The 56,841-nt window shown below is 53.5% G+C and carries 56 protein-coding genes and 1 tRNA gene (2 of these 57 cut by a window edge); 24 read left to right on the top strand and 33 right to left on the bottom strand.

Translation table 11 applies throughout. The features are described from left to right. The 12 genes from PXG97_RS07255 to PXG97_RS07200 all read right to left on the bottom strand — a co-directional run. Window positions 1-696, bottom strand: the 5' portion of a protein-coding gene (locus PXG97_RS07255) for a nucleoside recognition domain-containing protein (RefSeq protein ID WP_276497083.1). The gene continues 537 nt to the left of window position 1, outside the view; only the first 696 of its 1,233 coding nucleotides appear in the window; its start codon is at window positions 694-696; the stop codon falls past the left edge of the window. A gap of 129 nt (window positions 697-825) precedes the next feature. Then, window positions 826-2,274 carry a M14 family metallopeptidase gene (locus tag PXG97_RS07250; protein WP_276497082.1) on the bottom strand — a complete coding sequence of 483 codons (1,449 nt, stop codon included), beginning with the start codon at window positions 2,272-2,274 and terminating at the stop codon, window positions 826-828. A gap of 237 nt (window positions 2,275-2,511) precedes the next feature. Continuing rightward, window positions 2,512-3,306 carry a DUF4249 domain-containing protein gene (locus tag PXG97_RS07245; protein ID WP_276497081.1) on the bottom strand — a complete coding sequence of 265 codons (795 nt, stop codon included), beginning with the start codon at window positions 3,304-3,306 and terminating at the stop codon, window positions 2,512-2,514. Window positions 3,307-3,324: 18 nt separating this feature from the next. Beyond that, a complete protein-coding gene (locus PXG97_RS07240) occupies window positions 3,325-5,661 on the bottom strand; it encodes a TonB-dependent receptor (RefSeq protein ID WP_276497080.1) in 2,337 nt (778 codons plus the stop codon). A gap of 713 nt (window positions 5,662-6,374) precedes the next feature. Next, the gene (locus PXG97_RS07235) at window positions 6,375-7,268 is read right to left on the bottom strand and encodes a DUF5777 family beta-barrel protein (protein ID WP_276497079.1); all 894 of its coding nucleotides are present in this window, start codon (window positions 7,266-7,268) and stop codon (window positions 6,375-6,377) included. A gap of 2 nt (window positions 7,269-7,270) precedes the next feature. After that, a complete protein-coding gene (locus tag PXG97_RS07230) occupies window positions 7,271-7,840 on the bottom strand; it encodes a YceI family protein (protein WP_276497078.1) in 570 nt (189 codons plus the stop codon). A gap of 9 nt (window positions 7,841-7,849) precedes the next feature. Beyond that, window positions 7,850-8,233 carry a hypothetical protein gene (locus tag PXG97_RS07225; RefSeq protein WP_276497077.1) on the bottom strand — a complete coding sequence of 128 codons (384 nt, stop codon included), beginning with the start codon at window positions 8,231-8,233 and terminating at the stop codon, window positions 7,850-7,852. Between the two features lie 91 nt (window positions 8,234-8,324). Beyond that, window positions 8,325-8,819 carry a CHRD domain-containing protein gene (locus PXG97_RS07220; protein WP_276497076.1) on the bottom strand — a complete coding sequence of 165 codons (495 nt, stop codon included), beginning with the start codon at window positions 8,817-8,819 and terminating at the stop codon, window positions 8,325-8,327. 110 nt (window positions 8,820-8,929) lie between these two features. Further along, window positions 8,930-10,147, bottom strand: coding sequence for a porin family protein (locus PXG97_RS07215; RefSeq protein ID WP_276497075.1), 1,218 nt, complete (start codon window positions 10,145-10,147; stop codon window positions 8,930-8,932). Next, window positions 10,140-10,706: an RNA polymerase sigma factor gene (locus PXG97_RS07210; RefSeq protein WP_276497074.1), complete on the bottom strand. Its 567-nt coding sequence runs from the start codon at window positions 10,704-10,706 to the stop codon at window positions 10,140-10,142. The genes PXG97_RS07215 and PXG97_RS07210 overlap by 8 nt, the downstream gene beginning before the upstream one ends. Window positions 10,707-10,912: 206 nt before the next feature. Beyond that, on the bottom strand, window positions 10,913-11,770 hold the full coding sequence (locus PXG97_RS07205) for a cyanophycinase (protein ID WP_276497073.1): 858 nt from the start codon (window positions 11,768-11,770) through the stop codon (window positions 10,913-10,915). Between the two features lie 101 nt (window positions 11,771-11,871). After that, window positions 11,872-12,555, bottom strand: a complete 684-nt coding sequence (locus PXG97_RS07200; protein WP_276497072.1) for an RNA polymerase sigma factor — start codon at window positions 12,553-12,555, stop codon at window positions 11,872-11,874. A gap of 158 nt (window positions 12,556-12,713) precedes the next feature. Here PXG97_RS07200 and PXG97_RS07195 point away from each other — a divergent pair, with 158 nt between their 5' ends. From PXG97_RS07195 to PXG97_RS07185, 3 genes are all read left to right on the top strand, one after another. Then, complete coding sequence (locus PXG97_RS07195) at window positions 12,714-13,106, top strand: tRNA (5-methylaminomethyl-2-thiouridylate)-methyltransferase (RefSeq protein WP_276497071.1); 393 nt, start codon at window positions 12,714-12,716, stop codon at window positions 13,104-13,106. Between the two features lie 405 nt (window positions 13,107-13,511). Beyond that, the gene (locus tag PXG97_RS07190) at window positions 13,512-14,093 is read left to right on the top strand and encodes a Crp/Fnr family transcriptional regulator (protein WP_276497070.1); all 582 of its coding nucleotides are present in this window, start codon (window positions 13,512-13,514) and stop codon (window positions 14,091-14,093) included. Window positions 14,094-14,405: 312 nt separating this feature from the next. After that, window positions 14,406-14,897, top strand: coding sequence for a hypothetical protein (locus PXG97_RS07185; RefSeq protein WP_276497069.1), 492 nt, complete (start codon window positions 14,406-14,408; stop codon window positions 14,895-14,897). A 48-nt stretch (window positions 14,898-14,945) separates the two neighbouring features. On the opposite strand, the gene PXG97_RS07180 is transcribed toward PXG97_RS07185, so the two are convergent. From PXG97_RS07180 to PXG97_RS07170, 3 genes are all read right to left on the bottom strand, one after another. Next, window positions 14,946-16,280 carry a cation:proton antiporter domain-containing protein gene (locus PXG97_RS07180; RefSeq protein WP_276497068.1) on the bottom strand — a complete coding sequence of 445 codons (1,335 nt, stop codon included), beginning with the start codon at window positions 16,278-16,280 and terminating at the stop codon, window positions 14,946-14,948. Window positions 16,281-16,368: 88 nt separating this feature from the next. Further along, on the bottom strand, window positions 16,369-16,932 hold the full coding sequence (locus tag PXG97_RS07175; RefSeq protein ID WP_276497067.1) for an NADPH-dependent FMN reductase: 564 nt from the start codon (window positions 16,930-16,932) through the stop codon (window positions 16,369-16,371). Window positions 16,933-17,309: 377 nt separating this feature from the next. Next, complete coding sequence (locus PXG97_RS07170) at window positions 17,310-18,560, bottom strand: M20 metallopeptidase family protein (protein WP_276497066.1); 1,251 nt, start codon at window positions 18,558-18,560, stop codon at window positions 17,310-17,312. 674 nt (window positions 18,561-19,234) lie between these two features. Here PXG97_RS07170 and PXG97_RS07165 point away from each other — a divergent pair. The 5 genes from PXG97_RS07165 to PXG97_RS07145 all read left to right on the top strand — a co-directional run bounded on the left by PXG97_RS07165 (window position 19,235) and on the right by PXG97_RS07145 (window position 26,343). Further along, the gene (locus PXG97_RS07165; protein ID WP_276497065.1) at window positions 19,235-20,344 is read left to right on the top strand and encodes an acyltransferase family protein; all 1,110 of its coding nucleotides are present in this window, start codon (window positions 19,235-19,237) and stop codon (window positions 20,342-20,344) included. A gap of 1,620 nt (window positions 20,345-21,964) precedes the next feature. Then, window positions 21,965-24,391, top strand: a complete 2,427-nt coding sequence (locus PXG97_RS07160) for a sensor histidine kinase (RefSeq protein WP_338088601.1) — start codon at window positions 21,965-21,967, stop codon at window positions 24,389-24,391. A gap of 38 nt (window positions 24,392-24,429) precedes the next feature. Continuing rightward, window positions 24,430-25,062, top strand: coding sequence for a response regulator (locus PXG97_RS07155; RefSeq protein ID WP_276497063.1), 633 nt, complete (start codon window positions 24,430-24,432; stop codon window positions 25,060-25,062). 367 nt (window positions 25,063-25,429) lie between these two features. Continuing rightward, window positions 25,430-25,861, top strand: a complete 432-nt coding sequence (locus PXG97_RS07150) for a hypothetical protein (protein WP_276497062.1) — start codon at window positions 25,430-25,432, stop codon at window positions 25,859-25,861. Window positions 25,862-25,902: 41 nt separating this feature from the next. Next, window positions 25,903-26,343, top strand: a complete 441-nt coding sequence (locus PXG97_RS07145) for a response regulator (RefSeq protein WP_276497061.1) — start codon at window positions 25,903-25,905, stop codon at window positions 26,341-26,343. Window positions 26,344-26,747: 404 nt separating this feature from the next. Here PXG97_RS07145 and PXG97_RS07140 read toward each other — a convergent pair whose 3' ends face one another. From PXG97_RS07140 to PXG97_RS07120, 5 genes are all read right to left on the bottom strand, one after another. After that, window positions 26,748-28,511 carry an amino acid permease gene (locus PXG97_RS07140; protein ID WP_276497060.1) on the bottom strand — a complete coding sequence of 588 codons (1,764 nt, stop codon included), beginning with the start codon at window positions 28,509-28,511 and terminating at the stop codon, window positions 26,748-26,750. A gap of 12 nt (window positions 28,512-28,523) precedes the next feature. Further along, on the bottom strand, window positions 28,524-28,892 hold the full coding sequence (locus PXG97_RS07135) for a hypothetical protein (protein ID WP_276497059.1): 369 nt from the start codon (window positions 28,890-28,892) through the stop codon (window positions 28,524-28,526). A gap of 9 nt (window positions 28,893-28,901) precedes the next feature. After that, complete coding sequence (locus PXG97_RS07130; protein WP_276497058.1) at window positions 28,902-30,839, bottom strand: KUP/HAK/KT family potassium transporter; 1,938 nt, start codon at window positions 30,837-30,839, stop codon at window positions 28,902-28,904. A 70-nt stretch (window positions 30,840-30,909) separates the two neighbouring features. Beyond that, a complete protein-coding gene (locus PXG97_RS07125; RefSeq protein ID WP_276497057.1) occupies window positions 30,910-31,563 on the bottom strand; it encodes a DedA family protein in 654 nt (217 codons plus the stop codon). A 111-nt stretch (window positions 31,564-31,674) separates the two neighbouring features. Next, window positions 31,675-31,968: a hypothetical protein gene (locus PXG97_RS07120; protein WP_276497056.1), complete on the bottom strand. Its 294-nt coding sequence runs from the start codon at window positions 31,966-31,968 to the stop codon at window positions 31,675-31,677. A gap of 371 nt (window positions 31,969-32,339) precedes the next feature. Here PXG97_RS07120 and PXG97_RS21485 point away from each other — a divergent pair, with 371 nt between their 5' ends. Further along, on the top strand, window positions 32,340-32,507 hold the full coding sequence (locus PXG97_RS21485; RefSeq protein WP_420851759.1) for a DUF7149 domain-containing protein: 168 nt from the start codon (window positions 32,340-32,342) through the stop codon (window positions 32,505-32,507). A 200-nt stretch (window positions 32,508-32,707) separates the two neighbouring features. On the opposite strand, the gene PXG97_RS07115 is transcribed toward PXG97_RS21485, so the two are convergent. Then, a tRNA-Glu gene (locus tag PXG97_RS07115) sits at window positions 32,708-32,779 on the bottom strand. 201 nt (window positions 32,780-32,980) lie between these two features. Here PXG97_RS07115 and gap point away from each other — a divergent pair. The 4 genes from gap (at window position 32,981) to PXG97_RS07095 (ending at window position 36,476) form a co-directional block, all read left to right on the top strand. After that, complete coding sequence (gene gap / locus PXG97_RS07110; protein ID WP_276497055.1) at window positions 32,981-33,973, top strand: type I glyceraldehyde-3-phosphate dehydrogenase; 993 nt, start codon at window positions 32,981-32,983, stop codon at window positions 33,971-33,973. A 248-nt stretch (window positions 33,974-34,221) separates the two neighbouring features. Continuing rightward, window positions 34,222-35,073 carry a universal stress protein gene (locus tag PXG97_RS07105; protein WP_276497054.1) on the top strand — a complete coding sequence of 284 codons (852 nt, stop codon included), beginning with the start codon at window positions 34,222-34,224 and terminating at the stop codon, window positions 35,071-35,073. Between the two features lie 109 nt (window positions 35,074-35,182). Continuing rightward, complete coding sequence (locus PXG97_RS07100; RefSeq protein ID WP_276497053.1) at window positions 35,183-36,064, top strand: diacylglycerol/lipid kinase family protein; 882 nt, start codon at window positions 35,183-35,185, stop codon at window positions 36,062-36,064. 64 nt (window positions 36,065-36,128) lie between these two features. Beyond that, a complete protein-coding gene (locus PXG97_RS07095) occupies window positions 36,129-36,476 on the top strand; it encodes a translation initiation factor (protein WP_276497052.1) in 348 nt (115 codons plus the stop codon). A gap of 72 nt (window positions 36,477-36,548) precedes the next feature. On the opposite strand, the gene PXG97_RS07090 is transcribed toward PXG97_RS07095, so the two are convergent. From PXG97_RS07090 to PXG97_RS07070, 5 genes are all read right to left on the bottom strand, one after another. Next, window positions 36,549-36,977 carry a hypothetical protein gene (locus tag PXG97_RS07090; RefSeq protein ID WP_276497051.1) on the bottom strand — a complete coding sequence of 143 codons (429 nt, stop codon included), beginning with the start codon at window positions 36,975-36,977 and terminating at the stop codon, window positions 36,549-36,551. A gap of 9 nt (window positions 36,978-36,986) precedes the next feature. Beyond that, a complete protein-coding gene (kdsB, locus tag PXG97_RS07085) occupies window positions 36,987-37,721 on the bottom strand; it encodes a 3-deoxy-manno-octulosonate cytidylyltransferase (protein ID WP_276497050.1) in 735 nt (244 codons plus the stop codon). Between the two features lie 266 nt (window positions 37,722-37,987). Beyond that, window positions 37,988-38,320, bottom strand: coding sequence for a hypothetical protein (locus tag PXG97_RS07080; protein WP_276497049.1), 333 nt, complete (start codon window positions 38,318-38,320; stop codon window positions 37,988-37,990). 94 nt (window positions 38,321-38,414) lie between these two features. Then, window positions 38,415-39,107: a hypothetical protein gene (locus PXG97_RS07075; protein WP_276497048.1), complete on the bottom strand. Its 693-nt coding sequence runs from the start codon at window positions 39,105-39,107 to the stop codon at window positions 38,415-38,417. Continuing rightward, a complete protein-coding gene (locus PXG97_RS07070) occupies window positions 39,104-40,477 on the bottom strand; it encodes an NfeD family protein (protein WP_276497047.1) in 1,374 nt (457 codons plus the stop codon). The genes PXG97_RS07075 and PXG97_RS07070 overlap by 4 nt, the downstream gene beginning before the upstream one ends. 99 nt (window positions 40,478-40,576) lie before the next feature. On the opposite strand from PXG97_RS07070, the gene PXG97_RS07065 reads away from it, so the two are divergent. Together PXG97_RS07065 and PXG97_RS07060 are read left to right on the top strand one after the other, a co-directional pair. Then, window positions 40,577-41,353: a DUF4905 domain-containing protein gene (locus tag PXG97_RS07065; protein WP_276497046.1), complete on the top strand. Its 777-nt coding sequence runs from the start codon at window positions 40,577-40,579 to the stop codon at window positions 41,351-41,353. Window positions 41,354-41,358: 5 nt separating this feature from the next. Further along, window positions 41,359-42,321 (top strand): LysM peptidoglycan-binding domain-containing protein, encoded by a 963-nt coding sequence (locus tag PXG97_RS07060; RefSeq protein ID WP_276497045.1) that lies wholly within the window; start codon window positions 41,359-41,361, stop codon window positions 42,319-42,321. A 305-nt stretch (window positions 42,322-42,626) separates the two neighbouring features. On the opposite strand, the gene PXG97_RS07055 is transcribed toward PXG97_RS07060, so the two are convergent. From PXG97_RS07055 to PXG97_RS07030, 6 genes are all read right to left on the bottom strand, one after another. Next, window positions 42,627-43,625, bottom strand: coding sequence for a beta-ketoacyl-ACP synthase III (locus PXG97_RS07055; RefSeq protein ID WP_276497044.1), 999 nt, complete (start codon window positions 43,623-43,625; stop codon window positions 42,627-42,629). Window positions 43,626-43,768: 143 nt separating this feature from the next. Beyond that, entirely contained in the window at window positions 43,769-44,710 is a 942-nt protein-coding gene (plsX, locus tag PXG97_RS07050; RefSeq protein WP_276497043.1) for a phosphate acyltransferase PlsX, read from the bottom strand. 50 nt (window positions 44,711-44,760) lie between these two features. Then, complete coding sequence (gene rpmF, locus PXG97_RS07045; protein ID WP_046311713.1) at window positions 44,761-44,958, bottom strand: 50S ribosomal protein L32; 198 nt, start codon at window positions 44,956-44,958, stop codon at window positions 44,761-44,763. Between the two features lie 48 nt (window positions 44,959-45,006). Then, a complete protein-coding gene (locus PXG97_RS07040; protein WP_276497042.1) occupies window positions 45,007-45,549 on the bottom strand; it encodes a YceD family protein in 543 nt (180 codons plus the stop codon). 71 nt (window positions 45,550-45,620) lie between these two features. Next, window positions 45,621-46,643, bottom strand: a complete 1,023-nt coding sequence (gene pdxA / locus PXG97_RS07035) for a 4-hydroxythreonine-4-phosphate dehydrogenase PdxA (protein WP_276497041.1) — start codon at window positions 46,641-46,643, stop codon at window positions 45,621-45,623. 6 nt (window positions 46,644-46,649) lie between these two features. After that, entirely contained in the window at window positions 46,650-48,083 is a 1,434-nt protein-coding gene (locus tag PXG97_RS07030) for a leucyl aminopeptidase family protein (RefSeq protein WP_276497040.1), read from the bottom strand. A gap of 157 nt (window positions 48,084-48,240) precedes the next feature. On the opposite strand from PXG97_RS07030, the gene rsmA reads away from it, so the two are divergent. The 6 genes from rsmA to PXG97_RS07000 all read left to right on the top strand — a co-directional run bounded on the left by rsmA (window position 48,241) and on the right by PXG97_RS07000 (window position 53,179). Beyond that, on the top strand, window positions 48,241-49,023 hold the full coding sequence (gene rsmA, locus PXG97_RS07025) for a 16S rRNA (adenine(1518)-N(6)/adenine(1519)-N(6))-dimethyltransferase RsmA (protein WP_276497039.1): 783 nt from the start codon (window positions 48,241-48,243) through the stop codon (window positions 49,021-49,023). 4 nt (window positions 49,024-49,027) lie between these two features. Then, complete coding sequence (gene mgtE / locus PXG97_RS07020; protein ID WP_276497038.1) at window positions 49,028-50,380, top strand: magnesium transporter; 1,353 nt, start codon at window positions 49,028-49,030, stop codon at window positions 50,378-50,380. 21 nt (window positions 50,381-50,401) lie between these two features. Further along, entirely contained in the window at window positions 50,402-50,797 is a 396-nt protein-coding gene (locus PXG97_RS07015; RefSeq protein ID WP_276497037.1) for a hypothetical protein, read from the top strand. Between the two features lie 198 nt (window positions 50,798-50,995). After that, window positions 50,996-51,994, top strand: a complete 999-nt coding sequence (locus tag PXG97_RS07010) for an NAD(P)-dependent oxidoreductase (RefSeq protein WP_276497036.1) — start codon at window positions 50,996-50,998, stop codon at window positions 51,992-51,994. Between the two features lie 306 nt (window positions 51,995-52,300). Then, window positions 52,301-52,774 (top strand): transcription elongation factor GreA, encoded by a 474-nt coding sequence (greA, locus tag PXG97_RS07005; RefSeq protein WP_276497035.1) that lies wholly within the window; start codon window positions 52,301-52,303, stop codon window positions 52,772-52,774. Window positions 52,775-52,777: 3 nt separating this feature from the next. After that, window positions 52,778-53,179 carry an HIT family protein gene (locus PXG97_RS07000; RefSeq protein ID WP_276497034.1) on the top strand — a complete coding sequence of 134 codons (402 nt, stop codon included), beginning with the start codon at window positions 52,778-52,780 and terminating at the stop codon, window positions 53,177-53,179. 839 nt (window positions 53,180-54,018) lie between these two features. On the opposite strand, the gene ruvC is transcribed toward PXG97_RS07000, so the two are convergent. Then, window positions 54,019-54,591, bottom strand: coding sequence for a crossover junction endodeoxyribonuclease RuvC (gene ruvC / locus PXG97_RS06995; RefSeq protein ID WP_140623565.1), 573 nt, complete (start codon window positions 54,589-54,591; stop codon window positions 54,019-54,021). 24 nt (window positions 54,592-54,615) lie between these two features. On the opposite strand from ruvC, the gene PXG97_RS06990 reads away from it, so the two are divergent. The 3 genes from PXG97_RS06990 to PXG97_RS06980 form a co-directional block, all read left to right on the top strand. Continuing rightward, on the top strand, window positions 54,616-55,605 hold the full coding sequence (locus tag PXG97_RS06990; RefSeq protein WP_276497033.1) for a lysylphosphatidylglycerol synthase domain-containing protein: 990 nt from the start codon (window positions 54,616-54,618) through the stop codon (window positions 55,603-55,605). 71 nt (window positions 55,606-55,676) lie between these two features. Then, entirely contained in the window at window positions 55,677-56,750 is a 1,074-nt protein-coding gene (locus tag PXG97_RS06985) for a glycosyltransferase (RefSeq protein ID WP_276497032.1), read from the top strand. Continuing rightward, window positions 56,731-56,841: the 5' portion of a hypothetical protein gene (locus PXG97_RS06980; protein WP_276497031.1), read on the top strand. 147 nt of this gene lie beyond the right edge of the window; the window shows 111 of its 258 coding nt (coding positions 1-111); the start codon lies at window positions 56,731-56,733; its stop codon lies beyond the right edge, outside the window. The genes PXG97_RS06985 and PXG97_RS06980 overlap by 20 nt, the downstream gene beginning before the upstream one ends.

Here is a 56,841-nt window from a genome sequence, read left to right as displayed (position 1 = left end):
GCTCACCTGCTCTTGCGGGATGATGGAGAAATAGTACATCAGGCCGCTGATCAGCACCAGCAGCGTACCCAGGTAAGCCAATATCACCTTGTCGAACAGGTTGATGCGTTGGTACAGGGCCACGGCGATCAGGCCGACCAAGGTGGCAAAGAACGTGGCTAAAAGTATGGGGATGAAGATATCCGAGGGGTCGGCGGCGCCGAGCTGCGCCCGGAACACCATGATGCTGATCGGAATGATGGTGAGGCCGGAGGTGTTGAGCACCAGGAACATAATCTGCGCATTGGAGGCGGTCTCTTTGTCCGGGTTGAGCTCCTGCATCTCCTTCATGGCCTTCAGGCCCAGGGGAGTGGCCGCATTGTCCAGGCCCAGCATGTTGGCCGAGAAGTTCATCAGAATAGAGCCGAAGACCGGGTGCCGGTTCGGAATCTCGGGGAACAGGCGGTGGAAGAACGGGCCCACCAGGCGGGCGAGTATGGCGACCACGCCTCCTTTTTCACCTACTTTCATCAGGCCCAGCCAGAGCGTCATCACGCCCGTAAGCCCCAGCGAGATTTCGAAGCCCAGCTTGGCGTTGTCGAAGGTGCTGGCAACGAGTTTCTGGAATATTTCGGTATCGTTAAAAAAGATGAGTTGGAACAGCGCAATTGCAAAGGCAACCAGAAAGAAGATCGCCCACAGGTAGTTTAAAACCATCGGTGAAAAGGTTGGGGTTGGTTCAGATTTAGCCTGTAAGATACAAAGCCGCTATAAGAAAAACCATTGGCCCCGGTGCAGGACCAATGGTTTTTTTGCATCTTTCAGCTTCCGGAGCACAACATGCGGCTACAGTACCAGCCCATGGAACAGTTCGGGCCTGTCGCCGTGCAGGTCGTATACAAAACCATTCAAAATAGCGTAGCGCAGTTTGCCCTGGGCATCTTTAAGCGTAAAGTTGGCGCTGTTTTCCAGGAGTAGCTCATGGCTTGCCTTTTCGGAGGCAGTACGGGTAATGTTGAGCGGCAGCTCCAGCGGATTTATACTTCCGGCATCAGCCGGCAGTTCCTCTACCTGCACCGTAGTGTAGCCTTCTTCGAGCAAGCTTTTGGCCTGGTGGGGTTTCAGGTCTTCTACCCGCTTGAAAGGGACTTGGTATACTTTGCCCGGCACCAGGGTCAGGCCGCTGGCATCCACCTCCTCATACCCGTGGAACACGCTCAGGTCGCCGATCTGGTCCACGGTGCTGCTGTGGTAAAAGCCTTTGGCCACGGGCGCCTCCACCTCCTCCCGAAAGATACCGATATCCAGCAGCACGTCGTGGCCGCTTCTGGTATAGCGCACGTTGCGCAGCACCAGGTCGTACAGGTTGCGCTCGTTCTCCGGAATCTTATAATAATCCTCCAGCTCGTAGTTGGTGTAACCATTGCCCGAGATCAGGTGCAAGGCGGATACAATGGAGGCAAAGTTGAGCTGTCGGATCACCTGCTTCTCCGGGTCGCTAGGGTAGCCGCCCGACTCGATCAGGATGAGGCTGGTGCCCCACTTCTGGATATTATCGCCAAAGGCCCGCGGTTCAAACTCATCGGAATACTTGGCCACATGCCCCGGAACCAGCTGCTGCAAGGCCTCATTCATGCCCACGATGGTGCGCATGGCCCGCTCGCGCACTTCGTTCACCGTTTGGTCGTAATCGAAGGCCGGCGCCAGAAAAGAAATGGTGGCGGGCATGGGGGTAGTGCCCACGGTATAGTAGCGGCTCTGGTCGTGCAGGTTAAAGCCGAACTCCGGGTTCAGGCTGTCGCGCAGGCCCTTGAGCAGGCGTGCCTCGGGGCTCTGCAGCCGTAGCGCATCGCGGTTCAGGTCTATCTCCAGGGCGTTGTGGCGCGTGTAGCGCTCGGCCCCGTCGGGGTTCAGCATAGGCACAAAGTATAAAGTCGTGTTCTCCAGTAGCTGCCTGCGCACCGGGTCCAGCTCGTCGGACTGCTGCAGGAAATTGAACAGGTCGAAGAGGGCCATGGTGGCGGTGGGCTCGTCGCCGTGCATCTGCGACCACAGCATCACTTTTGTTTTGCCGGTGCCTGCCTTTACCAGGTATATGTCGCGCTGCTCTACCGATTGCCCCGCCACCTGCACCTCAAACAGCGGGTGCTGCCTGAGCCGCTCCAGTAGCGGCACAATGTCCTGGTGCTTAAAGCGGCGGTGCTGCAGCGCCTGCTCCTTATAAGTGCTGTGCTGCTCGAAAGCTTTCCGGGCTATGGTGGTTGCAGGCTGGTCCTGCGCTTTTAATAGGCTCATGCGTAAAAGTATAAATAGTGTCTGTAGCGTTCAAAAGCTCAGTTGGGCCGCTACAAGATTTAAGTTATACAGGATGTTGCTTTGATGGAAGCTTTATGGGCAGTTTTTAGAAGGATGCCTCCGCCGCCGCAGCAGCTGCTTAGGCAGGCGGCACAGCTAAACAGGCCGCACCAAAGTATAAAAAGCCCCTCCGCATGAGGCAGAGAGGCTTCCTGTAATCTTTAGTGCAAACGGCAGCTACTCCACCACGCCCTCCATAACCGTAACGGCTGAGGCCCCGAAGTAGCCGATGGCGCCGCCCGAGATATTGCCGGGGGCATTGGCCGGGGTGCTCTCAAACGGTCCGCCGGAGGCATTTTGCTGGTTTACGAGCGCCAGCCAGAATTTGTAGGCCGGTTTGTCGATGCCATACATTTCCACTTTCAGCTTATCGCCTTTCTGGAGGGCAAAGCCCATATCGGCGTGGCCGTAGCTGCCGTCATACAGCTCATCGCTCAGCACGGCCAATTCGTCGGGCTCCGGTACACCGTTCACGACCACATTCCAGCGGTAGTAGTTGCCTTTGCCCTGTGGGTCGCCGAAGTGGATGATGGGGTGGTAGCCCTCGTCTTCCTCATCCATGGCCGTCTGGTACTCAAAGGTCAGCGAGTCGATGGGCGCAACGGATGGCATGTAGCTCTGCGCCGTATACTCCTGCCCGTTCACCACAGCCCGCAGGTAGTACGTATGGCCGGGGGTGCCCTGCAGCTTGCTTGTCTGGTACAGGCCCTCGCTTACCTGCCTCAGGGTGTCGGTGGTGCCGTGGTTGTCCGAGATGATCACCAGCGCCCCGTTCACGCCGGGCGTCAGGCCTTCGGCCAGGTAGCCTTTGGTGGTCGTCAGGCGCACGTGGTAGGGCCCCGGCTGGTCCGTGATCAGCCCCTCCACCACCAGCTTGGTGTCAGCCGTCTTCAGTTCATAGTCGATGACTTCCTCGCAGCTGGTCAGGCCCAGCACCAGCATGGCGGCAAAGTATAAAAGTATCTTTTTCATAGTGGTATGGTCTTTCTGTTAGAACTTGAAGTTGTAGGTAAGCGAGGGCAGGAAGCCGAACAGGTAGGTCTTCACGGCTTCGGTCCGGGTTCTGTCGTCCTCGTTCTCGCGGAAATAGATGGAGAACGCGTTCTTGCGGGCGTAGGCGTTGTAGATGCTCAGGGTCCAGGAGCTGCTGTACTTCCTGAACTCGTTGCGCGGCTTCTCATAGGTGGCCGACAGGTCGAGGCGGTGGTAGGCAGGCAGGCGGTAGCCGTTGCGCTCGGAGTATACCGGGTAGGTTTTGCCGTTGTACTCATACTTGCCCACCGGCATGGTGATGGCCCCGCCGGTGCTGTAGGTCCAGTTGGCGCCGAAGTTGATGCTCGGGCTGAACTGGTAGGCCAGCACCAGGTTGCCGGAGTGGCGGCGGTCGTGGCGCAGCGGGTAGGGGTTGCCGTTGTTGATGCCCGGCACCGTGCGCTCCGTCTTCGACAAGGTATAGCTCAGCCAACCGGTGAGCAGGCCCTTCTGCTTGCGCAGGTAGAACTCCGCCCCATAGGCCTCGCCGGTGCCGCGCAGCAGCTCCGTCTCCAGTCGCTCGTTCAGGAAGATCTCCGCATAGTCCTTGTAGTCGATCTGGTTGTCCATCCACTTGTAGTATACTTCCACCGACCCCTCAAACATGTTGTCGGCAAAGTTGCGGAAGTAGCCCGCCGCCACCTGGTCGGCCACCTGCGGCTTTACGTAGGTGCTGCTCGGGATCCACACATCAAAAGGCATGGCCGAGGTGGAGTTGGACACCTGGTGCAGGTACTGCAGTGTGCGGTTGTAGGAAGCCTTGATGGAGCTTACCTCGCTGAGCTCATACTTGGCAGCGATGCGCGGCTCCAGCCCGCCGTACTGCTTGATCTTCTCAAAGCGGCTGTACTTCACGGTGTCAACCGGCGTCTCGAAACTCTCGTCGTATAGGTACACGTTGCCCGGGCCCATGTTGGTGAAGCTGGAGAGGCGCAGGCCGTAATCCAGCGTCAGCCTGTCGGAAATCTGGTGCTCATTGCTCAGGTACAGGGCTCCTTCCAGAGCGCTGGTGGCGTTCAGCTTCAGCTCGTTCACGTACGACTTCTCGCCCGGCTTCACCTCGGCCGGCATAAAGTTGTGGTAGGTCACGTGCAGGCCAAAGCGCAGCTGGTTCTTCGGGTTCAGGAAGTACGTATAGTCGTTCTTGATGCCGTAGTCTTTGATGTGCGACTTCCAGGTGAACTCCGACTCCTCTGCCTTGGAGCCCAGGGCGTAGTCAAAGTCCGAGAAGATGAAGGTGGTGTTGGAGAACAGCCTGTCGTTGAAAAGGTGGTTCCAGCGCACGGTGGCGGTGGCGTTGCCCCAGTTCATCATAAAGTCGTCTGTGGCGGCCACGTCGCGGCCAAAGTAGCCCGACACGAACAGGCGGTTCTTGTCATTTAGGGTATAGTTCACCTTGGCGTTCAGGTCGTAGAAGTATAAATCGTTGCCCTTGATGTTCTCGTCGCTGCTCAGGCCAAAGAACACATCGGCGTAAGTGCGGCGGCCGGAAAGGATAAACGAGCTTTTGTCTTTGACGATCGGTGCCTCCACGGTCAGGCGGCTGGAGATGGTGCCGATGCCGCCCGATACTTCCGTTTTCTGGTTGTTGCCTTCCTTCATGCGGATGTCGAGCAGCGAGGAGAGCCGGCCGCCGTGCTGCGCCGGAATGCCGCCCTTGTAGAGTTGCACATCTTTAATGGCATCGGCGTTGAATACCGAGAAGAAGCCCATCAGGTGGGAGGCATTGTACACCGGCGCCTCGTCGAGCAGGATCAGGTTCTGGTCAGCTCCGCCGCCGCGCACGTAGAAGCCCGAGGTGCCCTCGCCGGCGTTCTGCACGCCCGGCATCATTTGGATGGCCTTCACGATGTCTACCTCGCCGAGCAGGGCCGGCATGCTTTTGATCTCCGACACCTGCATCTTCAGGGTGCTCATCTCCATACTTCGCACGTTGTTGTCTTCCTTGCGGGTGGTGATCTCCACTTCCTGCAGCGCGGTGCTGTTCTGGCTCAGCTCCGTGTCCAGTTTCTGGCTGGCCGAGAGCTGTATGGCTTTGCAGCCCGTAACGTAGCCCAGGTAGTTGAAGAGCAGGGTGTAGGAGCCTTTGGGCAGCGTCAGGGAGTAGAAGCCGTACTCGTTGGTGGTGATGCCGGTGCCCGGCAGCTCCTGCACGCTTACGGCGGCACCGATCAGCCCCTCGCCGGAGGCTTTGTCTTTCACGTAACCGCTCACGGTTACCTTGTCCTGCGCCTGTGCTGCCGTTGCGAGCAGGCACAGCAGCAGCAGGAGCGAAGCAAAAACACTTTTCATCATAGTTTTATTTTGTAGTAATGGTAGCTGCGTAAGACGTGGCTCGTGCTGTAGCCAAACCACGGCGCAAAAGTAGCTGGTGCAGTTGGCCAGCCTTTTATACAATTCTGTAAATTGGTTATAAAATTATAAGTGAGCACTGCCCGAGAGGCCTGTAACTGTGCCTCTGGCCTGCCTACTTCTGGTACAGCAGGCTAAGCGTTGGAGAGGAGCCCAGCCTGAGGTAGTGCACATGCCTCTTGAGCAGGCGGAATAGGAGTGGCTCCAGCTGGGCCGCTAGTCTTTTTTTCATGGTTTTATTTACAGTAGGTAATTCGTTGCGCATGGTTTGGGAGCAGGCCATTTTACTACCCCCTCCCAAACCGGCCGCAAAATTAGAATTACTTTTCCACCGGTGAAAGCGTGCCTTCTCTTTTACCCTGGAAATTATATAAACCCGCTGATTTCGTGGATGAAGGAAGGATAACAGGAGACGTTTAGCGGGATGTTCCAGGCGGCTCCTCTGCTACCTTGCAAGGGCAGGGGAGAAAGCACGACAGCCGCGCAACATCTTGCGCGGCTGTTTTACAAAGTTTTATTGGGAGATGTAAACGTGCTCAATATTTACACAAGGCTAAGTATTTGCGCGAAGAGCAGCCTGGAAAGTCGGAGGGTGAGGCAAAGCAGAGGGGGCATGTCATTGAAAAACCGGCGCCATGGGGTCCACCACGGCCTTCTCACCACTGCTTTTCGCCCTTCAGGTCAAACACGCGCGAGATGTTAAAGCCAAAGTAAATGTCTCCGTCGGACCAGTAGTCCGTGTTCTGTGGCACGAAAAATTTCTCGACCATGCCCTGCGCGTTGGTGAAGATGAGCTGGAACACGTGCCCACCTGTTTCAATATCGAAGCCGAGGGAGAGGGCGTTCCGAAAGTCTTCGCGTGTCTGGGCGGAAAGCAGGTAGTAATATTCGGCATTAAAAGAGGTCCGGCGGGTGAGTTTAAAACGGCCGCCGGCTCCCAGGGCGTAAACATTCGTGTCTTCGGGGCGGGTGGGCACCAGGTTGCGGTGCACCAGGGTGGGCGAGAGCTGGAGCGAGAGCCGTTCTGTGAATTTCCGTGCCAGCAGTGCCTGGTAAGTATAGGTGAGGCGGTGCTCGAAGTCGAAGTTGTGCTCTGCTTCCGGCCAATCTAATGAGCGTACGGCGGCGCTGGTAAACAGCGTGAGCGTAACAGGCACTGCGCCGCCTGCGCCTTCCTGTTGCTGCAGGAGCTTATACTTTAAAAAGCCGTCGAAGGTCTTCTCCAGTGAGCTGCGCCCGATGCCCACGGTCAGCCTGTCGGTAAGGCCGTACTCCAGCCCCAGCCGAATGGTGGCCTGGTCGAGCCCGAAGAACTCGTAGGCGCCGCTGTTCAGGGTGCCAAACCGGTGGGAGATGAGAAAGAGCAGCTCGCCCGCACCGTTGGTTTCTACGGAGTGCCCGTTCACAAGGCGCGTGGCTTTAAAGGTGCCTGTCACCAGGCCTGTGGTGGCGCTGTCGGTGGCTTGGGCCATTTCCAGCAAATCGTCCTGGGCCTGGGCCGCATGCAGGGCCAGGCAGCCAATTCCTATCAATACATACTTCCTAATCATAGCTAAAGGCTGTTGCCCTGTAGAGGTTCGTAAATTACGTCCACGGTGATGTCGATGCGCCGGGCAATGTTGTTGCGCACCAGCCGCGGTATCTTAATATCAAACTCCTGGGGGGTAACCGAGAAGGTGGATCTGCCGTGCAGCCGCCCCGCTTTCACCTCCAGCACCCCCACGGTGTCTATGGCTTTGTCCTTCCCGTGGATGTTGAGCACCCCCGTCACCCGCACCTTATAGGCTGCCTCCTTATTCAGATCAACTTCCTGGATGTTGGTGATCTTTCCTTTGAAGGTGGCCTTCGGGTATTTGTCAGACTCCATATAGTTTTCGTTAAAGTGGGTTTGCATCAGGGACTTCCGGAACTGAAACTCCTTCATTGGCACCGAAAATGCCATTTCCCCGGTACCCCTATCCAGTACCGACACCACTTTGCGGTTGTGTGCCTCTATATCCTCCAAAGGGGCATCGGAGAAAAACCAGATGTGCCCGGTTTTGGTGAAGTACCTGTTTTGTGCCAGCGTAGGAGCATGGGCAAAGAGGAGAAGGGGCAAGAGAAGTATGAGGTATCGTTTCATGGTCAGAAGTTAATTGTTTGGAGCGCCTGCCTCCACCCATTTCCGGATTTTGTTAATGTCGCAGTCAGAGAGCTTGGGGGCTCCCTGCGGCATAGGCGGAAAACCAGGTGCATGTGTGATTACACCTAGCAGGTGCCCATGGGCCGCCTCTTCTTTTACCAACGCGTAATTATCCAGCACAACGCCTCCCTCGGCTATGCTGGCTGCATGGCAGCCGTAGCAGTTGGCGGCCAGTATAGGCGCTACAGCGCCGGAGAAGGTAACGGCGGAGGTGTCGCATTGCTGCGGGTCCGGTTGCGGCATCAGGTCTTCTGCATTATCGTCCGTACAGGCCACCGCCACCGCTAGCAGCAGGCCCAGCCATAAAAGGTATACAAGGAGCGTTCGTGCCATACATGTTCCGCTGTTAAATGTTGGAATCGATACAGGTAAAAAGGGACCGCCCGGCCGCGCGTGAGCTTCACGGCCAGGCGGCAATACCCGGCTACTGCGTGATCTGGGCCCTGATCTCGCCGTCAGGGAAGTCTGCGCTGTGGATGTTCAAAAACCAGTTGCCAGCCAACAGGTCTGCTTCCTGTTCTGCCGTCAGGGCAGGGGTTGTTCCGGAGAGCGGGCTTTCAAACGGGTTGGAGCTAGAGTAAGGGTTGGAGCCCGGGTTGATCGGAATCACCACGGGGCCGGCCATGCCAGCCGCTCCTTTGTGAAAGTGCATGGCGGTGGGGGTGATGCCATCAAACGTGATAATGTAAGAGAGCCTGTTGGTATCCATATTATACTGGCCTTTAAAAGTGCCGGTGGCTTCCGAGCTGTTTGCCGGCACTTCCTGCGCGCCACTGAGGGTGACCTCCTTCAGCACCACGATCTCTTCCATCGGGGCAGGGGTGTTGTCATCGTCGTCATCGTTGCAGCTGCCCAGGCCAAGCATCAGGCTCAGCAGCATAGTGGTCAGTATCCCAAAGGAAATTCGGTACGTTTTCATATCAGTAAAAATTAAGCGTAAATGAGTAAATAAAGGTCATAGCGGTTCTTCCTAATACAGCTTAGGCTGTGTTACAGCGGTGGTAGGGGCATGCTTCCGGAAGCGAGTTATTATCTGTTCAAAGTATAGCCAGCCGTAAAAAATATGCCTGCGCTCGTCAGCTTCACCTGCCCTGCGCCGATGCTGGACAGCGGGATCTTTACGAAAGGTTCGGCCCCGACCACAAAAGCAGGGGAGAGCCGGCGCGTGTATCCTACAGACAGGTTCTGCACGCCAAACCAATGCCTGTTCCTGTTCGAGATCTCCCAGCTCTTGCTGTAGGGTGGCTGCCCCGCGTGCTCGTAGGTATAAGTATACTTTTCGCGCAGCATGAGGTAACTGGAGACACCTGCCTGCACGGAAAGCGTGTTCTTGCCATGCTTCCAGACATGGTACTGCAGGTTCAGGGGGATGTCGAGTACCTGGCATTTGGCCTCAATCCCGTCGGGCAGTGTTTTTCCGTACCAGTAGCCGGGGTAAGGTTCATACTCTTTTGCCTCTGTATAATAGATCTTATTGGCACCGATTACGCCGGTTACCAGGCTGAAGCGTCTACTAAGCGGCACGCTTACCAACAGGCCTGCGTTAAGGCTTATCTCATCCGGCTCCCGGAACCTGACAGTTGTGAAGTCGGGAGCCAGGACGAGGGACAGGGTGATGTTTTTCAGGAAGGCCGGATCTTTCGGTTTCTGCATTTGGCTGCTGTCGGGTGCTTGCGGCTGCGCTGCTTTTTGCAGGGCCGCCTCCGGCACTACGTCTGGCAGGAGTGCCTTTAGGCCTAGCCTGGTACCGGCCGTATCTCCGGTTGCCGCCATACTGAATGTTAGCTGCTTTACCTCCGCCGTTACGGATGCCAGTGGTTCCACTGCCACCTGCCGTTTTGCAACTACTTCAGAGGCCTTGCCTTTAACAGCTGTTGCGGGGGGTGCAATACCAGGGCCCTTGCGCGGTGCCGGGGGTTGAGCCGACCCCGTTGGGGCGCCTGGTAAAGTAGCAACCTCTCCATCGCTATACTGATTCCAGGCACTTGTTTCTTGCCTGATCGTGTCTCCTGTAGCAGTACGTGCTTCTTCTGCCGGCGCAGCTGGCCTGTTGGCCAGTTGCCACCATGCCCCCACTGTTATCAGCAGGGCCAGCAGCAACAGGGGGAGGTAGCGCATCATACGTCCCCAGAGGCTCCGCCTGCTGTCTAGCCTGTGCTCCAAAGCCCTCCAGGCCTCCTCGTCAAAGGGAGGATCACGCCTCTCGGCTGCCTTCCGGAACAGGTCATCAAGTTCTTCGTCAGACATATTGCTTAAACTCTTCAATCCTGCTTTTTTTGAGTGCCTCCCTTAAGTTGGCTCTTGCCTTGGCAAGGTTAGATTTGGAAGTGCCGACCGTGGTGCCTAGCATCTGCGCGATCTCCTCGTGGTTGTAGCCGTCTATCACGTAGAGGTTAAACACTGCCCGGTAGGCCGGCGATAGCTTCTGCACCAGCGAGATCAGGTACTCATAGTTGATCTGCTGCACTACATCGTAAGGGTCTGCTGCGGGTGCTGCCGCCTCAATGGTTTGGAGGTGGTAGTTCCTCAGGTTATGCCGGTAATTGTCCAGCGCGGTGTTGATCATAACCCGTCGCAGCCACCATTTAAAGGGCTTCTGGGCGTTGTACTGCTTTAGTCGGGTAAACACCTTCATAAAGCCATCGTTGAGTACTTCCTTTGCTTCTTCCAGATCTTGGGAGTAGCGGGTGCAGATACTCATGGCATAGCCGAAGAAATGCTTGTAAAGCTTTCTCTGTGCCTCACGGTCCTGTTTCAGGCACCCCTGAAGCATGGCTTCCAACTCTTTGCCTTCTGTTCCGCTCACTTTTCCAGAATTTGCGCTCCCATCACGGAGCGGTTCGTTAAACGGTTGCCTCGGGTTTATAAAATTTTAGCATCTTTTTCTCTTTGTTCTTCATTCCTCGCACCATCACACATTTTAAAGCTTAGCATGCTTGGTGGGATAAGGGCAGGGGGACAGGTGTCGGCTTTATACTTCCCGGGCTTTCGTCTTTTACCACCGCAGTTGCCTTAGCGGGGTTTAAATTCACCGGAGTCCAGCTGGTACTGTTGCCCTTTCGGCAAGACGTGCAGTATCAGGTTCTCTACACACAGCGCCTCACCCGCATGTATCTGCTGGAAGTTGTTTTTCAGCACATGGCGCCCGTCGATGATGATCACCAGCCCAGAGCCAATCGTTTCGATATAGCTGTTCTGCCTGATGAGGATAGCGGTGTCTTCTCCGAGGCCGATGCCGATGTGGGTAGGCATGGCGGCCACGGCTTCGATGAGGCGCGGGATGCGGCGGCGGTTGACAAAGTGCGTATCGATGATAATCTGGTCCAGCAGGTCCAGGCCCGGCATCAGGTGCACTGTTCCCTTCAGCAGCGGGTCTCTTTCCAGCGAGCCATTGATCATCATGCCTGACAGGGCCATGGCGCCGGCGCTTGTCCCGGAGATCAGGAACTTCTCCTCCTGCTCGTAGCGGCTCCGGATAACGTGCAGGGCCTCGGTTCCCGACAGTACCCGGGGCAGGAGCACCTGGTCGCCACCGCTCAGCATGATGCAGTTTGCCGTGCGAAGCCGCTCCAGGTAATCCGGCTTAGCAGCGTCGGCAGGCTCTTGTATGGGTAGCACCCCCACGTTGTCACACCCAAGCTTCAGGAAGGCATCGATGTAGATTTTTCCCACTACGTCGGGGAAACGGGTGGCTGTGGTAATAACCTCTATCCGGGTACCGGGGCCATACAGCTCATCATGGATGCGCCGGAGAATGCCGTGGTCAAAAGAACGGGAGGGCTGCTGCAGTTCAACAGCCTCAGGGGTGGGAGCCGTCCCTTTGTCCTCGTTGCCGCCTATGGCTACTATCTTCCCTTTGGGAGTCTTCATACAACCTTATACTTGCGTAAACCTTTTCAGCGTAGGGTGCAGTGTGCTGTATGCTGTCGCGTATGCTAGCAGCCACACCGGCAGGTGGAAGCAGGGCAAGTTTATACTTCCCTATCCGGAGGCAGGGCCTTTAGCACGCGCCCCACCACCGCATCACAGCGTTTGTTGCCGAACTCAAACACATCGTGGCTGGCCGACAGCTTGAACAGGCTCTCTTTCAGCATCAGCTTGGCCCGGTGCAACCTTACCTTTACATTGCTCTCCGACAGGTCCAGGCACGAGGCAAGCTCGGCTATGGGCATGCTCTCTACCTCGTGCAGCGTGTAAACGATTCTATACTTTTCAGGAATGCTGTCGATGGCTTTTTCCAGCAGCTGCTTTATTTCCTGTTTTATGAAGAGTTGCTCGGGGTTCATGAGGGTAGTGGTCTGGTTTAACAGGTAAGAAAAGTCCTCCGGTTGGTCTGCCAGGCCTGCAGCCGGTGAGAGCCTTTTCTGCTCACGGAGCCGTGCCAGTGCATTGTTGATCCCTATCCGGATGAGCCAGGTGGAGAACAGGGCGTCGCTGCGGAACTGGTACAGTTTCTCGAAGGCTTTCAGGTAGGTGTCCTGCATCACATCCTCCACTTCCTGCTCCTGCTTCAGGTAGCTCCTGATTACCCGGTATAGCTTTTGGTTGTGCCGCCGCATCAGCAGCTCATACAGCGACACTTCTCCGGCCACTACGCGCCTTACCACGGCTGCATCGGAAAGCGCTGCTTTTTCGGTTGCAGTTATTTGTTTCATACTTTCTACACTTACTTGGTTTTGTAGCTGTTAGATGCTTTGTTGCTCAGGATGTTACATTTGTTTGTAACGTTTTTTCGGCGCAATCATCTAACAGGTAGAACCAAATAAAAAAGGAGGGTAATATCATGGGAACAATTGCATCAACCTCAACCAGTATGCCTAGGGCCGAGCGCCCGGCGTACGACCGTCTGGCCACCGCCACCAACCTGCTAAAGTACACCTATGGCCTGGTGCCCATTGTAGCGGGTCTGGACAAGTTCACGCACCTGCTTACCGATTGGAACAAGTACCTGGCGCCAGTAGTGGCCGATCTTCTGCCTTTTAGCACAGACTTTTTTATGAAAGCGGTAGGCATCATTGAGATCATAGCCGGCGTGCTGGTGCTCATTAAGCCAAGAATTGGGGCGCTGGTGGTAAGCCTGTGGCTGGTGGGCATTGCCATCAACCTGGTGCTTTCCGGGGAGTATTTCGACATAGCCGTGCGTGACCTGGTGATGGCTATCGGAGCCTTCTCGCTATACTTGCTGCTGCCTGACAACAGCAGGTAAATTGAGCACAATGAGACGATCCCTTGGAAGATGAAAAGCCGCTCTAGATAACCGGAGCGGCTTTTCATTTTGCAGCATACGAGCTGAAAGCAACAGGGTAAGCAAAAAAGGTAAGCTCACGGGAATGCCGCCTGTTGCGGCTCCCCGTGGTTTTGCTGCCTAGCTTGCTTTAGCGCTCAGGGAGAGCTTTGTGAAACCTTCTGGAAATGTACTTTAAGCTGAGTTATTCCTTTATTAGCTTAACACGTAGTGTAGGGAAAGTATAAGTATAACAATGCTGTATCGCCGCAGAAGCAACGAAGGAGCTTGGGCAGGTATGGATCACAAGGCGCACCCAGGTCTGCTTCAAATTTTAGTACTTTTACCCGCAGCACAGCGTAGCTACCACAGACATTTGAACAGGTTATGAAGCAGGAACAGTTACTGTTGTTTCTCCAGAGCTCAGGCTACATCAGCCAGCAGGCGGCCAGTGAAATAGCAACTCACTTTACGTGTAAGAAACTTCTCAGGCATGAATTCTTTCTGAAAGAAGGAAAAGTGAACCGGGAATACCTCTTCCTGGAGCAAGGGGCGATGCGCGCCTTCGCTTTTGATACCGATGGAAACGAAGTCACGACCGGCTTTTTCACCAGCAGACAAGTTGTTTTCGAAGTGTCCTCCTTCTTCAACAGAACGCCGTCAAAGGAGAATATCCAGGCACTCTCCGACTGTGAGGGATGGAGTATAACCTTTGACCAGCTGAACCACCTGTTTCATGCCCTGCCTGCCTTTCGGGAGTTTGGCCGATCGGTGTTGGTAAAGGGTTTTGCGGCCCTTAAGGACCGAATGCTTTCTACGATCACGGAAACAGCAGAGGAGCGTTATGCCCATCTGTTGCAAGCAAACCCGGAGCTGTTTCAATATGCCCAACTAAAACATATAGCTTCCTACTTAGGGATAACGGATAGCTCCCTGAGCCGCATCCGGAGGGAGTTCTCCAGGAAGTAACAAGCACATCTTTTCTTGCCATTTGGCAAGTGGAAATTGAGGAGGCTACTTTTTCTTTGCATCAGTACCGATAAAGACAATGCTATGGAAAACTTACCGATTCAAATTTATGCCGTTTTTACACTTGCCACAGTTTTAGCGGCCTGGCTGTTCTACAGGGCAGCGCACCACGCAAAGGGGGTACTGGCAGTGTTCGCCCTCTGGCTTGCCGGGCAGGGGCTGTTAGCCTCTTCAGGATTTTATCTGGTTACGGACACTCTTCCGCCCAGGATGCTCCTGTTAGTTTTGCCGCCCCTGTTACTTATTGCCGGTATGTTTCTAACCAACAGGGGCAGGCTTTTCATGAGCAGTCTGGATCCGGGAGTACTTACGTTGCTGCATGTGGTACGGGTGCCTGTGGAGGTGTGCCTTTTGTGGCTCTATTTTAAGGGGGCAGTACCAGAGCTGATGACCTTTGAAGGCAGGAACTTTGATATACTGGCCGGCCTGTCTGCCCCGGTTGTTTATTACCTAGGCTACATGCGAAGCAACAGGTTGCCTAAGGTCGTGCTGCTGGGCTGGAACTTTATCTGCCTGGGGCTCTTGTTCAACATTGTCTTTCATGGGGTCCTCTCGGTTCCTTCGCCTTTCCAGCAATTTGGCTTTGAGCAACCTAACATCGCCCTGCTATACTTTCCTTTTGTCTGGCTACCGGGGTTTATCGTGCCGTTGGTCCTGTTCTCGCACCTGGCTACCATCAGGCAGTTGCTGGTCCATACTACAGGCAGGGCCACCCCTGCTGCGGGTGGCCCTGCTTATACTTGATGCCCACGGTTCAATCACGTTGATGTTCTCCACCAGCGTGGGCCTTATTTATGTGACTGCTGACCGTTTTTTACCATACAAACGTGTAAGGGGTGTGGAACTTATGCCGTGAGCCACCGCCGAGGCGCAGATCACCAGGCTGACAACATCCCATACAAGTGGCTCCCCCAGCCGGTGCTCTGCCATGGAGCTATAATAAATCGCCGCCACCGCTACCGGGCCAAACCAACCCAGGAATAAGGCGTCTTTGGTGCTGCGCAGGTCGGGCAGCAGCGGCCTGAGGAGCAGTAGTACAGGCGGGCGGCGCAGCAGAAGTATAGCTGCTGCCAGTAATAGGCCACTCCACCCTAGTTCCCACCAGCCAGACCAGGGGATGGCGGTACCCAACAGCGTGAAGATAGGGTAGGAGAAAAACCGGTTGGCGGCCTCCTGGCCTCTTTCCTCCTCACCCCGCTCTTCCTCGCTCACCATCTGCACAAAGGCCACTCCTGCCGCAAATACCACCAATACCTCGTCGCTGTTGATAAGCTTGCCGCCCCCTACGGCAAGCAGCGAGAGGGCCACCGTGTAGATCAGTCGCCAATCCTTCTGTATCAGGCTGTGCTTTTCGGCTACCCGGAGTAGGTAGCCAGCCCCCAAACCAAGCAACAGCCCAAAAATTGTGGCGCCAAGCACCTCCCACAGCAGGGTCTTTGTCAGCCAGTGGGATATAGCGGTCTCAGGCTTCTGCAGCATCAGGAGGGGCAGAAAAACGAACAGGTAGCTTAGCCCGTCGTTAGCGCCGGACTCAAAGGAAATGGCATGTCGGACACGTTCCGGGAGATTCTTTTTAGCGACGGGCCCCGTGACAACAGGGCTGGCGGCAACCGGATCGGTGGGGGCGAGGATAGCTCCGATCAGGGCAGCCAGCCAGAACGGGATACCAAGTATAAAGTATACCAAGGCGGTGCTGATGGCCCACATTAGCAGCATGCCCAGCCCAACCAACGTAATCATTAGCCGCCAGTTTTGGCGGGGGTAGGACTTGGGGATACGCAAGGCGACGCTGACCAGGCCGATACCCAGCACCAACCGGGCCAGACGCTCCAGTATCGTGGACTGCTGCCCTAACTGTTTCAGGTCTACGAAGTCGAGTGCCTCCGGGCCTATCAGGATGCCGATGAGCAGGGCGAGCAGGGTGATTGGAATGGGGCTCTTCTCGAGTTTCTTGGAGCATAGCCCCAACCCCAGCACCAACCCGCCCAGAAGTGTCACTATGATATTAAAGTCGTCTATGCCTGTCATGCTGATGATCTTTTTTGCCTTAAGTGTATGGGCATACGGCGGCGACGGAAAAAGGTAGGGCAGCAGGGGCAGCGGTAGGAGGCCAGGTCCTACGGCCATCACAGCTCACAACCACGCTAAACTAAGCGCCATCAGGTATGAAACGATGTAAAGTTCAGACACCACAATACAGCGTTGAAGCTTAATCCTATTTCTGCTCACGCACCTGCTTCAAAGCTGTTCCCCAACTTACCAACTGGTCGAGCAGGGTATTGAGTTTTTTCTCGTGGAAGGCGGCCGGCTTGAACACGCTGTAGTTCTCGAAGTCGGTGAACAAGGACAGAGCCACCTGTTCCCGCACATCGGCCATTTGCAGCTCGGCCACGATAGCCCGGAAGTGTTCCACTGCTCTTGCCCCGCCCGCGTTTCCGTAGGCCACAAAACCACATGCCTTGTTGTTCCACTCCTTGTACAGGAAATCGAGCGCATTTTTGAGGGCAGCCGGTACACCATGGTTGTATTCCGGGGTCACGAACACGAAAGCATCCAGCGGTTCTATCCTGGCAGACCAGTCTTTGGTGTGCTGCTTGGTGTATTGCTGCATAGCCGGGGATTTTGGCTCGTCCAGCAGGGGCAGGTTTACCTCTTTCAGGTCAATCAGCTCATAGGTGGCATCGGTGCGTTTCGAGGCTATCTCGTAGGCCCATTTGCCCACCGCTTCGCCGTTACGGCCAGGACGCGTGCTGCCGATAATGATCGCGATTTTAAGCATGTCTACAGGATTATGTTCCAAACAAGTTTCCGTTGCTGACCCTATTTGCCGGAATAGAGAAGAGGCATAGGGCGCAGCTTTGGGTATACTTACACAAAATAAGTATGGTTGCTGCCGTGCCCGGGGCCCTCCAAATGCAAGGTGCATCGCCGGGGGATACCCCACAGGCGCATGATGGCAGGAAAGATCATCAAAGAGGACAAGAACAGGTGTTTACCAGTAGGATGAACAGGTTAACCTACAGGTAGATCCGTGTTTAAAAATGTTTAACCCCTGTCTGTCTGTAATTGACCGCAGGCGATACTACTAAAGAGGATATTACAGATGTCATTCGTACATGCTAGAACAGCATTTAGCCCCATATCTACATTGGTACCTCATTTTTTCAGGTAATCCAGTATGATCTGCACCTGGGCTTTCACCCCGTTCTGCAAAGCGCTTTCATCCACCGTAAACTTCGGGTTGTGGTTCGCGGCCCCTTCCCCAATGCCGAGTGTCATAAAGCAGACGGGTGCTATCTTTCTATAGTAGGAAAAATCCTCACTGGCAGTCATCATGGGCGCGTCGAAGACCTGTGCTTTCCCCAAAACTGCTACTGCACTTTTCCTGGCAAGTGCATTCAGGTCAGCATCATTTTGGATGGCCGGGTAAGTTGGGATGTACTCCAGCTCATAGGTGGCACCGTAGGCCTTGGTGATATTGTCTATTATTTCTTTTACTCTCCCTTCAACCTCTTTCCGGGTATCTTCCGATGTGGTGCGAATGCTGGCTGCCAGCTCCGCCCTGTCTGCGATCACATTAAACGCATCTCCCGACTGAAACTTGCCTATGGTAACCACTGTCATTTCTCCAGGCTCAACATTCCGCGATACGATTGTTTGCAACGCGCTGACAATGGCAGCTCCTACCACGATCGGATCAATGCCTAAGTGCGGCATGGAGCCGTGTGATCCTTTCCCGATAACGGTCAGATCGAACATATCCTGAGCCGTGGAAGCAGCGCCATTAGGCAGGATACCTATATGGCCTACCGGAAAGTTGGGCAGCACATGCATCCCGAAAAAAGCATCTACGCCCTTTAAAGCCCCGGATTCCACAATATCGATGGCCCCGCCGGGTGGTTGTTCTTCCGCGTGCTGGAAAATGAAGTATACGGTTCCCTTTATCTGGTCCCGCATTTTAGAGAGGGTAGAGGCGGTTCCCAGCAGCATAGCAGTGTGCGCGTCGTGGCCGCAAGAGTGCATCACACCTTCCTCGTCTGAGCTGTAAGGCACACCGGTTTCCTCCTGCATAGGCAGGGCGTCCATGTCAGCCCGGAAAGCAACGGCCTTTCCGGGCTGCGTGCCTTTCAGAATTCCAATAACGCTTGTTTTTGCAGGCCTGATGACTTCCATATTGGGCAAGGACTTCAGGACATCCTCCACATACTTACTCGTTTCCTCTTCCTCGAAAGACAACTCCGGGTTTTCGTGGATGTGTCGGCGCCATTTGATGATATCCTCAGCCGGTATATTCTTTGTCCAGGCCGCATTTGAATTGTTGTTAGCCATTTTATTGCTTTGTTTTGTTTGCGCATGGAGTGTTCCACTCAGCAAAAGGGCAAGTATAAGCGGGAAAATTTTTTGCATGTCTTTGATATCAGGGCTCAGGTTATCTGCTTATGTACACGCGTGTTTAAGATATGGAAAGCTGCTACCAGTATAGTAGGTAGCCCACGGTGAGGAGATCGTCTGGCAAAGCCGCCAGATTCAAAGATGTTATGCCCTGTTATCAAGGGAGGCAGAAACAGGAAAGCCAGTTTTGGGGGCTGTAATAACTCCTAGGGTCGCATAGTTAGTTATACGGTTAACTGTTGCGGCTAATCCTGCAGCTCACTTGAAAAAATGTAAATCAGGTTTCTGATTTGACTGTGGCAGTACGACAAGTAGGAAGTACAGCCTCAGAGAGCTGTAAGGCAGTTCCTCCTGTATTTCGCCATCAGGAAGCCGTGTTCTTCCACCTGGAGCAGGCGCGTCCTAGAGGCTGTGCTATTCCCATACCCGCCACCCCGCCCGGTGATCGCTAGCAACACAGTAGATGAAGTGTTGTGGTGTGATATGTATAGGGTAGCCGAAAAGCCTTCCTGACTTTAGCAAGTAGAGTAGCCCCAAGCTTCAATTCGTAGTGGTAACAACAATTTGTGGCTTAGTCGCTGCGCTTAAATGCAATAAACTTAATATATTACGGCTTTGTCCATCAGATGCTATGGCAGGGAGCCCTTGAGGGTATCGCTGCCGGTTGCATTTCACTCTTACCAGAACCAATGAATAAGCTTAAAGAAAACACAGGCAACCTGGAAGCCAGCCCGGGCCTTTTAAAGACGAAACAGCACTTTGTCATTCTTGATGGGTTAAGGGGAGTAGCGGCTTTGGCTGTTGTGGTCTTCCACTTTATGGAGTGGGTTTACCCGCCAGACTCCGGCAAGAATTTTATCGGGCACGGCTTCCTGGCTGTGGACTTTTTCTTCTGCCTGTCCGGGTTTGTTATTGGGTACGCCTATGACGACCGCATGGGCAAAATGGGGGTTGTGGAGTTCTTTAAAGCAAGGCTGATCAGGCTGCACCCTCTGGTTATACTAGGCTCGGTATTAGGCCTGCTGGCTTTTCTCTTCGACCCATTCGCCGCTTATACAGGAGCATACAGCACAGGCAGGCTTATCCTGGTGTTCCTTTGCTCGGCCTTGCTCATTCCGTTTCCGGTGGTGGAGGAACGTGCCTTCAACCTGTTTGGCCTCAATGCCCCTTCGTGGTCCTTATTCTGGGAATATGTCGCCAATATTGTGTACGCCCTGGTCCTGTACAAACTCTCCCGCCGCTACCTAACCGTACTGACCATAGTAGCAGCGCTGGCTCTTTGCTTTGTTAGTTACCGTGCAGGAAATCTGCTGGGGGGCTGGGCCGGTGAGAACTTCTGGGATGGCGGGGCGCGTATTGCCTACTCTTTCTCAGCCGGACTTTTGATCTACCGCTCTAACTGGATCATCAAGAACAGACTCGGGTTCGTAGGCCTGGCTATCCTGCTGTCGCTGGCCTTTCTAATGCCTCATTTTGAATGGAACTGGGTGGCAGAGGCCATGGTGGTTCTTTTCTATTTTCCACTACTGGTTGCTTTGGGAGCCGGCTCCAGCCTGGCACCAGGGGTGAAAAAGCTCTGTGTGTTCTCCGGGAATATCTCTTACCCACTCTACATGACCCACTACGCCGTTATCTGGATGTTTGGCAACTACTTTACCAGCAGCAAGCCTGGAACAACTGAGCTGTCGCTTATTGTGTCAGTTGGAACGGCTCTGTTGGTTGGTGTAGCCTATGTCGTGATGGTGGGGTATGACATCCCTGTTAGGAGGTACCTGAGCAGTAAGTGGAGACACCAGTAGGTAGCGTGGGAAACAAGTGGTTTTGACCTGATCCACGTTCAACAGAAAAGTCAGCTAGTCCATAGAAACAGAACCGGTTTGCCGAAGCAGGGCATGTGCGGAGCTGTATAATACCTTGTGCAGGCAGTTGTCCCTTCCTGCGCATGAACCGTAAATGGCCCCTGTGATTTTATGTTGCAGGGGCCATTTACGGTTTCAAACTGAGGGTGTCTTATAAATGGCTAGCTCCAATTGTCATGCAACCGGTAAGGCAGCAAACAAATGGAAAAGAAGCTACTGGCGGTATATACCACTACCTGATCAAGACCGAAACCAAGACCCACAAAGGCACCTTCACTTTAATGAAGTAATTTTTAGTTATACTACATTTTCCCTCTCGCCCTTGATTATATTAATCATAAGATGCCTTATATGAAACTGTGTGGGTTCAGCCATGGGAGGAACGTATAAAGCGCGGTATTTAAGCTCTTATCATGGTGTTATTCATTCCGTGGAGCCTTGCCAAGCGAGGCAGCACCTGCTGCAGTTCTACAAGTTCAACTATACTTATCTGGTTGAAAGGACGCGGGTGAATTTTCTGCTGAAGTTGCTTACAACGCTGCTGGCGTTCCTCACCATAGCGTACTTCTTCGTTTATATACCGCTCCACAAGTTGGAGACGCTGGAGGCGCCATACAGGTACCATCGCTGCTGTCCTCCATCCCGCTATACTTCTCTACTTATAAACTCTTCTTATAGACCGCAGATGGAGCCGGCTACGGTGTCTGAAAAGGTTTTTATTTTCACATATATCATGTCGCCTTCCTGATCGTTACTTCCATTCTGCAGTACATAAAGTGAGTCAAGCACGGCAAGGAGAGTAGACTGGCAAAGGTGTATTAGTGCTTTATTTACCCTCTCATCTTCATAAGCGTCGGGCGTGTTTCAAACAGAAAGTATTTCCTGACTTGGTGGCTGACTTTTACTGCTTTTTCTGGAGCAGGGGGCTCCTGGGCGAATGAGAAACTTGCTCTTTGTCTGCTGTACCTGAGCTCGAAAGTTATGAGCAGGCATTACATTGTATTAAGCCTAAGCCTGGTTAGGTTTGCCCTAAAAGTGGTTTTAATTAATTTAAAGGCACTTTTTTGAAAGACATCTTGTTGATAGACTTCGCTGCCGTATTTCCTTTGTCAGGAAACCAGCCAAAATCGGTTTTGAATCAATGTGTTGTCCCGGGGTTTTGCCCTAGTAAAACTCGCCAAACGAAAAGCCTATGCTCCACGCCTTTGCCAAACTCTTCGCAGGAAGTAATTTTCTCCTGCACCAACGCGAACGCCTTCTTTCTCTAGATGGATTTTACTGGCAGGGTGCTTCTTCATAAGCCGGACATAGATACCTATCTCTCTTATCAACTTGTACGAGTACGAACAGCTTTTCTCAACTCCCGAGTAGGACCTGAGCAAAGCTATGATCTGATAATCTATGAATAATGTGTTGCATGATAATCTGCCTGACAGAGCAAGTATAGCGTCCGGTGTTTTACTTTCTTCACCAGAAAATGGGGCGGGCAAGAGTTTGTCCTCTTTTCACAAAGTTTTTCAATCCCAAAGTAGTTCCAGTTTACTTCTTTCTCCTCAGTTTGTGATTGAAGCAGCTACGGACGAGCTCCTAAAGGAGACTTTCAAGGCCCGGGAAGACATTATCGGTAAGCATCTGTTCGATGCCTTTCCCGATAACCCCGACTCTCCACAAGCTTCCGCAACTTCCAGCCTGAGAGCCTCCCTGGAGGAGGTGCTGAGGACAGGAAAGCCCCACCGGCTAGACATTCAGCAGTACGATATCGCAGACCCTCAGCATCCCGGCAAATTCCTGGAACGTTACTGGAACGTAACCAATATTCCCATTTGTGATGAGCTGGGTGAAGTTGCCTATATATTGCATGAAACTATCAATGTAACAGAAGAAGCAATCACGAAACGCAGGTTAGCGGAAAGTCTTAAGAGGGAGGAACAGGCTACCGCGTTCGGTGCCCAACAGCGTGTCCGACTGGAACGATTGTTTGAGCAGGCCCCGGCTGCCCTGGCCATCTTGGAAGGTCCTGATTTGGTATACAAAGAGATAAATGAGAGTTATCAGCAGTTGTTCCCGGGACGGAAACTGGTGGGGTTGCCACTATTCGAGGCGCTTCCAGAGTTAGAGGACCAGCCAATGGCTGCTGTAATCCGGAATGTCTTCAACACGGGAGAGACTTTCGAAGGAAAAGAGGTTCTGGTTCCGGTAGCACGTTACGACGGGCAGCCAGTGGAAAACATTTACTGGAATTTCATTAACCAGGCTATTTTCAATACACGGGGGGAGGTAGATGGCATTCTGATCTTTGCCTTGGACGTCACCGAATTCATCAATACCAAACAGGAGTTAGAAAAGAAGACGGAATCGCTGCTGGAGCTGAATCGTGAGCTCGAAGACAGGGTGAGGTTGAGAACTTTCGAGCTGCAGCAGGCCGAAGCAGAAGCAGAAAGTCAGAGAAAGCGACTCGAGGGACTTTTCATGCAGGCACCTGCAGCCATCTGTATTCTGGATGGGCCGGATCTGGTCTATACTTTGGTTAACCCAGTATACGAGCAGCTTTTCCCCGGGCGAAAGCTATTAGGAAGATCAATCCTGGAAGTACTGCCTGAGATAGAGCATAACCCTGCTTATCGGAGCTTTCAAAAAGTTTACGAAACAGGCATTACACATGAAGAAGCGGAACTGCTCATACCGTTTGTACGGCCTCAGGACGGCGTAATGGAGAACAGGTACTTCCGCTTTATACAGCAGGCTCGCTACAACAACAAGAAACAGGTGGATGGGGTGGTGGTATTTGCTCTGGAAGTAACAGAGCAGGTAAAAGCACGAATTGCTGTGGAGGCAAGTGAGCAACAGTTGAAACTGATCACCAACGCGCTGCCTGTTCTGATCGGCTACCTGGACAAAGAGGAGCGGTATCGGTTCGCTAATAAGGCCTATGAGGAGTGGTTTCACATGAGCTCAAGTGAGATACTGGGGAAAACTATCCGGGAAGTGGTGGGAGAAGCCGCTTATCAGAATGTAAAGGCATACATAGCGCGGGGATTGGCCGGAGAGATGCTAGAGTTTGAAGCCACCATGCCTTACCGTGAAGACTTCGTGAAGCATATTCATGTCTGCTACATACCGGATGTGAGAGGTGGTGGTGTGCATGGCTTTTATACCCTGGTGACGGATGTGACGGAGCAGGTGAGTGCCCGCAAAACCTTGGAAGCAAACAACCGCGATCTGGAGGAACGTGTGGAAAAGCGAACCGCTGCTTTGCAAAAAACCAACGAGCTGCTCAAAGAGCACATTGCGGAAGGGAAAAGGACAGGGGAGTCGCTTGCTAAATCGCATGAACAGCTGCAGGCACTTACCCGCCACTTGCAGGTAATGCGGGAGGAGGAGCGGAAGTATATCTCGCGAGAACTGCACGATGAGCTAGGGCAGGCTTTTACAGCATTGAAAATTGATGTAACATTGCTGCTTAAAACCCTTGGCGAAGGAAAATTGGAGCAGGGCTTACTGCAGGCGGAGCTGCAGTCCATGATGAAGACCATTAACAGCTCGATCGCTTCGGTGCGTGGTATCGTGGCAACCCTACGACCTGCCATACTCGATAACTTTGGTTTGCTTTCCGAAATTGAATCGCAGGTACAGGATTTCCAGAAGCGAAGCCCCATCCAAATGGAGGTGCTCTCTGACCTTGATTATATTGGGCTGGGGAAAGAGAAATCCATTGAGGTCTTCCGGATCGTACAGGAGTCCATGACCAATATTGCACGCCACTCGGGTGCTTCTAAAGCGAGTATCAAGATAGAAAAGACGGCTAACCACTTCTGCTTTACCATTGAGGATGATGGCAGAGGTCTGCAGCATGACAGCCTATCCAAAGCTAGAACTTTTGGGCTTCTGGGCATGCAGGAGAGGGCTGAAAGAATCGGCGCCAGACTGGCCATAGAATCCGGTCCAGACCGGGGAACACGTGTGATGCTGGAAGTGCCTTTCGGCTGATTGAATAGAGATTATACATAAACAACTTACCTGTTAGGATGATTAACTTATTGATCGCTGACGATTATGTTCTGATTCGGGAAGGACTTAAAAAAGTTCTGAAAAACGAACCCGATATAACGGTGGTTGCCGAAGCCACGAATGGGGCTGAAGTGATGAAAAAGCTGAAAAAGAGCGAGGCGAATTTTGTGGTGTTAGACATTAACATGCCTGTTAAGAGCGGTCTGGATGTGCTGCTTGACCTTAAGCGGATGTTCCCTCAGTTGCCTGTGCTAATCCTGAGTATGTATCCTGAAAAAACATATGCCCTAAGGTCACTGAAAGCAGGCGCCTCCGGCTATATCTGCAAAGAGAGCGCTGCAGAGGAACTGGTAATGGCTATCAGGAAAGTATGGAGTGGAGGAAAGTACATTACCGCATCGCTGGCGGAGCTGCTGGCAGATACGTTAGTGAGCGACAGAAAGGGGATAGGCTCCCATGAAGCCCTTTCCGACAGGGAATTTCAAATCATGTGCAAGATAGCCGAAGGTGAATCATCGAAATCTATTTCGGAGGACTTAAGTTTAACGCTCAGTACGGTAAATACGTATCGAAACCGCATAAACGAGAAGATGAATTTCTCGTCTAACACAGATCTAATTCGCTACTGCATTCACAACAAACTTGCATAGCCAACTTCTGTGGCACTTTCCTGTGCCCTCCCTTCTGTAAGACTACCTTACCATCGCCATTGCTTGGTCGTATTTTTTACGACAAAGCAATGGCGCTTCTTTTGACACGTCTTTGGCTGTTCCTCTTGCCGATCCAGGTTTGGGTTGGACTATCTTTGTAAATAGTATGGCTGCACCTTACGTCGGTGCCAACAACAGATGGTCTACCCTGACTAGGGGAATGCCGCAGCCAATCCATTCAGCTGTTGCGGGTGGTTTTCTCTGTTTCATTGTTTAACTATATGCTGCAGTCGTGTTTCATTAAAGCTTTCAGTATAAAAACAACATCGAAAATTTAAATCAAATGCCTACTGGTCTGCCCATACATTTGGAGAAGACTTTTGTAAACGAGTTCGGGAAAACTTACAGTAAAGTAATCCTGCACGCAGCACAGCGTGCCATTGTGATGGAGTGGTATGGCTATACCACAAAACACCAAATTGAAGAAGTGGCTTTGTGGGTTGAGTCTTTTAATAATGAAGTCTCCTTCGATACTATCCTGAATGACTGCACTTACATCATATCCGTGTGGGACGAGTCCATTGATTGGTTCTCTAAGGTGTGGCTTGTCAGAATGAGGCGGCTAGGGGTGGTACGCTTTATTCATATAGCAAAGCCGAGCAGCTTTGGAGATAGAATAGGGCAACACCTGGGCTCTAAGAAGCATGCTAATATGGAGTACCTCTTTTTTAGCACCAGCAAGGAAGTTGGTGATTGGCTGAGACTGCATGATAATGAGGGCAACATTTCGGTTGATTAATCACAAAGAAAGGAGCACGTGGCGCCTTAGGCTCTGCTCCCATGAGAAACTATCTATATTCTAAAGTTAATATGAGTAAAATTCCCTGCATACTGCTGGTGGATGATGACGAAACGACTAATTACGTCAATGCCTTAATTATAAAGAAGAGTGGATTAACTGATGAGACCCTAATAGCATATAATGGGAAAGAGGCGCTTGAAATAGTACACAAACGTTATGGTACAGGTGAAGAAGAAAGCGTGCTGGACGCTCCACTGTTAATTCTGCTGGACATCAACATGCCCATCATGGATGGTCTAGAGTTTATGGAATGTTTTGATGCTTTGGGAGACAGGGTAAAGTCAAAAATCTCTGTTATTGTACTTACCACCTCAAACCACCCGACTGATATGGAGAAAATGAAACAGTTTGGGGTGCATAGTTTTATCAATAAGCCCTTAAGAAAAGAGGAACTGGAGAAGTTCGTCGCCTTGACTTAATCAATCGTAACGTAGCTAAGTGATCACAGGAGTAGAAGCAACATTTTAGTTATAACATTAGCCGTACGAACAACCTGAAAGCTAACGAAACTGCCGCAGCCATTCCTTTACAGGGGTGCAACTGTAGAACATTCGGGGATGTTGAGCTGATCTGGCTATGGTGATACCCGGAAACAAAGGGGGCGGCAAAACAGGATCAACAGGGATGGTGGCTCACTGCATTGCAGCTGTCCCGGTCCGGGCGACAGGGAAAACCTGCCACTCCGTGAGCTGTTCAGTTGATTAGCTCACAGAGAGGCTGTCCGTGTGCAGGGTTAGCTGCTTGGCCTTTGGGTAGCAGGAGGTGCATGGTAACCCAGCCCACAATAGCAGGATAAGGCAGAGGACGATGTTGTGCCGGGGCTTTAAGCTACTGGTGGTTGTGCCTCTGGAGTTGTTGATTGTTTATGCAGTTTGCTGTTGCGGTAGCCGTAGGTAAAGTAAATAACCAGCCCCAGAACCAGCCATATCAGGAACCTGCTCCAGTTCGTCACGCCCAGCTCCGTCATCAGGTACAGGTTGGTGAGCAGGCCCAGCACTGGGATGAGCGAGAGGCTGCGCAAAAAGGTGAGTAGCATGAGAACGGCCGTTACAGCCAGGAAGCCAAGCAGCGGCAGCTTGTGCTGCAGGCTTTCCCAGCCGCCGCTTAGGTTTAAGAAGGCAGCCACTCCTGGTGCATTGAACCATAGCAGCAGGGCAAGCGCTGATAACACTAATAGCGGCAGTACATACTTTCCATTGATGTAAGGCACCCGGAAACCTTTATGCGTGGCCGTAACAACCTTCTGTTTCTCCTCCAGCAGCAGGATGCCGCCGCACACCAGCACAAAGGCGAACAGGGTGCCGATACTTGTCAGGTCGGTGACCTCGGTCAGGTTCATGAACAGGGCAGGCACGGCCACCACAACGCCCGTCACAATGGTGGCGAAGTACGGGGTTTTATGCTTGGGGTGAATGCGGGAGAAGGCCCTGGGCAGCAGGCCGTCGCGGCTCATGGTCATCCAGATGCGCGGCTGCCCGTACTGGAACACCAACAGCACACTGGCCATGGCCACAATGGCGCTCACGGCCACGATCCCGGCGATGACATCCAGGTGTACTCTGGAGAACACATAGGCTAAAGGGTCACCTACGGCCAGTTCCTGAAAGGGTACCATGCCGGTTAGAACGAGCGCCAGCACCACATACAGCACCGTACAGATCACCAGGGCAAAAATCATAGCGCGGGGCAGGTCGCGCTGCGGGTTCTCGCACTCCTCGGCGGTGGTAGAGATGGCGTCGAACCCGATATAGGCAAAGAAGACGGCCGACACGCCTTTCATGATTCCCGCCAGCCCATTCGGGGCGAAGGGCGTCCAGTTGTCAGTGCTCACGTAGAAAGCGCCAACCGTTATCACCAGAAGTATGACCAGGAGCTTGAGCAGCACCAGCAGGTTGGCCGTGCGCTTCGACTCCTTAATGCCGATGTAGACCAGGTACGTGATCAGCACCGTAATGCCTAGGGCCGGAACGTCGGCAACAAGTTTGAACCCACCCAGCGCGGGAGCTTGCTGCCAAGCCAGGTAGGCTTCCTGCACATTTCCCGGCAGCGTAGTTAGCGCCTGCCCCTGCGAGAGCAGCCCTTGCGCTGTCTGGAAACCGCGGGAGGCACTCAGGTAATCCATCGTCAGGTATTCGGGTAGGCTCAGTCCTACACCATGCAGCACGGCGGTAAAGTAGTCGGACCAGGAAATGGCCACGGCAATGTTGCCGATGGCGTACTCCATGAGCAGGTCCCAGCCGATGATCCAGGCCACCAGTTCCCCGAAGGAGGCATAGGCATAGGTATAGGCGCTGCCGGACACGGGGATGGTGGAGGCAAACTGGGCGTAGCACAGGGCGGAGAAGCCACAGGCGATGGCCGTGAAAATAAACAACAGGGAAACGCCCGGGCCTCCGGCCGCGCTGGCATTGCCGATGGTGCTGAAAATGCCAGCCCCGATGATGGCGGCGATGCCAAAGGAAACCAAGTCCCTCAGGCGCAGGGTGCGCACCAGGTTGTTGCCATGGACGCTGCCATCCGGCTGGTAATCGGCCAGTAGTGCCGAAGCGCTTTTCCGGCGCGTCAGGTTCTTAAGGAATGGGTTCATATTGCGGATAACTTACTGTAGTTTGCTTGGTAAAGGATGTTCTGTGGAGGTTGCAGGCTCAGAAGTATAAATTCTGGACTCCCAACGGGATAATACCATGGTGCAGGAGGCAACCTCCCACAGCATGATCATCTGAAAGCTCTGTTTCCAGCTCAGGTGCTTCTCAGGGATGTAGCGGGGGCGGTGCGCATAGCCGAAGTTGGGCACCAGCGGCGCTATACCCAGCCAGAAAGGGCCGGCCTGTCGTAGGGGCTGCAAATGCGCGGGCTTGTAGTTCTGGTAGAGCTTATAGCGGATTACGCTCAGGCCCTGCAGCATTGGCAGAATGAGCCTGCGAAGGGGGAGCTTCGCCTGCAAAATTTCTTTTGTTAGCGCCATCATCAGATTGTTTTAAGCCGTCACCCGCTCAAGTTCCGGCAACTTTGCCGGCACGATCACCAGGGGCACTTTCTCCACCTTTACGGAGCTGGTGTCCAGCCCGAACCACTTGCTTTCAGAGGTGGCGAAGTGCTTTATGGCAAAGTACCACTCCATGATCTTGCGTTTCCTAAAGGGAAGGTCATTTTCATAGGAGAGGAACTTCTCCAGCACCACAAACCGGAAGTCCCCGATCAGGTGCTGCCTGCTCAGGGACTGGTAGCGGCTGGTGATGTCCACTTCCCCGTTCTGCACAAGCTCTTCCACCACTTTCCGGAAGAAGAGGTTAATGCGCTGCTCCACCCTGAAGCCAAGCTTGAAGTCGATGCGAATTACGTCATCCTCGGCCATATGGGTTACTTTGTACGCTGTAGTATAAGGCTCGTCTGTGGTTTCCACATGAATAAACCAGTAAATGTCCGCCCGCTTCGGACGCTTCTGAAAAATGGAGTAAATGATCTTCGCCTCAATTTCCCTGGAGCGGGAAGCACTGGTCATGAATACCAGGTGCGTGGTGTACTTGGGGATGGTCTCATCGGAACTGAGCTCCTTGAGCGCCGGCAGGTAATCGCTTAGGCGCACATACTCAGTAAGGCTGCGTTTGATGTGGTACGCGTTTAGCCAGATGTACATAACGGCCAACAGGATGCCGCCAATGAGCAAGGATACCCAGCCGCCGTGCGGGAACTTACTCAGGTTCGCCACCAGAAATGCCAGCTCAATGGACAGGTACACAGACAGGAACAAAGACACCACGATCTTTGACCTGACCTTGATGTACAGGTAGTAGGACATCAGCACTGTGGTGGAAAGCATGGCCATGGTGATGGCCAAGCCATAGGCAGCCTCCATGTGCTCTGACTCCCGGAAGTACAGCACCACCCCCACGCAACCCAGCCACAGCAGCCAGTTTACGCTCGGCACATACAGCTGCCCTTTCAGGTTGGTGGGGTACACCAATTTTACCCGAGGCCACAGGTTAAGCCGGATTGCCTCGCTAATGAGCGTAAAAGCCCCGGAAACCAGTGCCTGGCTGGCTATAATGGCAGCAATGGTGGCGACCGTGATCCCGATGAGCAGAAACCAATCGGGCATGAGCCCATAGAAGGGGTTCTCACGCAGGACGCTTCCTTCCTGTGTCATAAGCCAGGCTCCTTGTCCCAGGTAATTGAGCAGTAGGGATGTTTTCACAAAAGCCCAGCTCAGGCGAATGTTCGGCCTGCCGCAGTGCCCTAGGTCAGAGTACAGCGCCTCGGCCCCCGTGGTGCAAAGGAAGACAGCGCCTAGCAGCCAGAAGCCGTTCGGGTAATGTGCCAGCAAGCTGTAGGCGTAGTAGGGGTTCAGGGCCTGGAGAATCTCAGGGTGATGCAGCACAGAGACAGCGCCTAGCGACCCCAGCATCGTAAACCACAGGAGCATGATCGGACCGAAGGCCTTGCCTACGATCTCCGTGCCAAAGCTCTGCATCAGGAACAGGCCGGTAAGTATAGCCAGCACGATGGGCACTGTAGGAATATGCGGGTAGAGGATGCGCAGGCCCTCTATGGCGGAGGAGACGGAGATAGGCGGCGTGATGATGCCGTCCGCCAGCAACGCTGCCCCTCCCACCATGGCGGGTACTATCAACCAACTTGCTTTTCGCCGGATCAGCGTGTATAAGGAGAAAATACCCCCTTCGCCGTTGTTGTCGGCCTGCAGTGTGAGCAGCACGTACTTAAGCGTCGTCTGGAGGGTAAGGGTCCAGAAAATGCAGGAGATTCCCCCGTAAACAAGGGTTTCCGAAATCGGAACATTCCCAATGATGGCTTTCATCACGTACAGGGGGGAAGTGCCAATGTCGCCGTAAATGATACCCAGCGATATAAGGACCCCTGCCGTGGTGACTGCGTTGCCTTTCGATTGAAGACTCATACTTGAAAAGATTAATAGCATGTAGCCGCCTGGAGGTTGTATGGCGGTAGTTTTATCTTGTACTGATGGCTTAGAGCTGCCTGCGTAGTTTCAGCCGCTGCTTTACCAGCGTGAAGACAGGCGGCAGCATAGAGATCCCAATGATGCCAAACACCAGGAGCGAGAAGTTCTGCTTCACGGTTGGCAGGTTGCCAAACAGGTAGCCGATCAGAATGAAGAAAACCACCCAAAGCAACGCCCCGGCTATGTTAAAGTATAGAAAGCGCCTGTAGTTCATCCTGGCCATGCCTGCCACAAAGGGCGCAAAGGTGCGGACAATGGGTATGAAGCGGGCGTAGATGACGGTGCGGCCACCGTAACGGCCATAGAACAGCTCCGCCTGGTGCAGGTAGTTCTGCCGCAGGAACCAATAGTTTCTGTTATACACCCTGCTGCCAAACTTCCATCCTGTCAGGTAATTAAAAGAATCGCCCAGCATGGCCGCTGTGCAAAGTAGCCCCGCTAACAGCAGAATATTCAGGCCTGAGGAGGGAATGGCGGCCAAGGCTCCCAGGGCGAACAGGAGGGAATCACCGGGTAGAAGGGGTGTTACCACCAGGCCCGTTTCACAGAAAATGATGATGAACAGAATCAGGTAGATCCATGTCTGGTATTCCTGCAGCAGCACGATGAGGTGCTGATCAATGTGCAGGATAAAGTTCAGGAGATACTGTAACAACTCCATATGCATAACCCTTTACGGGTAAAAAAGGAAAAAGGAAACAGGCATACCCATGCAAATGAGCAAAGGACGTTTTGCATCTCTGGAAGGAGAAGGGCAGGAAGAGAGGAGCCTCTAAGGACCTTTGGTAAGGATGGTATGCAAACCGCTATCTCCTTTGGAGGCAGGGTAGGAGTGCGGTGCCGGCACTGTATTGCTAGCCAGTGGGTAAAGCCTTTGCAGTAATACCTGCAGGATTGGGGTCAGGAGCGACTTGTCCAGCTGCATCACGGCCTCGGGCTCGCCAGGTGATGTCTCTCCGGTGAAAAGTACCAGTTGGTTTTCTGCAGCAAGGTCTACGACTTCATGCTGTGCTGCCTCCAAGGCAGGCGCAGCTTTCAGGGAAACAGGCGCAGCTATAACTAACACACCACAAAGCAAGACTGCCAGTAGTACGCTCAGCTTTTGGACAACCTGTATACCTATTGATTTCACAGGAGCAAAGGAATGAGGTTGTTTGGACTAAAACAATAGTAGAGGTAACATATATTATTGGTGTATAGTTGTAGTGATATGCTTAAATCTGAGGCTAACCTCAAATGATTTTAAGTCCTGGCTATACTAAAAATGCCGTTTTTAACCTGCAAAGCATCAGGAAGATGTGGCCGAAACAGGCGTTGAACAATGCGTACCTTTGAAACAACATATTTTAAGCTAATACAGAATAGTTAAAGATGGTGCGTAGTACTCTGCTGGGCAGCATTGGCCTGTCCGGGAGCGAAGCACATACTTAAAACCACCTGCGCGATTTCCTGATACGAACGTTTTATGGCACGTATGGCGTGAACACCAAAGGCAAGACTGACTTGGGGATTCATACCAGCACCAATACCCAAGGGCCAGCCGGTGTGCTGCTGGAGGTGAAGCGGCTGACAACTTGGCTTGTACGCCTACCTGCGAGAACCTGAACTATAGAGCCATGCACGAACTACATAAAGATCAGCTAAAGGATTACCCGGTGCTTCTGCTGCAGGTGGAGAAATGATAGGGCAAGTGCTCAAAATCAAGAGCTATGAGGGCGAACAGGAGGAGAAACGACTGATACGGTAGCTTTTGGCGCTAAAAGAAAGAGGGAAAAGCGATTCTGAAAATCACTTTTCCCTCTTAGTAGCCCGTAGGGGAATCGAACCCCTGTTACCAGAATGAAAATCTGGCGTCCTAACCCCTAGACGAACGGGCCAAATGTTTACTATAACGTGTCTTTCTTGTTGATTGACGGTGCAAATATAGCGGGTGTTTTTATATATGCAAAAACTTAGGGTAAATATTTTTGCTTGTGATACGTAAGATGTTAAGGGTCAGTATAGAAAAAAATATTGGTTTTACACTATACGATATCGTAACTTAGCAGCATTATTATAACTCTCAATAACTAGATACCATGTCTAAAATTAAAGTTGCAATTAACGGCTTCGGCCGAATCGGCAGACTTACTTTTAAGGCTCTGCTTCAGAAAGAGAACGTGGAGGTAGTTGCCATAAACGACCTGACAGATACTAAAACGCTGGCACACCTGCTGAAGTATGATTCCGTGCACGGCAGATTTAACGGTACGGTAGAGGCCTATGAAGGCGGCATCATCGTAAACGGCAGAGAAATCAAAATTACGGCTGAGCGTGAGCCGAAGAACCTGCCTTGGGGCGACCTGGGTGTAGATGTAGTGCTGGAGTCTACCGGCCGTTTTGTAGATGACGTGAGCGCCGGTGGCCACCTGGAGGCTGGTGCCAAAAAGGTTGTTATCTCTGCTCCTGCCAAAGGCAACGTGAAGACAGTTGTACTGGGCGTAAACGAGGACGTGCTGACAGGTGACGAGCGAATCGTGTCTAACGCTTCTTGTACTACCAACTGCCTTGCGCCAATGGCGAAGGTGCTGGACGACACGTTTGGTATCGAGAAAGGATATATCACTACGGTACACGCCTACACGGCTGACCAGAACCTGCAGGACGCGCCGCATAAAGACCTGCGCCGTGCCCGTGCTGCCGCTTACTCTATCGTGCCTACTTCTACGGGTGCCGCCAAGGCTGTTGGCCTGGTGCTGCCTCACCTGAAAGGAAAGCTGGATGGCGTGGCCATGCGTGTTCCAATTCCGGACGGCTCCCTGACCGACCTGACCGTGATTCTGAAGAAGCCTGCTACGAAGGAGGAGATCAACGCGGCCATGAAAAAAGCTGCCGAAGGCGAGCTGAAAGGCATTCTGGAGTACACGGAGGATCCGATCGTTTCTATCGACATCGTGGGTAACACCCACTCTTGTATCTTCGACGCCGAGATGACTTCTGCCAACGAAACACTGGTGAAAGTAGTAGGTTGGTACGACAACGAGGCGGGCTACTCTAACCGTGCTGCTGACCTGATCACACGCATTGGCTAAGCCTCACCGCTTGGTAAAGCTTAATAGGGCTGTCCTGCAGAAGGGCAGCCTTTTTTTATGCCTTCTGAACCCCTCGAGCGGCAAAAGAGTATATAGTGACGAAGATCATCGGTTATATAAGGTAAATCCTATACTTTTATGGCAGTAAAAGGACTCCGTTGCTGTGCATCAGTTAATTAAGTTACTGCTGAAGCACGGAGAAACATGTATCCTAAGGTCTTACAACATCCATCTAAACCGCACAAAACATGAGAAGGATTTTAGTACCCACAGATTTTTCGGAGGAAGCCCGTTATGCCTACGAGGCAGCGATTTCCATTGCCCGCCGCACAGGCGCTGCCATCAAACTGCTGCACGTGGTAGAAACGCCTTACTACAGCCCTAACTTCAGTGCCACCGGCGATGTGCTGGTTGGCTCTAACGGCATGGAGCAGGTATACATGCTGCGCCTGCTGGAGAGCACGAAAGCCCAGATGAGCGAGCTGCTGCATGCTGTGCCGCACGAAGGAGTGGAGGTGGTGCAGGAGGTGGATGTGGACCGCCCGATCAACAAGATCAGAAGGACGATCAAAGAGGATAATGTGGACCTGGTGGTGATGGGCTCGAAGGGGTCGAGCGGCTTGGATGAGTTCCTGATCGGCTCCAACACCGAAAAGGTAGTGCGCACGGCCGAATGCCCGGTGCTGACGGTGAAAAGCAGAATACAAGACTTTCAGCCGCACGAGATCGTGCTGGCTTCCGACTTTAAGCGGGAGATACGCGGCGCGATGGACCGCTTTAAGGAGTTTCAACAGCTGTTTGGTGCGCGTCTGCACCTGGTGTACATCAACACGCCGGGTGCTTTTGAGTCGAGCAACAACATACGCCAGAAACTGGAGTACACTGCCCAAAAGTATGGCCTGCAGAACTATACCATTAATGTGTACAACGACGTGATGGAGGAGGATGGCATCCTGCACTTTGCCAACGACATTCGCGCCGACCTGATCATGATGGCTACCCACGGCAGAACCGGCCTGGCACACCTGCTAAGCGGAAGTATAGCCGAGGACCTGGTGAACCACACCAGCACCCCAGTGCTGACGGTGCACCTGAAGTAGCAGTATGCAAGTACAGACAAGTTGCCCGAAGCCTGATGCCTTACCGCATCAGGCTTTTTTTATTCCGCCCCGAAAGCGGTATTTTTGTTCTCAGGCCACTGCCGATACTATGCGCAAAAGAACAAAGATCCGTTTTATCATCAACCCGAAGTCCGGCACCAGCAGCCGCGTGGACGTGGCTGCCCGCATTCAGGAGCACCTGGACCACAGCAAGTATGAGCACGATGTTGTGTTTACGGAGAGGGCCGGGCATGCCCCGGAGTTGGCGCACCAAGCCGCTAATCAGGAAGTAGAGGTGGTCGTGGCCGTTGGCGGCGACGGCACTGTGAATGAGGTGGCGCGGGGGCTGCTGAATACGGAAACGGCACTGGCCATACTTCCAAAAGGGTCTGGCAATGGTCTGGCGCGCCACCTGGACATACCCATGGGCTTAGAGGGAGCCCTGCGGGTGATCAACCAGGGAAAAATTACCACCATCGACAGTGGAGAGATAAACGGGCACCCTTTTTTCACCACAGCAGGCGTTGGGTTCGACGCCTACATCAGCTCTGTGTTTGCCGGCAACAAGAAGCGCGGTTTGCAGACCTATGTGGAGCTGGTGATGAAGGAGGTGCGCACCTATAAGCATCTGCCCGTGATAGCAAGTATAAACGGCAACACCCTGGATACCGACTGCTTTGTGATGGCCTTTGCCAACGCCGCACAGTACGGCAACAACGCCTACATCGCGCCAAATGCCGATATTCAGGATGGACTGCTGGATGTGTGCCTGGTGCGCCGCCTCGACCTGATCAAAGCGCTGAACCTGAGCTATTGCATGCTGACTAAGCAGTTGGCCAATGCCGACAGTGCCGAGTACTTCCAGACAGAGTACGTAACCGTGCAGGCGGAGGAGGACATGATGTACCATGCCGATGGCGAGTACCTGGGCAAAAGCAGGGAATTTGAGGTGAAAATGCTGCCATTGTCTTTAAAGGTGTTGGTGCCGTAAATAAAGGAATCGTTGGGAAGGGTGCGGCAAGCACAAATCCTTCTGTGTTATAAAGTATAAACCGATGCAAGATAAAAACAAGAAAGGCCGCCAAGGTGTGGTTTACTCTACCAACCAGGACTTTAACTATGAGTATGAGCAGGGGCAGGAGCAGGAAACCCTTCCGCCCCAGCAGCAGAACCTGAAGGTGATGCTCGACAAGAAAGCCCGTGGCGGCAAACAGGTAACCCTGATCACCGGATTTGTGGGCACCGAGGATGACCTGAAAGAGTTGGGCAAGATGATCAAAAGCAAGTGCGGCGTTGGCGGCTCGGCCAAAGACGGCGAGATCCTTATACAGGGCGACTTTCGCGACAAGGCCCTGCAGGTGCTGCAGGCTGCCGGCTATAAGGCCAAGAAGGCGGGAGGGTGATGGGAGTCAAAGAGTTTGGGAGTCAAAGAGTAAAAGAACGGATGTACCAGTAGCTCTAACATCTTGAACTCTCTAACTCCCTAACTTCCCCAGGTATTTCTTTGGCCCCTCCAGCAACCAGAAGTTGGCTGTTTGCTGCACAAACACCTTGCCCGCCAGGGCCGAGGCTTTGGGAGGGGTAGGTTTGTAGACCTGTACCGGTTGCTTCTCATCTTTTGCCCTTACGTAGCCAATCTCCTCCAGGCGCAGTTGCAGCTGTTTGGAGGTAAACTGCTTCACAGGAACCCGGACCTCCGTGCGGCGGTACATGAGCAGCATGGTTAGGGTGAAGAGCAGAGAGAAAACGGCAGCGTTGATACTTATTTCCTGCAGCAACTGGGAAGTGCCTGTCTCCGAAAAACGCCCGTTAAGCCCGTACCAAATCGCGGTCAGCACAAAGTACATCGCGAAGAAGTATAAATTCAGGCGCACGAAGCGCATCAACGTGTAGTTCCGCATCATTTGCTAAGCCTACAGGTGCTGGGTAGCCCGCTCCAGGTCTTCCGGCGTGTCGATGCCGATAGTTTCGTGGTGGGTGATGGCGGTGGTTATCTTAAAGCCATGCTCCAGCCAGCGCAGCTGCTCCAGCGACTCAGCAAGCTCCAGGGCAGAAGGCGGCAGCTGCGTGATCTGCTCCAGAATGTCTGCCCGGTAGCCGTAGATGCCAATGTGCTTGTAGTACGTATGTTGCTTGTGCCAGATATCGTTAGGTACGTTGCGGCAGTAGGGGATGGGCTGGCGGCTAAAGTATAACGCTTCTTTTGCCTGGTTAATCACGACCTTCGGCGAATTCACGTTGAACAGCTCCTCCGCCGTCTCCACCTTCTTCACCAGCGTTGCCAGCTGCGTCTGCGGCTTCTCAAAGCAATGTGCCACCAGGTCGATCTGCTCCGGGTGGATAAAGGGTTCATCGCCCTGAATGTTGATGATAAACTCGTAGGGCTGGTTGTTGAGCTGGTAGGCCTCAAAGCAGCGGTCGGTGCCGCTCTGGTGCTGGGTTCCTGTCAGCACGGCCTTGCCGCCGAAAGCCTCCACGTGTTCCAAAATGCGCGGATCATCCGTGGCCACTACCACCTCGGCCAGGCTCGATTTCTGTGCCTGCTCGTACACCCGCTGAATCATGCTTTTGCCTTTGATATCAGCAAGGGGTTTGCCGGGGAAACGGGTGCTGGCGTAGCGTGCCGGAATAATGCCAAGGACTTCCATAACGTTATCAGGTTTGGGATGAGTCCCAAAGGTACACAAGAGCTACCATTTATCCACTGGCAGCTGCTCCTAATCTGTGCTATCCTGATGGAGGGGCAGCTTAGTCTCTGTCTTGTGTGGTGCGTGAGGTGAACAGGAGCAGGTTTGAAAGAATCGAGAGGCTCAGGTACAGGTACTTCTTCATAGGTCAGGCATAAGGGGTATACCTAGTAGAGCCCGCTCAGCACCAGAAGGTTGCATGCCTTTCAGAAAATTGTAAAATTCGGCTACCTCCTCCGCAGCTCTATAATTTTAACGGTATTGATCTCAACACCAGCCTGGCAGTACCGGCCTAATTTACGGTAGTCGAGTAGAGTGGCCTCTACCTCCGTAGGGGAGTGCTCTTTAAATGAAATGCTAATATCTCCTTCATTGGTAGGCTTGTGGTAGGTGTCGCCGATCTGCAGCATAAACCCGCAGCCGTCTACGGCATAGTCACCGGTCCATACCAAGGTGGCATCCACTGTTTCAGCTTTCGTGAAGCTGTCATTATCTTTGCAGCAGGAGCTTAACAAAAGTATACTAGCCAGCAGGGAGAAGGGGAGTAGAGTAGCTTTCATCTGGTGTCTCTTTAGTAGCATGAGCCAAATTTGGAGGAGATGGTTGCAAAGGATGGCAGCTTGTGTGAAAATGCTCTTGGTTGGGCATTAACGTTTAACCCTCAGCAGCAGGTGGTGTGTACTTTACAGTAGCCCTAACTGGTGGAGGTGGGAGAGGGAGATTGGGTGGAGGCATAGTATCAGGTTTGTAGAACTTATCCTGTATAACTTTAAGAAATTTATCTCCCTGAGTTGCCGAAGCGTCTGTTACCTGCTGGCCATTAGACATCTTCCATAAGTTATAGTTCATTGCACTATATAAGCCCCTGAGTTCCTCCGGCAGCTTGTGCGGTACGAAGCCAACAGTATAAACTGTCCCATCCTCCTTTACTACCTGAAAGAATAGGCTCGGGCCACAGTACAATGGTCCCGGTTCATTTGGGTTTTCCCAATCATGGTAATAAAACTGATCGTCTTTCAGCTCGGCAAAGTATGATAAAGTGGTAGCTAACTCAGGTCTAGCAGCTCGCCCGTATGGATGGTAAGAAATGGAATCACAATGGAAACCATACCATACTCCCATTTTGCCGTTCTTTGGCTCTAGGGAAGTATAGCCAACCAATTGCGGTGTAAATTCCAGAGGGTCACCACCTGCAGGTACATTTTCTTCCGTGTTTTCCGCAGGGTAGGAGTACCTGAACTGCACCAGGTGCACCTCCTTAATGCCGTGGCTTTTTACAACCTCCTCCTGCGGCTGGCAGCCGGCAAGTATGGCTATGGCTACAAGTATAACGTACAGCTGCTTCAAACCACCGGCTCGATCTTCTTCACCCGCAGGGCGAAGGTGCTCTGGTCTATCACCTGTATGGTGTCGCCCTTTTCAATAAAGCCGTCGCGGGCCTGGGCATCGTAGAGGCTGTCGTCTATCATCACACGGCCTGATGGCGCCATGCGGGTGTGGGCCACGCCTGTTTTGCCTATGAGGTGTTCAGCACTGTTGGCGGAGCGATACCCCTCCCGGCTGTGGAAGGTGTTTTGCAGCACCACGTGGCGCATGGAGCGGCTGTTGAGCAGGCGGTTCCAGGTGAGGGCGATCACCACGGCGGCGCCCACCATGCCCATCACCACCGACACCAGGCTCCGCATCAGGTTTTCGGAAGGCACAAAGGTAAAGTCGAACATGTGGTTGTTCACCATCACCAGCACCAGCGACACCACTGTGAGTGCAATGCCGCTAATGCCCGCCACACCAAAACCCGGAATCACGAATACCTCCAGCAGGATAAGTATAATACCGGCCACAAACATCAGGATCTCCCAATTCTCGGCCAGCCCGTTGAGGTAGTAAGGCACCAGGTAAAGGATGGCGGCTACAATGGCGGCAGCCAGCGGAAACCCCACCCCAGGCGTTTGCAGCTCAAAGTACAGGCCGCCTATGATGATCAGGAGCAGTATGCCGCTGATGAACGGGTTCAGGAAAAAAGAAACGATGCGGTCGGCGGTGCTCAGCTGGTAAGGGATGACCTCGGCATTTTGCAGGTGCAGCTGCTCCAGCACTTCCTCTACATTGCGGGCCGCACCATCGCAAAAACCATACTTTATGGCCTCCGAGGTGGTTAGGCTAAGCACTTGCCCGGCCGAGAGGGTGCTGTCTACGCTGGCTTCCACCATGGCCTCGGCCATATGTGGGTTACGTCCGTTTGCCTCTGCCGTGGAGCGCATGATGGAGCGCATGTAACTCTGGTACTTGCCCGGGGCAGCCTGCCCGTCGGCGCCCACTACCGTGGCTGCCCCAATGTTGGCACCTGGCGCCATGTAGATGCTGTCGCAGGCCAACGAGATAAGGGCACCGGCCGAGGCCGCATCCTTGTTAATGAACACATACACCGGCTTCGGGTACTCCAGAATGCGCGTCCGAATCTCGTCCGCATCATTCAGGGCTCCTCCGTAAGTATCCAGCTCCAGCAGCACGTGGTCTACCTCCAAGGCCGTGGCCTCCTGCAGCGCCAGCTCCACGTAGCGGTTGGTGCGCGGGTCAATCTCTGCCTTCACTTCCATCAGCAGCACCTTGGGCCTAGTTTTTGTGCTACCGTTATCCTGCCGGGCAAACGTATAAAGCGGCACCAGCAGGCAGAGCAGCAGGGCGTACAGGTACCGGAGCTTTAAGGATATTTCCATAAATTTGTAGCAGATTAAAATACCAGGTTCAGCAGATAATATAGTAAATTCCCTACGCATATCATACCGCTACTTTATACATACGATTTTAAGGCTCCTGTGTGGCGTATTCGCTTAGATAGCGGCACCGCCTGCCTTGCCTTGGAGGTGCGCGACCCTGACCTGCTGCTGACGCGGTTCTACACCCTCGAGACCTCTTCCTATACTTTAGCGCAGCTTGGCTTGCCAGAGGCAAAGGCCTGGTGGCAGGGGTTGGAGGACGCAGCGCACGGGAACGTGTACCTGCACGGCTACGGCAACCGCCAAATGGGGCAGCACAAGGGAATCTTTGCCTTTAGCGAGGCCGACCATAGCAAAGTATGGGAACAGGGCGAGCTGGCATTTTACGGTGTGGCCAAGGCCGGTGTGCTGGCTTACGCGCCCGACCGCCCGGAGCTGCCGATGCAGGTGCTCAGCCCGGCAACCGGGGCGGCTACCGGCACAACCTACAGCCAGGAGCAGGCGGCAGCGGAAGTGACCCTTTATAGCCAGGCTCGTTTTAGCAGCTGCCTGTACCCGGTGCTGTACCGCGAGGGGGAGCCTTATTTTGCGCAGGTGCGGGCTTTTTTGCAGGAGCAACTGCAGGTGCAGCCGCTGCAGGCTCTGGAGTACGCCGAGACAGAAAATGCACTGGTGATCAGCTTTTACACCGGCGGGGCAGATGGCAAAATACAGAATGATTTGGCAATTTTCGATTTGGCCGGAAACTTGCACCGAAAGATGAAAATTGGGAGCGACTTAAGTGGTATTGGTTCAGATACTTTTTTTATCTTTAACCACAATTTATATTTCATCCTGAATAAAGACATTCTACAGGTTTTCCAACTTTTAGCCTAGCCCTTATGTTACGAACTTTTTTACTTTCCCTTGTAGCAGTGCCTGTACTCTCTTTCTCGGCTAATGCTTTGGACCTTGGTGCCGTGCGCGATTCGGTAGGGGTGGAGCGTAAGAGCGGAAAGCTTTTTGTGCAGCACAAAGTTGAGCCTAAGGAGACGCTTTATGCCCTCTCCAGGAAGTATGGCGTGCCGGTCTCGCAAATAGTAGAGGCCAACCCCAGCGTACAGACAACTATCAAAATAGGGGAAATCGTGCTTATCCCGCGCGGCTTCGTGTCCGTAGCGGCCACTACTCCCAAAAACACGGCTCCTGCAGCCAGTAACCGTACCTTTACGGTAAACAGCGTTGGCAATAAACTGCATACCGTGGAGCCAAAGCAGACGCTGTATTCTGTCTCGCGCATGTATGGCGTATCGGTGGAGAACCTGAGGTTCTGGAACAAGCTTGGAGGGGACAATAACATTGAGATTGGCCAGCAGCTGATTGTGGGCACAGGCCAGCCAACGCCAACCCAGAAGCCGGTTTATATGCCGGAGCCAGACGATGAAATGGCCAAAGGAACTGACGCCACGGCTGTCGCCTCTGCAGGCCCTACTACTCCCGCAGCCGGCGTAACGCCTACCCCGGTTGCCGTCACCATCAAAGAGCGCGTGGATGAGGAGGAGCCTGGGGAGAATGCCGCAGCCGCCGGTACCAGCAAGATGATGGAGTCTGGCATGGCTGAGATGATAGACGCAAAAACGAACGATACCAACAAATACCTAGCCCTGCACAAAACGGCACCGGTTGGCACCATCATGCAGGTGAAAAACGCCATGAACGGCGAGGTGGTGTATGTGCGTGTAATTGGCAAGCTGCCGGAAACAGGCGAGAACGAGCGTGTAGTGGTTCGCCTGTCTAAGAAGGCTTACCAGAAGCTGGGCGCTACAGACCCTCGCTTTAGGGTAGAGTTGTCTTACATGCCATAAAACAGAGGCGTAAAGTATAAAGAAGAAGGCGAGCTGGAGTAGATCCGGCTCGCCTTTTTTTGTGGGCGCATACCATACAGCGGCTTTGGTCGGGGTGGCCTATTTAATGCCGGCGTACGCTACCAGTGTCGTCAAGCCTCGCGCTCCGCAAGTATAAAAGCAGACTGGCTTGCAAGGCCCAGGTATATTAGGGAGAGCAGTAGGAAGCTGTTCACGCCCTAAAAGTATGCCCAACATAGCAGGGTATAAACAGCAGAGGCGGCCTTACCAAAGGCCGCCTCTGCTGTTTATACTTTATATTGCTGTTACTTCGGATCGTACGCCCACTTCAGGTAAACGGCACCCCAGGTAAAGCCGCCACCAAAGGCCGCCAGAATCAGGTTGTCGCCTTTCTTCAGCTGGTTTTCATACTCCCACAGGCACAGCGGAATAGTGCCGCTTGTGGTATTGCCATACTTGTGGATGTTCAGCATCACCTTATCGTTGTCCAGGCCCATGCGGTTGGCAGTGGCCTCTATAATGCGTTTATTCGCCTGGTGCGGTACCAGCCAGGCCACGTCGTCGCCCGTCAGGTGGTTGCGCTCCATGATCTCTGCCGATACATCGGCCATGCCTTTCACGGCAAACTTAAACACCTGCTGCCCCTCCTGGAAGGCGTAGTGTTCGCGGGCCTGTACCGTCTCGACCGTAGCCGGTTTGCGGCTGCCGCCGGCCTTCATGTGCAGGAACTGCGCGCCCGTGCCGTCAGACTTCAGGATAGAGTCCTGAATACCCAGCCCTTCGGTGTTAGGCTCCAGCATCACGGCACCGCCGCCGTCGCCAAAGATAATGCAGGTGGCTCTGTCGGTATAGTCTACAATAGAGGACATCTTATCGGCCCCCACCACGATTACTTTCTTGTACTGGCCTGACTCTACAAACTTAGAGCCTGTGGCCAGTGCGAACAGGAAGCCGGAGCAGGCCGCCTGCAGGTCGTAACCAAAGGCGTTTACGGCGCCCACCTCTGCCGTGATCAGGTTAGCTGTGGCCGGAAACACCATGTCCGGCGTGGTAGTGGCGCAGATAAGCAGGTCTACTTCCTCTGGCTTTGTGTTTGTCTTCTTGAGCAACTCTCTTACTGCCGGTACGGCAATATGCGATGTACCTTTGCACTCGCCTTTCAGGATGCGCCTCTCCTTGATACCCGTCCGTGAAGTGATCCACTCATCATTGGTCTCCACCATCGTTTCAAGCTCCTTGTTGGTGAGCACGTAGTCCGGTACATAGCCACTTACACCCGTAATGGCGGCAGTAATCTTACTCATTTGCAAATTTTATAAAGGTGATAAAGATTAAGGCAGGCAATTTAATAAAAAAAACTTGGCATAACCTGTGAGTTCCTTTAAAAAGAATCTTTCGACAGGCTATGCCAAGTATAAAATCTTTTGCTGGCGGGGCAGCAGCTACACTATTCGCTGTAGTTCTTCTTGAAGCGCTCCCAAACTTTGGAAACGATCATCTTCTGCGCCTGCAGGACCATGTTTTTGATGGCAACCGGGCTGGATACCCCATGGCCAATCACCACGTTTCCATTCACGCCAAGGATAGGGCTGCCGCCCTCTGCCTCGTAGTTGAACTTGTCGAAGAAAGGATCCTGGATGCCTTTTTCGTGCAGGATATCGTACAGCGACTCAGCCATCTTCAGGACGATGTTGCCTGTGTAGCCGTCGCAAACGATTACGTCTGCCTTATCATTGAAAAGATCACGCCCCTCAATGTTGCCGATGAAGTTGATGTTGGCGTTTGCCTTCAGGCGCTGGTACGCGGCCTGAATAACAGTGGTGCCTTTTCCTTCTTCCTCGCCAAGGTTCATCAGGCCTACCTTCGGATCTTTGATGTCCAGTACATACTTGGCGTAGATGGAGCCCAGCTCGCCGAACTGCTCCAGCACTTCTGGCTTGCAGTCAGCGTTCGCTCCGACATCAAGTATAATACCGTATCCGCCGCGCAGCTTCGGAACAAAGTTGGCGATAGGAGGCCTCAGAATTCCCTCGATTGCTTTTACGCTGAACATGGCTCCAACCAGCATGGCTCCGGTATTGCCGGCGCTACAGAAAGCATCTGCCTTCTGCATTTTTAGCAGACCAAAACCTACAGCTATACTGGAGTCGGGCTTCTGTGTCAGGGCCTTGGTAGGGTGCTCGCCCATTTCAATTACCTGGCTGGCATTTACAACGGTAATGTTGTTGCCCGTATATCCACATTCTTTGAGTAGACCATTAACCACATCCTCCTTGCCAATCAGCACGATGGTTGCGCTTTCGTCTATCTCCTGAGCGGCCAGAACAGCACCCTTTACAATTGCTTCAGGTGCATAATCACCGCCCATGGCGTCTAAAGCGATTCTCATTTACAGGGGGTGTTAAAATTATACAGAACTAAAACTAAAGCAGTTAATGCTTACTGGGCGTTCGTTGTATAATTTTTGATAGCCAGTTTGCCTTTGTGATACAGGTCACCGTCTACCACGTACGCATGGTGGTACAGGTGCGGCGTGTCTGTAGTAGGGCAAATTGCAATGGCTTTCTCAGAGAGGCCCTGGTGAGTTCTTCTCTTATCTCTTCTGGTCTTCGAAATCTTACGTTTAGGATGTGCCATTTTTAGTTAATGATTTACTTACGTTTATTTTTATACTTCTGAAATTCTTTAGTTCAGGTTTCGGAGGACATCCCAACGCGGGTCGGTATCATCCTCGTCGTCCTCATCCTCGTCTGTGTCAGAATCGGAGCGGGAGCTGTAGATCAGGATATCCCGATCGTCTTCCTCTTCTTCGTCTTCCTCCACAAAACGGGGGTGCAGCTTCTTCATCGGCAGCGACAGCCCGATATAATCGTACAGGTGCTGCGCAATGTTGATCGACTGCGTGCCCGGCGTTATCTGCCACAGGTCATCGTCCAGCTCGGCGTTCTCGTCGCCATACTTGATGCGGAACGTGGCCTGCACATCCACCGGGTGATCAAACTCCTCCAGGCTTCTGTCGCAGGTCAGGCGCACATGGCCTGTAATGTCGAAGTGGAAGGTAAGCAGCGACTCTGTCTTATCCAGCTCCACCTCCGCCTTCAGGTTACCGCCAAGTATCATTTCCTTCCCGAACTCCTCAAAGAAGTCTTCGTTCAGCTGAAATTCATACTTGTGAACCCTGTTGCTGAGCTTGGCAATGCCGATTTCGTAATCTCTTAGCTTCTTCACACCAATCGACTCTTTATTGCAAGGTTGCAAAATTAGAATATAATTCTGATAAATAAAATACCCTGCCGCAATTATACTGCAGGATTTGCCTCTAACTGGCGCATGCGCACAATGTCGCAGGCAAGGAACAGCGCTTCGCGGAAAGAGGTTTCATTGGCAACGTGCTTTGCCGCAATATCATAGGCGGTGCCATGGTCGGGCGAGGTGCGCACGATCGGCAGGCCGGCCGTGTAGTTCACGCCGCTCTCGAAGGCCAGCGTCTTGAACGGGATCAGCCCCTGGTCGTGGTACATGGCCAGCACGGCGTCTACCTGCTTGTACTGCTGCATGCCGAAGAAGCCGTCGGCCGGGAAGGGGCCGAACACCAGGTGCCCGCGCTCTTTCATCTGCATGATGGTGGGGCGGATGATCTCCGCGTCCTCCGTGCCTAGCAAACCTTTTTCGCCGGCGTGCGGGTTAAGGCCCAGCACCGCGATGCGCGGCTTCAGGATGCCAAAGTCGTTGCGCAGCGACTGCTGCAGAATCGTCAGCTTGCGGATAAGCAACTGCTCGGTGATTTTGGACGCTACATCCTTCAGCGGCATGTGCCCGGTTACAGTGGCCACGCGCAGGTCGCCGCTCACCAGCAGCATCAGGCTTTCGGGCGCATCAAAGTAGGAAGTCAGGAACTCTGTGTGTCCCGGGAACTTGAACTCCTCGGCCTGTATGTTGTCCTTGTCGATAGGAGCCGTCACCAGGCCATCCAGGAAACCCGCCTTCAGATCTTGGGAGGCTGCCAGCAGTGAGTCCAGCGACGCCTTGCCGGATTCCGGGGTAGGCTGGCCGGGGGTGTACTCCAGGTCGTCCTCCCAGCAGCTGATCAGGTTTACCTTGCGCGGCGCCAGCGCCTGTGCCGAGTCCGCCTGCTGGTAGTTGAAGTGCTCGGAGTGGAGCGCCTTGCGCACCTTGTTAAGTATGGCAGCCGAGCCATAGATGACCGGGGTGCAGTAGTTGAGGATGCGGCTGTCAGACAAGGTCTTCACGACCACCTCCGGGCCAATGCCGTTGGTGTCGCCGATGCTGATGCCGAGCTTTATTTTATACTTGTTATCCATGTTAGGTTATCGTGCCAAAGCGCTAAGGTAATTGTAAACTAAACGAACACAAGTGCCGGTGCCCATTTTGCCGCGGTAGGAGTCTTCGCCCTGCAGGTAAGCCGTGCCGGCGATGTCGAAGTGCACCCAAGGGTAGCTGGTGAACACCTCCAGGAACTTGCCTGCCGTGATGGCGCCTGCATCGGCACCGCCCAGGTTCTTGATGTCCGCCACGTCTGAGTCCAGCTGCTTTCTGTACTCATCCCACAGCGGGAACTCCACCAGGCGCTCGTGCACTTCTTCGCCGGCCTTTTTCAGGGCGCCCATAACCTCTTCTCCGGCCGTGCCCATGGCCACAGAGGCCTCTTTGCCGATGGCGCGCATCGCCGAGCCGGTAAGCGTGGCGAAGTCGAGCACCAGCTCCGGGTTATACTTCCTGGCAAAGCAAAGCGCATCAGCCAGGATCAGGCGGCCTTCGGCGTCGGTGTTCATCACCTCTACCGTCATGCCGTTAAACATGGTGATCACGTCGCCGGGGGCCACGGCCTGCCCGCCGGGGCGGTTGTCGGTGGCTGGCACCAGGCCGATGATGTGCAGGGGCAGCTTGTTCTTGGCCACGGCGTAAAGTATACCGGCCACGGCGGCGCCTCCGGCCATGTCAGACTTCATGAAGTCCATGGAGTTTGGCGTCGGTTTCAGGCTCAGGCCGCCGGTGTCGTACACCACGCCTTTGCCCACCAGCACGTAAGGCTTCGTGTTTTTAGCGTTCTCCGGCTTCCACTCCATAATGGTAAAGGTGGCCGGCTCTTCGCTGCCCTGGTTCACGGCCAGCAGGCCGCCCATCTTCAGCGACTGTATCTGCAGCTCGTCCAGTATTTCGGTCTTGAAGCCTGCGGCTTTGCCCAGTTCCTCCATCTGCTCGCTAAACTGCGTGGCCGACTGGTAGCTGTGCGGCTCGTTCACCAGGTCGCGGGTGCGCAGCACGGCTTCCAGCACGTTGGCCAGTTCCTGCACCTGCTGCTCGCTTAGCTGCTCATCGGCCAGCGTTATACTTTGCAGCGGGCTTGGCTTGGCATCCTTGGTTTTGTGCTTGGTGTACGTATAGTTGCTTAGGTAAATGCCCTCGGCCAGGTATAAGCCGGCTTCGGTACCTGTTTTATCCAGTATGGAGATACTCTCTACCTTATCTGACCTCAGCTGTTTTAATAATTTATGGCCCGCCTGGCGGATCGCTTCCTTGCGCAGGGGCTCCGTTTTTTCCTCAGGTGCCACCACCACGTACACGCGGTGCGTATAGCGGTTCAGGGAGATGAGTTTGGCCTCCTGCTCTGCCTGCTGCTGGACATACTGTTGCTCCTCGGGCTGCAGTTCGGGCAGCTGCGCCACCTTGCCAGCCGCTGCAATCAGGACCAGGTTGGTGTTTTTCGCTAAGCTTATGTCGTATTTAAGTTGTGTTGGCATGTCTGGTTCGTATCTTTGGGCTGCAATATAGTAAGTATAAAACGTAAAGCGAAAACCGGCATAGCCACGGCCTTTGCCGGGATCGCGTACAATTAAAGTATAACGGTTTTGAGCGGAAAAGTATACTTTACGACCGTAAAACCCTAAGCAACACAAGGTGAGCAACGTAAGACCCAAGAAACACCTGGGCCAGCATTTCCTGGTAGACCAGAACATTGCGGTAAAGATAGTGGAGCAACTCACGCTGCCCGGCGGTGTGCAGGACGTGCTGGAGATTGGACCCGGAATGGGCGTGCTCACGCAGTACCTGTTGCAGCACCAGGAATATCGTACCACCGTGGTGGATATCGACCGGGAGTCCATCGCGTACCTGCAGCAGCACTTTCCGCAGCTCGGTGAGCGCATTATCTCTGCCGACTTCCTAAAAACGGACCTGAGCACGCTGTTTCCGGGTAAGTTTGCCATCATCGGCAACTTCCCCTATAACATATCGAGCCAGATCTTTTTCAAGGTGCTGGAGCACCGCGATGTGGTGCCGGAGGTGGTGTGCATGATACAGAAGGAGGTGGCCGAGCGGCTGGCCTCGCCGCCGGGCTCCAAGGCTTATGGCATCCTGAGCGTGCTGCTGCAAGCCTTTTATACAATTGATTACAAGTTTACCGTAGGGGAAAAGGTATTTAACCCGCCGCCGAAGGTAAAATCGGCGGTGATAAGCCTGGTGCGCAACCAGCTGGAGCGGCTGGCCTGCGACGAGAAACTTTTCCACCAGGTGGTGAAATTAAGTTTCGGAACCCGCCGCAAGACGCTGCGTAACTCCCTCCGAAGTTATAACTTGCCGCCCGAAGTGCAGGCCCAGCCTGTTTTCGACAAGCGCGCCGAGCAGCTTTCGGTAGAAGATTTTGTAGCACTGACACAGCTGATAGAGCAGAACATAAAGTAAGAGCATGCAGGTAGAGATCACACGTGAGTATATTGAGCAGGTAGAGGAAGCTATTGAACGCCAGGACCGGGAGTTTATCCTGAGTACCATGGAGGAGATGCACCCCGCCGACATCATCACGGTGCTCTACGAGTTAGACGCTAACGAATCGCGTTACGTGCTGGACCTGCTCCCCGCCGAGGTGGGCGCCGAGATCCTGAGCGATCTGGACGACGACATCCGCAGCGAGTTCCTGGACAAGTTCACGAGCGAGGAGATTGCGCGGTACCTCAGCCTGATGCACTCCGACGACGCGGTGGACATCCTCAACGAGCAGTCGGTGCAGACGCGGGAGGAGGTGATCGCCCATATCGATAACGACGAGCAGGCTGCCGCCATTCTGGACCTGTTGCACTACGAGGAGGACTGCGCTGGCGGTCTGATGGCAAAAGAGCTCATTAAGGTTAACCTGAACTGGCGCGTGCGGCAATGCATAGAGGAAGTGCGGCGGCAAGCGGAGCGGGTAGCCCGCATCTATACCGTGTACGTAGTGGACGATCGCGACAAACTGCTGGGCCGCGTCAGCGTGAAGCGCCTGCTGCTGTCGAAAGACGACACGATGGTAAAGGATATTTACAGCGAGGATGTGATCTCGATCGAGTCGTACAAGGACGAGAGCGAGGTGGTGAGCGTGATGCAGCGCTACGACCTGGAGGCCATACCTGTAGTGAACATTCAGGGCCGCCTGCTGGGCCGCATCACCATCGACGATGTGGTGGACGTGATGCAGGAGCAGGCCGAACTCAGCCGGCAGCTCATGACCGGTATCACCGAGAGCGTGGAGGAGGACGACAGCGTGCTGCGCATCTCCCGTGCCCGCCTGCCCTGGCTCATCATCGGTATGGTGGGCGGCTTGCTGGCGGCACACTTCATGGGTTTCTATGAGGATGACATCGCCCTGTTGCCGGCCATTGCGCTCTTCGTGCCGCTGATCACGGCAACGGGCGGGAACGTGGGCATCCAATCCTCGTCTATCATCATCCAAACGCTCTCCTCTAACGAGGTAATGTTCGACAACATTACCCAGCGTATGATCAAGGTGCTGCTGGTGGCGCTGCTGAACGCCTTAATTATCTCCATACTAGTTTTCTCGGCTACCTATCTCTTTAAACGCGAGATTACGCTGGCCATGGTCGTGTCGGTGGCACTATTCTCAGTAGTCATGCTGGCCTCGCTGATGGGCACCATCACTCCAATGATCCTGGACAAGTTCGGCATCAACCCTGCCGTGGCTGCCGGGCCTTTCATCACCACGGCCAACGACCTGCTGGGCCTGACTATTTATTTTGGCATCGCGCACCTGCTATACAACCTGTAAGGAGGCACAAGAAATCGTACAGTGAGGAGAATACACGTTTTCGGATTTGTGTTGCTTCTGATAATTTGTGGTGTTAAAGAGAGAGCAAAAGAGTCAGTTTCCCAGCACCAAAACCACGCTTCTCTTCCGGCAACAGAATCAACAGGCGCTGGCAGCTTATCTTTATTTTCTAAGGATGATATAAAGGGCGTGTGGACATCCGGAGAAACTGAAAACGCCAGCTTTAGCATTGAAGAGGACTCCGTATTGTTTGTAGACGCCTTGGAATACGTGGAGTATGCGTTCACAAACGATACGCTTCTATACATGGAGAATAACATTCCCTTCTTTAAAACCAGAGTGCTAAAAGCGGACGAAGATTCCTTGATAACCTGCAACGAGGACGGGGTTCGCAGGTTTTGGAGATTCAGAGATTAGGATTCGATCTAAAGCTTAACCCCCCAACCCGACCTGTTGACTAACTGCGCCACCAAACTGCAGCGCCGGTGTAGCCCGGGATAATATTCTTCCGCATTAGCCGTATTTTTAGTATTTTAGTGTTCTCAAGACAGCGCATGAACAGGCGGGTTCTGCCGCCCATTTATAAGTTTATACTTTGCGGTTTTGCTGCTGTTTGTGCAAATATTAAGGAACCATCTGATCAACAACTCTACTCCATCCGTGTCAACCAATCCCTTTACCTCCAGCGTACTTATCATCGACGAGATCCACCCGAGCATATTTCCGATGCTGCAGCGCATTGGCGTGGAAGCTGATTACAGGCCAGGTATAAAGCCGCAGGAGGTGCGGGAGGCGCTGCAGGGCTTCGACGGGCTGATCGTGCGCAGCAAAATGCGCATCACCTCGGAAACCTTGGAGCTGGCCCACAAGCTGAAGTATGTGGCCAGGGCAGGGGCAGGGGTAGACAACATAGACCAGCAGGCGCTGCAGGAACGTGGAATAGCCTTGCTTGCCGCGAACGAAGGCAACAGCCAGGCAGTGGGCGAGTTTGCCGTGGGCATGCTGCTATCGCTGCTGCGCAACATCTCGCGCAGCCACAGCCAGGTGCAGCAGAAAGTATGGCTGCGTGAGGAAAACCGCGGAGAGGAGGTTTTTGGCAAAACCGTGGGCATCATTGGCTTCGGGAACATGGGCCAGAGCTTTGCCCGTACCCTGACCGGCTTTGGCTGCCGCATGCTGGCCTACGACCGCTTTGCCCCCGAGAAGATAAACCTGCCCGTGGCGCGTGTGTCGCTGGAGGAGATCCAGGCGGAGGCTGATATCGTGAGCCTGCACATTCCCTTCATCCCCGAGAACCTGTTCTTCGCCAACGAGGCTTTCTTCAGCGGCTTCAGCAAACCGGTCTGGTTTCTGAACACCTCGCGCGGCGACGTGGTGGACCAGCAGGCCTTGGTGCGGCACCTGAAAGCCGGAAGTATAAAAGGGGCCGCCCTGGATGTGCTGGAGAACGAGAAGCTGAGTACCCTGACGGAGCAGCAACAGCAGGATTTCGAGTTTCTGGCCGCCGCTCCAACCGTTATTCTCACGCCCCACATCGCTGGTTGGACCCATGAATCCTACGTGAAGATAAACGAAGTGCTGGTGCAGAAGATAGCGCAGATACTGGCATGCTGACGCATCCTTTCAGGACCTTGCCACGTTCTGTGTCTAGATGCAGCTGCTAATTTGATTCGGAAATATTTAGGCGGAGTATCAGATAAATTTTTATCTTTGCTTTGTTCACACGCGGTGAGGGAGGAGCCCTTCTGCGAACGGAAATGCAAAAAGTCAGGCTTATGCTAAACTTGGCGGCAGTTCGGATTTAAACGGTCGCCGCACTGGAAAAGGATTAAATTATTTTACATATTTGGCAAAAAGAACGGTTATGCAAGCCATAGCCGTTCTTTTTGTTTTTGTGTTTTAAAACGTGAAAACCTAATTATGAGCAAGATCAATTATTACACTGCTGAGGGGCTACAAAAGCTGAAAGACGAGTTAGCAGAGCTCAAGACGAAGGGCCGTGCCGAGGTGGCGCGCCAACTAGCCGAGGCACGTGACAAAGGCGACCTTAGCGAGAATGCCGAGTATGATGCAGCCAAAGACGCACAGGGGCACCTGGAGCTGAAGATCGCCAAGATGGAAGAGATCGTAGGCAATGCACGCCTGATCGACGAGTCGAACCTGGACTCGAGCAAAGCGCTCATCCTCTCCAAGGTTAAAATCAAGAACCTGAAGAACAACATGGTCGTTGATTATACTTTGGTAGCCGAGGAGGAGGCCGATCTGGCAGCTGGTAAGATCTCTGTGAAGTCTCCGATTGGCAAAGGCCTGCTGGGCAAGTCTGTGGGCGATAAAGCAGAGATAACGGTGCCAGCCGGCAAAATTGAATTTGAGATACTAGAGATAAGCCGATAACGTATGGAAGCTTCGATATTCACCAAGATCGTAAACGGAGAGATACCTGCCTATAAAGTGGCAGAGGACGACCGCTACCTGGCCTTTCTGGACGTGTTCCCAACCGCCAAGGGCCATACCTTAGTAATACCGAAGCAGCAAATCGATTACCTCTTCGACCTGGACGACGAGCTGTACCTGGGCCTGATGGCCTTCGCCAAGAAAGTAGCGGCGGCAGTGGAGAAAGCCGTCTCCTGCAAGCGCATTGGCGTGGCAGTGGTTGGCCTGGAGGTGCCCCATACACACGTGCACCTTATCCCGCTCAACAGCATGCAGGACATGAACTTCGCTAACAAGAAGCAATTCAGCAAAGCAGAGTTTGAGGAGGTGGCCGAAAAAATCAGAAGCGCCTACAGCGCTTCTTAAACAACAACTGGAGAAAGAAATTTAGTGAGAGCCGGCACTGCAAAGCGCCGGCTCTTTTAATGTCTGCTAGTTCTGGAGGCGATGTAGTAGTGCTGTTCCAGATTTCATAGTCTGTAAATTCGGCTGCTACGGACATTCTGATCCGCGTTTCTACAGCCCGGGTCCAACCACCCCTGCCCCTCCTTGTCTAAGGAGGGGAGTTCAGTAGCTGCTTTGGGGCATGCATCAGTTTCATGGCTGTTGGTGTCGCATCAGCAAAAATATAAACCCACCCCCACCCCCTCCCGAGAGGGGAATTCACCCCACCCGGCCCTCCCCTAAAAACAGGAGAGGGAGCTTGGTTCAAGCTCCGTCAGCGCTAGCTATCGAACAAGAACCCAGTCTTTGGGTTGAGCGCCTTGTGAGATCCGATGCCGCGCAAGCGGCAGCGCCCTGGCGCAGGAGGGAACACAGCGCGATACCCTTATCGAGGGCCCCTACCCCCAAGACGAGCCCTCGCGGGCTGGAGCGAGCCAAAGCCAAAGGTGAAACAAGTAGGTGGTAAAGCCGTGGATGAACAGAAGCTAGCAAGGATAGCTTGGCTCCAGTTGCGAAAAGCAGGGGCTATGAAAGTATAAAGGAACGAGCTACAAACTCGCGCTAGCAGTTGGAGAGCCGCAGGTGGATCTAGTTAGAAAGTACAGCCAAAGTATGGCTTACACGAATTTGGAGATTCGCAGCGGCCTAGGTACTGGACAAGGATAGTCAGAGCAGCGAGAATGGCTAAGGCAGGTGTATGCACCAGCGGAGTCTGGCGCCAGAATAAAACTAAAGTCAGAAGAACTAAAGGAAGTATACTCCTACTTTCCCGCCAACCTATCCGGGTTATCCGCCAAAAAGCTCTTCCAAGACTTGCCGCCCTGCTTGGCGTTGTTGCCTTTCTGGTAATGGTGGCATAGAGCCACACCCAGCGCATCGGTGGCGTCGAGCAGCTTGGGCACCTCCTGTATCTTGAGTATCTGCATCAGCATGGCCGCCACCTGCTCCTTGGAGGCGTTGCCGTTACCCGTAATTGACTGCTTTATCTTCTTAGGCGCATACTCTACGTATGGGATATCGCGGGAGAGGGCGGCGGCGATGGCGACCCCCTGCGCACGGCCCAGCTTCAGCATGCTTTGCACGTTCGTGCCATAGAAAGGCGACTCAATGGCCAGCTCGTCGGGGAGGTACTCGTCGATGAGCTGTATCATCCTGTCAAAGATTTTCTTTAACTTGATGGCGTGGTTACTGTAGCTTTTGAGGTGGATAACGCCGAACTGCAGCACCTGCACCTTAGAACCAGTCACTTCTATGAGGCCGTAGCCCATCACTTGGGTGCCGGGGTCGATGCCAAGGATGAGTTTATTGGGTGGTAGTGCAGTGGAGTAAGCCATAGGGTGCAAAAATAAGACATTATCTTGAACATCAAGCTGCATAAAAAATTCCTTTTGGGGCTGGCAAAGGTGCTGGTGGTGGGGCTAACGCTGCTCCTGCTCTACCAGGCTATCTTCACGGCACCCGATACCTTCCTGAGTTGGAGCGGCATCCTGCGGCAGGCGGGGCAGAGCCCGCTGCGCTACCTGCTGATACTCACCGCCATCCTGATACCTGTAAACTGGGGTTTTGAGGCCCGTAAATGGCAGCTGCTGGGGCAGAAGCTCGAGCCGATGTCGTTCTGGCAGGGGTACCGCGCCGTAATGGTGGGGCTTACGCTGGGCTTCATCACACCAAACCGCCTCGGCGACTATGTCGGTAGGGTGCTGGCCCTGAAGAGCCGGCAGCGGCTGGAGGCTATTGGGGCCATCTTTATCGGGCGGTTCTGCCAGCTGGTGGCCACGGTGCTGGCAGGCTCGGTGGGCCTGCTCTACTTTACACTAGCCTTTGGCTGGCAGCAGTACCCGGGCGTGTCGCTGAGTGTGTTTGTGTTACTGCTGGCACTCAGCACGGCCATGCTGCTGCTGCTCTACCATGCCAAAGCCATGGTGGCGGTGGTGGCAGTCATAAAGCCCCTGCGAAAGTTCGTGCCTTACCTGTCCATTATGGGCACTTATACTTCCGGGGAGATGACGCGGCTGCTATGGCTCTCGCTGGGGCGCTATGCCGTGTTCCTGGTGCAGTTTATACTATTGCTCATCCTTTTCGAGGTGCGCCTCAGCCCGCTGCAGTACGTGAGCGGCGTGTCGGGCACCTTCTTCCTTAAATCCGTTGTGCCATCGGTTAGCCTGCTATCGGACCTGGGGGTGCGGGAGCTATCGGCCATGTACCTGTTTGGGTTGCTAGGGCAGGAGCGGCTGCAGGTGCTTAGCGCCAGCCTCAGCCTCTGGTTGCTCAACATTGCGGTGCCCAGCGTGGTAGGTTTATACTTTGTGCTGCGGATGCGTTTGGCGCGGAAAGGAGTGGTGGCATGAGGTGGCTGCTGCTGTTCTCGCTGCTTTGGTATAGTTGGATAATTCTAAGGCGGTGGCAAGCCTGGAAGCGGATGCCTGATGTGGCTGTACCCGCTGCCTTTGCACCGGATACGCGCATCAGCGTTATCATTCCTGTGCGTAACGAGGCTGAGAACATCCTGCACCTGCTACACGATCTGGAGCGCCAAAACTACACACGTGAGTTGGTGGAGGTGCTGGTGGTGGATGATCACTCCGAAGACAGAACCGCTGCCTTAGTAGAGCAGTTTATACTTGCCTCTGGTCTTTCGATAAGATGTTTGCAGTTGGAACATTATGTAAAGTATAAAGGCAAGAAAGCAGCCGTGCAGGTGGGGGTGGAGCAGGCGCAGGGCGAATTGCTGGTCTTCACCGACGGCGACTGCCGGGTGGGGCCGGAGTGGCTGCGCAGCTATGCCTTCCTCTACGAGACCGAGCAGCCGTACTTCATCAGTGGCCCCGTTAGCTTTCACCATACCCACGCGCACTTTGAGCGGATGCAGCTGGTGGAGTTTGCCAGCCTGATCGGGATAGGCGGAGCCTCCATGGCACTTGGCCAGCCCAACATGTGCAACGGGGCAAACCTGGCCTACCGAAAGGATGTTTTTGAAAAAGTGGGCGGCTTTGCAGGCAACGAGGCTATCCCTAGTGGCGACGATGAGTTCCTGCTGCACAAGGTGCATAAGATCTTCCCGGGACAAGTAAAATTCCTAAAAGCACCTGAAGCGATAGTTTATACTTCGGCGCGTAAAGGTTTGATTTCTTTTATGCAACAACGGGTTAGGTGGGCCAGCAAGTGGAAAGCGTACCAAAGCCTGCAGGTGCAGCTAGTGGCGCTGTCGGTGTTCCTGATAAACCTGTTGCTTTTCCTGGCCATCCCGCTAGTGCTGTGGGGTAGTTTGCCGGGTTGGCTCTTTACAGGGGCCTATCTTACCAAGTTTGCAGCAGATTTCTTATTTTTAAGGCAGATAACAAATTTTTTGCAGGCACGCCGCTACCTGTGGTACATGCTGCCCCTGCAATTCGTATACATCCCATACGTGCTTACAACAGCTGTCTTAGGCCTTTTCGGCCGCTACAACTGGAAAGGCCGAACCATCAGATCCCATGAGCAACAACGAGTTTGACATTCTGGACGAGCTATACTTTGTGACATCCTATGCAGACCTGAGAAGTACCCTCTCTTTAACTGACCAGGAGTTATGCGCTGCTTTACAG

The sequence above is a fragment of the Pontibacter litorisediminis genome, assembly GCF_029360645.1.
Lineage (GTDB): Bacteria > Bacteroidota > Bacteroidia > Cytophagales > Hymenobacteraceae > Pontibacter > Pontibacter litorisediminis.
Note: the sequence above shows the minus strand (reverse complement) of the source record. Positions and strands in the feature narration are given on the sequence as shown.

Excerpts from the sequence above, each read along its gene's own strand:
- PXG97_RS07080 (WP_276497049.1), bottom strand. The coding sequence starts at position 38,320 with ATGAAAGCTACTCTACTCCCCTTCTCCCTGCTGGCTAGTATACTTTTG.
- PXG97_RS07145 (WP_276497061.1), top strand. The coding sequence starts at position 25,903 with ATGAGAAACTATCTATATTCTAAAGTTAATATGAGTAAAATTCCCTGC.
- PXG97_RS07220 (WP_276497076.1), bottom strand. The coding sequence starts at position 8,819 with ATGAAAACGTACCGAATTTCCTTTGGGATACTGACCACTATGCTGCTG.
- mgtE (WP_276497038.1), top strand. The coding sequence starts at position 49,028 with ATGCAGGTAGAGATCACACGTGAGTATATTGAGCAGGTAGAGGAAGCT.
- PXG97_RS07195 (WP_276497071.1), top strand. The coding sequence starts at position 12,714 with ATGCCTAGGGCCGAGCGCCCGGCGTACGACCGTCTGGCCACCGCCACC.
- PXG97_RS07245 (WP_276497081.1), bottom strand. The coding sequence starts at position 3,306 with ATGAAAAAGATACTTTTATACTTTGCCGCCATGCTGGTGCTGGGCCTG.
- ruvC (WP_140623565.1), bottom strand. The coding sequence starts at position 54,591 with ATGGCTTACTCCACTGCACTACCACCCAATAAACTCATCCTTGGCATC.
- PXG97_RS07100 (WP_276497053.1), top strand. The coding sequence starts at position 35,183 with ATGCGCAAAAGAACAAAGATCCGTTTTATCATCAACCCGAAGTCCGGC.
- PXG97_RS06985 (WP_276497032.1), top strand. The coding sequence starts at position 55,677 with ATGCCTGATGTGGCTGTACCCGCTGCCTTTGCACCGGATACGCGCATC.
- PXG97_RS07055 (WP_276497044.1), bottom strand. The coding sequence starts at position 43,625 with ATGAGTAAGATTACTGCCGCCATTACGGGTGTAAGTGGCTATGTACCG.
- PXG97_RS07070 (WP_276497047.1), bottom strand. The coding sequence starts at position 40,477 with ATGGAAATATCCTTAAAGCTCCGGTACCTGTACGCCCTGCTGCTCTGC.
- PXG97_RS07185 (WP_276497069.1), top strand. The coding sequence starts at position 14,406 with ATGTTTCTAACCAACAGGGGCAGGCTTTTCATGAGCAGTCTGGATCCG.
- PXG97_RS07090 (WP_276497051.1), bottom strand. The coding sequence starts at position 36,977 with ATGATGCGGAACTACACGTTGATGCGCTTCGTGCGCCTGAATTTATAC.
- PXG97_RS07250 (WP_276497082.1), bottom strand. The coding sequence starts at position 2,274 with ATGAGCCTATTAAAAGCGCAGGACCAGCCTGCAACCACCATAGCCCGG.
- PXG97_RS07030 (WP_276497040.1), bottom strand. The coding sequence starts at position 48,083 with ATGCCAACACAACTTAAATACGACATAAGCTTAGCGAAAAACACCAAC.
- greA (WP_276497035.1), top strand. The coding sequence starts at position 52,301 with ATGAGCAAGATCAATTATTACACTGCTGAGGGGCTACAAAAGCTGAAA.
- PXG97_RS07215 (WP_276497075.1), bottom strand. The coding sequence starts at position 10,147 with ATGTCTGACGAAGAACTTGATGACCTGTTCCGGAAGGCAGCCGAGAGG.
- PXG97_RS07140 (WP_276497060.1), bottom strand. The coding sequence starts at position 28,511 with ATGAACCCATTCCTTAAGAACCTGACGCGCCGGAAAAGCGCTTCGGCA.
- PXG97_RS07175 (WP_276497067.1), bottom strand. The coding sequence starts at position 16,932 with ATGCTTAAAATCGCGATCATTATCGGCAGCACGCGTCCTGGCCGTAAC.
- PXG97_RS07095 (WP_276497052.1), top strand. The coding sequence starts at position 36,129 with ATGCAAGATAAAAACAAGAAAGGCCGCCAAGGTGTGGTTTACTCTACC.
- rpmF (WP_046311713.1), bottom strand. The coding sequence starts at position 44,958 with ATGGCACATCCTAAACGTAAGATTTCGAAGACCAGAAGAGATAAGAGA.
- PXG97_RS07000 (WP_276497034.1), top strand. The coding sequence starts at position 52,778 with ATGGAAGCTTCGATATTCACCAAGATCGTAAACGGAGAGATACCTGCC.
- PXG97_RS07155 (WP_276497063.1), top strand. The coding sequence starts at position 24,430 with ATGATTAACTTATTGATCGCTGACGATTATGTTCTGATTCGGGAAGGA.
- PXG97_RS07135 (WP_276497059.1), bottom strand. The coding sequence starts at position 28,892 with ATGATGGCGCTAACAAAAGAAATTTTGCAGGCGAAGCTCCCCCTTCGC.
- PXG97_RS07225 (WP_276497077.1), bottom strand. The coding sequence starts at position 8,233 with ATGGCACGAACGCTCCTTGTATACCTTTTATGGCTGGGCCTGCTGCTA.
- pdxA (WP_276497041.1), bottom strand. The coding sequence starts at position 46,643 with ATGGATAACAAGTATAAAATAAAGCTCGGCATCAGCATCGGCGACACC.
- kdsB (WP_276497050.1), bottom strand. The coding sequence starts at position 37,721 with ATGGAAGTCCTTGGCATTATTCCGGCACGCTACGCCAGCACCCGTTTC.
- PXG97_RS07240 (WP_276497080.1), bottom strand. The coding sequence starts at position 5,661 with ATGATGAAAAGTGTTTTTGCTTCGCTCCTGCTGCTGCTGTGCCTGCTC.
- PXG97_RS07165 (WP_276497065.1), top strand. The coding sequence starts at position 19,235 with ATGAATAAGCTTAAAGAAAACACAGGCAACCTGGAAGCCAGCCCGGGC.
- gap (WP_276497055.1), top strand. The coding sequence starts at position 32,981 with ATGTCTAAAATTAAAGTTGCAATTAACGGCTTCGGCCGAATCGGCAGA.
- PXG97_RS07060 (WP_276497045.1), top strand. The coding sequence starts at position 41,359 with ATGTTACGAACTTTTTTACTTTCCCTTGTAGCAGTGCCTGTACTCTCT.
- PXG97_RS07105 (WP_276497054.1), top strand. The coding sequence starts at position 34,222 with ATGAGAAGGATTTTAGTACCCACAGATTTTTCGGAGGAAGCCCGTTAT.
- PXG97_RS07125 (WP_276497057.1), bottom strand. The coding sequence starts at position 31,563 with ATGGAGTTGTTACAGTATCTCCTGAACTTTATCCTGCACATTGATCAG.
- PXG97_RS07205 (WP_276497073.1), bottom strand. The coding sequence starts at position 11,770 with ATGAAGACTCCCAAAGGGAAGATAGTAGCCATAGGCGGCAACGAGGAC.
- PXG97_RS07230 (WP_276497078.1), bottom strand. The coding sequence starts at position 7,840 with ATGAAACGATACCTCATACTTCTCTTGCCCCTTCTCCTCTTTGCCCAT.
- plsX (WP_276497043.1), bottom strand. The coding sequence starts at position 44,710 with ATGAGAATCGCTTTAGACGCCATGGGCGGTGATTATGCACCTGAAGCA.
- PXG97_RS07200 (WP_276497072.1), bottom strand. The coding sequence starts at position 12,555 with ATGAAACAAATAACTGCAACCGAAAAAGCAGCGCTTTCCGATGCAGCC.
- PXG97_RS07170 (WP_276497066.1), bottom strand. The coding sequence starts at position 18,560 with ATGCAAAAAATTTTCCCGCTTATACTTGCCCTTTTGCTGAGTGGAACA.
- PXG97_RS07130 (WP_276497058.1), bottom strand. The coding sequence starts at position 30,839 with ATGAGTCTTCAATCGAAAGGCAACGCAGTCACCACGGCAGGGGTCCTT.
- PXG97_RS07180 (WP_276497068.1), bottom strand. The coding sequence starts at position 16,280 with ATGGCCGTAGGACCTGGCCTCCTACCGCTGCCCCTGCTGCCCTACCTT.
- PXG97_RS07190 (WP_276497070.1), top strand. The coding sequence starts at position 13,512 with ATGAAGCAGGAACAGTTACTGTTGTTTCTCCAGAGCTCAGGCTACATC.
- PXG97_RS07235 (WP_276497079.1), bottom strand. The coding sequence starts at position 7,268 with ATGATTAGGAAGTATGTATTGATAGGAATTGGCTGCCTGGCCCTGCAT.